This window comes from Paenibacillus sp. 598K, assembly GCF_003851045.1.
Lineage (GTDB): Bacteria > Bacillota > Bacilli > Paenibacillales > Paenibacillaceae > Paenibacillus_D.
Genome location: NZ_BFBX01000109.1, coordinates 1 through 41,807, shown reverse-complemented (window position 1 = coordinate 41,807; position 41,807 = coordinate 1). Strand labels below are relative to the sequence as shown.

Genomic DNA, 41,807 nt, shown 5'->3' with positions numbered 1-41,807 from the left:
ACGAACCAGCCTCCTTATTTTAAGGTCTATACTCCCAATTATAGCACATACGTTCGTGTCAGGCCACAAAAAAACACCGATTCATCTCCCGCTTATAGAAGACGGGAGTATTCTCGGCTTAGGTGGATAAAAATGCCCCGGTCCCAACGATGCGCTGAACCCACTATATAAATTCCTTCTCGTTGTCCGTCTCCGTATAGATGGCGATCAGTACGATCGCCGTATCGTCGCCGATGTTCTGCACGCGATGAGGCGTGCATGCGTTCCAACTGAACGAGTCCCCTTCCTCGAACTCACCGGCGTCTTCACCTTGCTCCGCATAGACTCTCCCACGCAGCACGACATGAACCTCTTCGCCCTCATGGGCATGGGGCGTCTCTCCCGTCGATGCCCCAGGCGGCATCTCAACGATTCGCATCCGCACATTTTTCGTCTGGCTCAGATGGGCTACCTTGAGCTGCTCGGAGCCGCTCGTCGTGATTTGTCTATCTTCCTTCCTTACGATATGCATCCGTTCTTCTTTTTTTAGCAGCAAATACGCCAAAGGTACATTTAACGCTTGCGCGATACTTTCCAATGTAGCGATCGAAGGAGAGGTTTTATTCGTCTCCACCTGGCTCATAAAGCCTTGGGATAGTCCGGTGCGTTCGCAGATTTGAGCAATGGTAATGTTTTTCCGCTTCCGTATCGCTCGGATCGTCGAGCCGATATCCATTTGCCTCACCCCAAAATATTAGTTATACGAAACTTAATTACATATTAACAATTTTCCTGTTGACAGGTCAACTGTAGATGAGTTAGATTACATATACAGAAATTAGTTTTCTATTACTAATATTTTTTGGAGGAGATAGACGAATGAAGAAGGTTCAAGTTGTGGCAGCTATTATGCGTGTGGTAATTGGTATCCTGTTTGTGTTTCACGGCGTGGACAAGTTTCAGATGGGCCTTGGCAATGTCGAGGGCTGGTTCAGCTCGATCGGCGTGCCCGGATTTCTGGCTTATGTCGTGGCGATTGCCGAGCTGGTCGGCGGCATCCTGTTGATTATTGGTTTGTTCACCCGTTATGTATCAGGGCTGCTTATCGTCATCCTTGTCGGTGCGATCTTTAGCGCCAAGCTGTCGGTTGGCGTGTTGGGGGATGGCCAGATGGCTGGTTACGAGCTGGATCTCGCCTTTATTCTCGTCTTGCTGCATCTGTTCGTCGCGGAGCCGCTGTTTGCCGTCGACCGTCTGATTGCGGGCAAGCGCAACGCTTCTGCTGCAGGGTAAGGATATAAGACTCACTAGGAGGGGAAACTATGATGCCCGCATACTTTTTTGCGCATGGCGCGCCGTCTCTGGTGCTCGAGAACAATGACTATACCGACCTGCTGAAGCAGTTCAAGAACCAAACGCAGCGTCCCAAGGCGATCGTGCTGTTCTCCGCGCACTGGGAGGCGTCGGCCCAAACGATCGGGGCAGCCGAGACGTACGAGACGATCTATGATTTCGGCGGATTCCAGGATGAGCTGTATCAGATGACCTATCCGGCCCATAGCGACCGCGGTCTCGTGGAGGACATCCAGACGTTGCTATCACAGCATGGCATCGCAAGCGTCCAGGATGAGCAACGGGGGCTGGATCACGGGGCTTGGGCTATCCTCAAGCTGTTGTATCCCGAGGCAGATATCCCTGTCGTCGCACTGTCTGTCAATCGTCACTTGTCCAATGAGCAGCAGTATGCGATCGGCAAGGCGCTGGCTTCGCTGCGGGAGAAGGATGTACTGATCATCGGCAGCGGCGGCACGGTTCATAATCTGAGACGTTTGAACTGGCAGACGGACGGGATCGACGCTTGGGCCGAGCAGTTCGACCAGTGGATTCAGGAGAAGCTTGAAGCGTGGGACTTGGAGGCGTTGTTCCGCTATCGCGAGCTCGCGCCGCATGCCGAGACGGCGGTGCCGACGAGCGAGCATTTCATTCCGCTGCTGCTGGCGATGGGAGCAGGCGACGCGACCCGCAAGGCCAAGCTGCTGCATCGCAGCTACCAATACGGCAATCTCAGCCTAAGCTGCTGGCAGTTCGATTGAGGCCAGCGATATACGCTTCATCAATGGGCAAACTACACTCTGTGTCGGTTTGCCTTTTTGGCGTTTAGGCGAAAGCGCCTGACTATGCTATACTTCTACATTAAAGAAACGCAAAAAACCTCTCTAACTTACAGCGACGACGACATGAGGTGATGGGATTGAATTATGGCAACTTGAGTCTTCATACGGACAAATATCAGATCAATATGATGTACGCCCACTGGGTCAACGGCTCTCTCCATGAGAAGGTCGTGTTCGAGGCGTATTTTCGCAAGCTGCCGTTTGGCAACGGGTATGCGGTGTTCGCAGGACTGGAGCGGATCGTCGATTACATGCTTCATTTGCAATTTACGGATGAGGACATCGATTATCTGCGACAGCAAGAGGAAGGCTATGCCGAAGGCTTCCTGGAGGAGCTGAGACGCTTCAAGTTTAGCGGAGATCTGTACGCCGTCCGCGAAGGCACGCTCGTCTTTGCCCACGAGCCGCTGATCCGCGTCGAGGCGAGCGTATTTGAGGCGCAGCTCGTGGAGACCACGCTGCTCAATGTGATGAATTACCAGACGCTCATCGCGACCAAAGCTTCCCGAATCAAGCAAGTCGCCGGAGGCGATACGCTGCTGGAATTCGGCACCCGCAGAGCGCAAGAAACGGATGCAGCTGTATGGGGGGCAAGAGCGGCTTACATTGCTGGGTTCGATGCGACGTCTAACCTTAGGGCAGGAATGCTGTTTGGCATTCCGACCAAGGGCACGCATGCGCATTCGTGGGTGCAGCATCATGATACGGAAGCAGAAGCCTTCCGGAAATACGCAGATGCGCATCCGGATCATGTCTCTCTGCTGGTGGACACGTATGATACATTAGGCAGCGGTGTACCGAACGCCATCCGAACGGCCCAGTATCTGGAGGGGAAGGGGAAGCGGCTCCAGTCGATCCGCATCGATAGCGGCGATATCGCGTACACCTCGCAGGTAGCAAGGAAGATGCTGGACGATGCCGGACTGTCTTACGTCACGATCATTGCCTCGAATGATCTGGATGAGAACATCATCATGGATCTGAAATCGCAACAAGCCCAAATCGATACCTGGGGCGTCGGTACACAGCTCATTACGGCAGCCGATCAACCATCGCTCGGCGGAGTCTATAAGCTGGTGGCACGTATGAAGAACGGTAAGTATGAGCCTGTCATTAAGATATCCGGCAATCTGGAGAAGGTCACCAATCCGGGAGTAAAGGAGATATTCCGATTAATCAATTCGAAGACGGGGCGAGCGGAGGCCGATTATCTCGCGTTACGGGAGGAAGGGCAAGCGGAGGCCGGCGACCCGATTAACCTGATCGATCCGGCGCACCCGCTTATGAACAAAGTGGTTCGGGATTACGAGGCGGTGGCGCTGCTGCACCCTATCTTTAGGAATGGGGTCTGTGTGTACACTTTGCCCTCATTGGCTGAGATTCGACAGCATCACCAGGACGAGCTTCGTTTATTTTGGCCGCAATATCTTCGGAAGTCCAATCCTGAGATATACAGGGTTCATCTAAGCGAAGCTGCTTTGAACCTTAAGATGAATCTCATTAACAAATACCGAAGGTGACGCCTTCAAGTCAGAAACTCTTCGGTAACGGTTGTGTCCCGGTATCGGTGGCATATACTTCCTTATACAAGATATGCTTCATTTTATTGAACTCCAGGGGGGAGATCCGCACCGGATAGCTCATGATCCGCAGGGGCACAGCCGGTTCTCCCGGGCGAAGCGAAGGCTGGACGTACTCGTAGTCCTCCAGGACAAACCCTAGTCGTTCATAAAATCCGATGCGTCTGCGCTGCTGTTCATCCTCAGGCTTCTCGACCTCCAATATGACCGGCAGGTTCGACTGTGCCAGGAAACGACGCACCAGTCGCTTGCCGACCCCGCCGCCTCGGAGGGTAGGGGAGACGGCGATATGCTCGATAAACCGGAAGTGCTCGAATTCCCAGCCTGCTAGAAATCCAATGACCTCCTGCTGTTCATTTCTCTCTATCAGCATATGGTATGGGGGCAGGGACAACAGCTTCTTTTGTTCAGCGTATCCCCGAAATTCTTTCTTCGGAAAGGATTGCTCCATCAAGTCATAAATCTGATCAAAGCATTGCGTGACCATTAGTTCTGCACCTTGCTTTCTCTCGTTGTGGATATACAACCACTATAACCCGTGGCACCCTATCAAGGTCAAGCTCAAGGTCAAGGCTACCTGACTATGCTATAATTCACTCAGGTGGCTAGAGAGAAATAACCACCGCTAACCCTACGGTAAGAGGAGCGATTACACTGGAACCGTGGACGATAAAAAGCGCACATGTACATGATTATATCTGTCTTCCTCAATCGACAAAGTCGAGGGTGTGGAGGACGCACGTCTTGTGCCAGGTCGTCGGCGGGCACGGAACTGTGACCATCGATGGCATGCCGGCAACCGCCGCTCCAGGCGAGGTATTCCTGTTCCTGCCCGGTATGCATATGATCGTGGAGGCGCAAGGGGAGCATGCCCTGGTCTTGCGGATGATCCTGTTCGCATGCCGGGCGGCCGAGCCTCCCCATGCAGCGGTGCGACTGCAGCAGCTGGGCTATCCGGCGTCGGGCAAGCTGCGGCTGACAGAGGAGCTCGGCGAGTCCGAGCCATGGCAGCGGCTGTCGGACGGGAGCGGCGCAGCTGCCGACAGTCCGGATCTGGGGCAATTGCGCCGCTCGCTGCATGAGCTGCTGCTCCAGATCCTGTCAGCTTATGAGCAAGCACCGCCAGCGCGTGCCGGGATGGATCGTGCGATCGACTGGATGACCAGACACTATCATGAGGAGATGAAACTCGAGAGGCTTGCCCGTCTGGCAGGTCTGAGCGTCAATCACTTCCTGAGGACGTTCAAGCGGCAATTCGGCACGACGCCGATGGGCTATATGACCAGCCTTCGGATGAATCGGGCCAAGCAGCTGCTGTTCTCCCCCGACAGGATCAAGACGATTGCTACGCAGGTTGGCTATCGGGACGAGCTGTATTTCAGCCGGGCGTTCAAAAAATCCGAAGGGATCGCGCCAACGCTGTACTTGAAGCATAAGGTGCAGCGGATCGCCACAATGTACTACGGACTCGACGACTATATCCGTACGCTAGGTCTGCAACCCGTATCGCGGTTGAATTATGCGAGACGTGTCGCTCGGCCGATCGACGAGGAGATAGCACTTTCCCGGCGCGACACAGGCTACAATCTGGAGCCGCTGCGCGATAGCTACGGCTTGCTGCAGCAACTGCGGCCGGACTTCATCCTCGCCAGCAATCGTTGGTCTCCACGGCTGGCGGTGCAACAGATCGCGCCAGTTGTGATGCTGGAGCATAGCGATCATCTCGTCTCGCGGATGACCGAGATGGCGGACATCCTCGGACGGCAGAGCGAGGCAGCCCGCTGGATGGAGGCGTATGCAGCGACGCAGCGCGATTGCCGGGAGCGCATTGCGACGCGCTGGGGCGGGACGAGCGTGCTGTTGCTGCGGATCACGCCCGATTTTTGCAGATTGTACGGGGCCGACTGTCAGACCGGCGTCCTGTTGTATGACGATCTCGGGATGGCCGCGCCGCGCGGACTCGCCGATCGCAATTGGGTGACGCTAACGGATGTCGATCAGCTGCGAGCCTACGAGGCGGATCATATATTTGTGATGCTCGATGAGATGCCGGGCTCCTCGGAGCGATGGGCCAGGCTCCTACAGTCTGAGGCTTGGCTGTCGCTGAGCGCGGTCCGGGAGGGACGAGTGTACGATGCGCGGGACTTGTTTTTCCAGACGCTGGGGCCTGGCGGGCGGATCGCCTCCATGCGCTACGTGGCTTCGCAGCTCGGCAGGCAGAGCCTTCACGGCTAACGTCGCCGACGTGAGGAGGGACAAGAGGGTGAGATTGTCCATGGCGCGAGCCGTCCTTTTTGACTATGATAATGATTATTATTATTACTAGAAAAGGGGATATCCATCCATGCTACGAACCAAACCGTCACTGTTCCTCCTGTTAATCCTGCTGACCATGCTGCTCGCCGCGTGCGGCAGCGCTGCCGAAACGCCATCCGATCCGACTCCGCCTGCCGCAGGCGAGAGCGAAACGCCGGCTGCAGAAGAGGAAGGCTCCACCCAGCAAGTCGAGCATCTGAAGGGCACCTCGGAGGTGCCTCGAACGATCGAACGGATGGTGGTGCTGTCGGCCGCCTATGTCGACCATATGCTGACGATCGGCGAGAAGCCGGCAGGCGTAAACTCGGAGACGCGTTATGGCGCCGACTACTTGCCGTATCTCGCGGACGAGCTGCAGGGCGTGCCGACTGTCGGATCTGCAGATAGCCCGAATCTCGAAGCGATCCTGGATATCAACCCGGATGTCATCGTGATCGAGAGCCGTACCGCCGAGAACACCTATGAGCAGCTCGAGAAGATCGCGCCTACGATTGTCTTGGGGACGGAATGGCTGGACTATGGCGAGGAGGCAGACTTCTGGACCGCCGACCTGCTGGCGATCGCCAAGCTCTATGACAAGGTGGATGTAGCCGAGGCGCGCATCGCCGAGGTGAAGGAACAAACGGCCCAACTGCGCGAACGTATCCAGGCCCTGCCTGAGAAAAAGCTGGCCTATCTGCGTATCCGCGAGAAGACGCTGCAGATCTATGCCCAGAAAGGCCATCCGACCACCACGCTGCTCTATGAAGAGTTGGGCTTCGAGCCTTCGGCGGTGACGCCGACCGAGGATCGGGAGGATCTGTCTCAGGAGCGCATACCCGATCTGGACGCGAACTTCATCGTCACCGAGGTCGATCCGAACGGCGAGCAGCTCCAGGAGGAGATCATAGCGAGCGCGCTCTGGCAAGCAGTTCCGGCTGTTGCCGCCGACCAAGTACTGCAGACGGATTCCTTCTGGCTGTTCAAGGGCTGGGGTGCGATCGGACGTAGCGAGATCATGAATGAGCTGACGGAATGGTTGAACTAGATGGCGCTGTTCAAGCCATGGGGAGGACTGACGCTTCCCGAGACGATGCGGCGTTTGTTTGTTACGGAGCTGAGAGAACCGGGGGAGCGAGCTGAACGAGGGCAGGGTGACGCTTACCCCTATCGCTTGCATGATCTGGCCGCAGAGCCTCAGCGGGAAGAGATCCTCTCGCAGCTCTGCTCGCTCCAAGGCCTGGAGCGGGGCAGAAGGGATCGCTTGGTCGCAGGCACATTGCTGGCCAAGCGTTACTCGGTCTATGCGATGGCTGTCGCAGCGGCGATCAGCTTGTATGATCGTCTGCTGGCGGTCGATGGAGCTGTAGTACGTTTCGAGCCGCGGTCCGAGGGAACACTCCGTTATGAGACGGTGATGCTGGACGGAACGCTTGCCGTCGATCCTATGCATCTCGACAAGCGGTACCGCCAAGTTAGAGAGCATCGCACTCGTCTCCAAGAGCAGACCCAGCATCTATTCGATTCGTTGTCTGAGACGACGGGCGCAAGCGTAAAGGTGATGTGGAGCTTGGTTGCTCATCAGGTGCAGCAGGGCTATGCGCTTATGCTCGAGCGTTACGCGCCGCATGCGACCGAGTCGCGCCTGGCTTTGATCCGTCAGGATCGGGAGGCCTGGCTCGCGAGCGGGGACAATCGCTTCTCCTATCGCTGCCAGCCCTTTGAGCATGCCGCCTACCAAGGCGAGCCTCTGTATGTGCGACCCTATTGCTGTCTGGCGCATCGGATGACGAGCTCAGATCACGCGCACGGCTTTTGCAACAGCTGCCCCAAGCTCGGGACGGAGGAGCGATTGCAACAGTTAGCCGGGCACTAGGGCATGTCTGCACACTTAGCAACTTATTCTCCTTTCCAACGTCTAAATGGATAATACAAGAAATTGGAGGAGAAATCGAATATGCGAAAACCAGGCTTGCTCTTGATCATTTGTACATTATTATTATCCTCCTTGGGCTTGCACGGCAGCTCTGTCCACGCCAAAAGCGCATTGGAAGCCCCGCCGACGATTCGGGGAGATGCCGCTGCGCTATACATGAGGCCGCACGAGCTGACAGCCAAGCTGAGTCAACGCTCCCTGAATCTGGATGGAAAAACCATCCAGGCTGCACCGCTGGTCATGAAAAACGATCGCTTATACTTCCCGCTGAAATGGCTGGAGACGACCGGGATGGCGACTACCCACTGGGATGCCAAGACCGGCACCGCCTGGGCGGATTTTCGGAGCGAGAATGCAAGTTATTTCTCCGGCGTGCGGATCAAGCCTGGAGATGCCAAGCTGTATACTTACTATAACAACAAGCTGGAGGCTATCGAGGATGTAGGTCCGTATGCGCCATCCTTCACCCAGAACGGGCAGCTGTATATCCATGCGGCGCTTCTGCGTTGGATCGGCGCGGAGTACGTCTGGAGCAACAATGAGCTGCGTATAACCTGGAGCGACAAAGTCGTCGCCATGCAGCGCGACTCCTTTACGACCACTTCGGATAAGGTCACCTTCAGCGTCCTCGCGCAAAAGGAATTTGGCCGCATCGATATTATGAATAGCGATGGCACTGGCGGCTGGGGCAACGTCATGGACAACTTGAACGGAACAGAACGAACGGTAGGCGAGCCGATCACGGTCGGCAACCGTACCTTCATCCGCACCGAATATACGATGGACGTTCGTCCGGGCAAGACGCCGCTCCAGATCCTTTCGCAATATGGCGGAGGCTCCCTCGTCATTCATCGCGACGTCACGGATCCCTCGTCCGTCCCAGTCCGGTACCACAGTTCGCCCATAGAAAAGGATGTCAGCTTCACCCCGGACACCAAAGGCTACCAGCGCATCCAGGCCGGAGAAGCGGTGACTGTTGCGGGGACGGTGACGACGAGCGATATTCAGAGCAACGCGATGACGCTGCAGCTTGCGAAGTATCAAGACGGCGAGTACCGGTATGTCGGAGCAAAACAAACGCTCCCCTTGGATGATAAACAGCAATTCCAAGGCAGTCTCACGATCGACGAGCCCGGCTATTATATCGTCAACATTTTGAGTCCCGCTGTATTCGTCGGCGGCATGACTTCTCCATATGGCGCGGTCAAGTGGGCGGAGATAACGGTAGAGGTGCTGCCCAAAGGGACTTCGCCACAACCACAGCCTCAGCCAGCCATCGGACTGGTCATTAACGGCATTAATTATGTGGATGCGGATTCGCGCTACAGTATTTATTTGAATGAACAGCAACGCGTCATGGTGCCGATCCGTCCGATCCTGCAGGCGTTGCCGGCCATCAAGGAAGAGGATCTGTCCTGGAATGCCGCTAACCAGCAGCTGACGATTGCCCCTGTTGGCGAAGACGGAACCGCAGCATTTGTGTTCAAGCTGAAGGTCGGGGATCGACATTTCACACTTAATGGCGAGCGTAAGGAGATGGACAGCCCGGCCGTTAACAAAAACGGCTCCATCTACATGCCGCTGCGCGCCGTCGCCGAAGCATTGGATCTGAACGTGAAGTGGGATGCAGCGGCGAAGACGGTAGACGTGCGGGCGAAGGGGAAGTAACTCTATCGTTCCATTCTCGGTGACCTAGCATGAGACATACGGCAAAAAAGACCCCCGCAGGGGTCTTTTTGCTATTCCTTGTCAATCGCGTTCCTGATCGAATCGACTCCCATGAAATTAAGACAAGACTTCGCGGGTGGACTGTGATAACCTAGCATCTAGAGAACGGAGATGCGACTCCGTCGTTTTTAGACGTGGGAGGGATAGCGATGCCCGGAAAAAACCGATCTGTAACATGGGGCATCTTGATCGGCTTGATTGTCACAGTTCTGCTTGCGACGAACCTGATTTCATCGGAGGGACTGCAACGGTTCCTCGAGTCCGCCTTGGCCGTAGTCATTGACATCTATGATTTCTTCCTTCGATTATTTGGCGTCATATGATGACGATATTCCCCAGGCTGAAGGGCAATAGCAGGGGCTGTCTGGCATTTGAGCCGTTGTTCCTGATTCCTTACAGTATGTTCATCACCTATGCGACGATCTATATGAGCAAGCTGGGCCTGAGCGAGACGCAGATCGGCTGGGTGACTACGCTGACGCTGATCGTCCAGGTGTTCTCCTCGTTCATCAGCGGCTACTTGACCGACCGGATGGGGCGCAAAGCGGCGCTACTCACCTTCGATCTGCTCAGCTGGTCGATCGGGACGCTGCTATGGGCGGTGTCGACGAATGTCTGGTTTTTTGTGGCAGCGGCTGTCATTAATGGCTTCCAACGCGTGCCGCATACGGCATTTTATTGCTTGCTCGTCGAGGATACGGAGCCGAGGGAGCGGACCTACGTCTTCACGGTGCTGCAGGTCATTGGCGTCATCGGCGGCTTGTTCGCACCGCTTGGCGGACTGCTCGTCTATCAGTATGGTCTAGTGACGGGTGTTCGCATCATGTATGTGATCGCTTTTGTGCTGATGACGCTCCAGTTCCTCGGCCGCCATTACACGACACGCGAGACCGAGATGGGCCTCCGCAAAAAACGCGAAGCGCGCGAGCTGGGGCTGCGGGCCAGTCTGCACGATTATCTGGCGACGATCCGGGCCGTCTTGGCCGACCGCGGCTTGCTGCTCATGTTCGGCGTCTATATCCTGTTCAACTTCCAGATGACGATCAAAGGCACCTACCTCGCGTTGTATCTGGCAGATGAGATCGGCATGGCAGACGATTGGATCTCGCTGGTGCCGGCCGTATCCTCTGTCGTCATGCTGCTCGTGTTATGGCAGATCGTCCCGCGCATCACCGACAGACTGATGAACCGTACGATGCTGTGGGGCTTCATCCTGTCAGCCGTCTCCAATGCGATCCTCGCCTTGACCCCGCCGGGGGCGATCAGCCTGGTCGTCATCAGCACCGTGCTCGCCGCTGCCGCCACGATGATCACCGCGCCTTACCTGGAAGCGGTCGTCGCCAATGCGATCGACGACGAGCGTCGCGCCAAAATGTTCGCCGTCCTCTCGGTGCTTGTGCTCCTCGTCGTCTCTCCCTCGGGCATTATCGGCGGCTGGGCGTATTCGATCGCCCCGCAGATTCCGATGTGGCTGGTGACGGCTGCGTTTGTGCTGAGCCTTCCGCTGCTCCTGGCGGGGATGCGTCGGAGCAGGCGGATCGAAGAAGGCTAATATATTGTACGAATATCCGAAGCTATCAAGAAGCGTATGGGACAGCGGATCAGATAGAAAAACTCTGCTCCCGGCTGAGAGATGCGCTGCAACGTGATCATGAATCGCAAGCATAATCGGCGGTTGGGCCGCCACGGCGCGTCTCGCCGCTGTAACGGTCACATGTGCACCTTAAACGCTGATTTTAGCCGTTCACCAATTGTAACGGACAAATGTGTTTCTTAAACAGTCAATCGGGCTCTCACATCGACTTTTTGTCACGCTAAGCAGCAAAAATGTCCGTTAGATCACGGAAATGGCCTGGATAGCTCGCTAAGCTGCATATTTGACCGTAAGCGCTGGCGAGGAGGTGAGATCGACTAGGAGCCGTTTAGATGCGCGCAGCAATTTACATTCTATTCTCTTTAAAAAAGCCATCCGCACCGATGATCGGGACGGATGGCTTTTTTTAACTTGCTGTCCCGCTTGTTGTGCCGCTGCTGTGCTACGAAAGAACAGCACATGACGATTTCACCTCGTCTCAGCGGCCTCTCAACAACCTCTCAGCAGCCTCGCATCATCAACTCAACGTATAGCTCGGCAAGCTGCTGCCGGAGCCCGGAAGCCGGTGAGTGGCCGAGTCTCCCTTGACATAGCCGACCCGGATCGTATCGCCCGGTTGGATCCAGCCGAGATAATCCAGACCAAGCGAGATCTCGATGTTCGTGCCGGTGGCCGCATACTGGTACGCTCTCAAGTCGTCGATCTCATGCCAGGACCAACTGTTGTTATGGCCTACATACTCATACAGCAGTCCGCCCTCGACCAGATAGTCCGCGCCCGTGACGCCCCAGGTCGGATCGGCGAAGCCAGTGGAAGCATTATTGTCGATATCGATGAAAAATTGCGCCTTGCTGCCGCTCAGGCCCGTCCCCTCAACATACAGGTACAGATCCCAATTCGTATTGTATGCCTTCAGCTTGGTCACTTCGCTGCTCCCCGTGGCGATCGCGCTGACGGAATTCCAGTCCGCGAAATTCCCATCAATCTCAATGCCGCTAGCAATCGCCGCAGGTGTCGACGTAATCGCAGTGCTCTGCGCAGATTCATTGCCTGAATCGACAGCCGTAATCCTGAAGCTGTACGCCGTGCCGTTCGTTAAGCCGGTTACGATATAGCTCGTGCCGACGACAGGCGCAGTCGTGATTTTTACGCCATTCTGATAGACATGATACCCACGCACATCGGCTTCGGCATTGGCATTCCAGGAGAGACCGACTTGCCCGTCTCCGCTAACGGCCGTCAATCCGGTTGGGGCAGTAGGGGCGACGGTGTCATGATAGACGATGTTGTCGATGTACAGGGACCCGGAGTAGGTCGGCGACAGATCGGTCGTGTTGATAATCCGGATCTCGATCGACTTGACTCTGTCGGCCTGGAAGCCATCTTTTGCGCCATCCCAGCCGCCGATATACGTGCCGTCTACGGCAGGGTTCAAGGTGACGGTCTGGAACGTATCCGAGAGGATAACCGGATTGGTCCATACTTTGACATCGTTGTTGTAGTCCTTCAGCTCGATCTCGAACGACTTGCCCGCAGTAAGCGGGGTGGAGGCTTTCACTTCGAGCGTGACCGTGCCTTGCGACAGATCGACAGGGACGAACCACTCCTTGGACAACATTTTCGCCGCGTTTTTCCACGCCGATGTTCCCAGGACGGTCATGTCCAGACGGGCCAGACCGCTCTCGGCGGCCAGCGCGATGCTGTCGGGACTTGGCGGATCCGTGACGCCGCGCAGGCTCTTCCAGTTGCTTACACCCGAGGTGAAATCGTCAATGACCGGATTCGGCAGCGGCATCGACTGGATGTCCAGTCCGCTGCCCCAGGACGCTTCGGTCATGCCGCTCACGAGCGCTTTCCAATCGTAGGACGGCGCTTCATTGAGGAAGCGAGTGCCCATCGAGGGTACAAAGCCGTTAGCCCAAGCGCGATCTACGCTCGTCTGCATGATGGCGATCTGTTCGGACGTGGTGTCCTTCGCATAATCATGCGTCATCCCATGGAACCACTTCGCCGATTTGACCGGCTTGCCATCCTGGTCTCGCAGCGCCGTACCGTCGCTGTTGTACTGGAAGCGGATTTTATTGATCTTGTTCGCGATGCCGTCCGACCAGATATATTCATTGCTGTCCGGCGGATACGCATGATACCACTCCACGTTCATCCCGTTCGAGTCGACCTCGCTGCTTGCCCACGTCGTCGTGAAGCTCTCGAACATCAAGCCGTCGATTGACCCGGACACATCGAGGCTGTCGCCCGTGCCGTTCAGCAGGTGGAAGCCGCGGTTCATGATAATTTTTTTGTCCGGGAAGGCGGTCTTCATATCGTTGATCAACGTGGCCATGCCGGCAGAGGAAGCGGAGAAGTCGATGTTGCGGGAGGCGTCCACGAAGATAGAGGTGTCTACTGTATCGAGGAACACGCCATCGTAGCCCTTCGCATAGATCGCAGGCAACAGCTCGTCGATGACCATGTCGCGCCATAGCTGCTTGTTGGCGTCGATATAGTAGGAGTGCCAGTTCAGGTTTTCCAGCGGGTCGCCATTGGCATCGGTGAAGTAGATGTCGAGCGGTTGACCGTTGGCATCCTTCATGATCTCTCTCGTCTCTCCGATGGAGATATACCCGATGAGGAACGTCTCGGCGTTTAGTTCCCTGATGTTCCTGAGCGTCTGGATCGATACGACGTCCGCATCCGGCTCCAGCACGATCGCATCGTAATCGGCATACATCGCCAGCTCGCTATCGATGACCGTATCGCCGGCATAGTTCACCAGGTAATTGCGGATGTTGTCCCAATTGCCGGTCGAGGCAGTGGGCGGGGTGGCGGCAGTCAGCGTATAGCTCGGCAGAGCGGCGCTTGCGGCAGGCAGCCTGTCCGTAGCCGAATCATTGACGATATAGCCGACATCGATGGTGCTGCCGTTCGTCAGGCCGAGCAGAGACAGCGGGACGGAGAGCTCAACGACCGTGTTGTTTTTCGCATACTCCGTCGACTGCAGGACGCCCACCTGCGTCCAGGACCAGCCGCCGCCTTCGTTTTTATAGACGATGGCATTTTCGATCAGATAGTCCGCGCCATTCGTTCCCCAGCCGCCGACATTAAAGCCGGTTGCCGGATTGTGATCCGCATCGATAAAAAATTGCCCCTTTACGTCCAGTCCCGTTCCGCCAACATGCAGGAACAGTCGGCTTTCATTGTGATGCGCCTTCAACACCTGGGCAGAGGCTGTGTTCGTTGCCAGGGAGGAGAGGGAGGACCAATCGCCTGCGTTGCCGTCGATCGTAATAATCCCGCCTGCAGCAGATGCATAACCTGACATGGATGTGACTGATAAGGTAACAAGAAGACCAAGGCTCATAAGACACGTACGAAGGGGACTTTTCCAAGCTTTCACTAGCCAATCACCTCACTGTTTTTATTGTCTTCTTAGGCCTGACCTGATGAAGCTTGCAGCGATGCCTACGTTAGGCATGCATTTTTATCACCTCCTCTCGAGGGTGCCCCAAGCGATTGGATCTAGCTTTGCGCAAACCTCGGAAAATCTGTTTTGTTTGGGGCAAACTTATAAGCGTATCTTAGTTGAACCTTTTGGAATTGTCAATCCTTATTTTAGGGAATCATTCGGCGGAATCTGATACATTACCGGTAGGCCAGCAGCGGGATTGCTTTCTAATGAGGCTGGAATAGTTGGCAAAAAAAGTTTGACAATCGCTAGCCTGTGAATTAGAATCGAAGTATGATTTTGGGGCAAATAATTAATTTGGTTGGCAAATTGCCCAAACTTAATCGAGCTGAGAGGACGAGGTGCATGGGGGAAAAGATTAAGATGGCATTTATTGGCGTGGGGGATATGGGGTCGCATCATGCGATGGGCTTCGATATGATCCCAGGCTGCGAGGTCCAGTACATATGTGATCCGGATGAGCGTAATGTGGAGCGAACGTTAAAGGAACTCAAACATAGCGAGCCAATTATTTGCGCAAATTACGAAGAAATTGTTAGAAATCCTGACATAGACGCCGTCGTCATTAGCGTGCCGAACCATCTGCATCGGGAGGTCGCCGTACCTTTCCTGGAGGCTGGCAAGCATGTATTCCTGGAGAAGCCGGTCGCCCCGAATGTTCAGGATTGCGATGCGATTGTCGCAGCGGCAGAGCGAGCGGGGACGATCCTGCAGATCGGGCTGGTGTATCGGTATTCTAATCTGTACCGCAGGATGGCCAAGGAAATCCAGGCTGGTCGCTTGGCCGACGTCACCATGATGTGGTGCAAGGAATTTCGGGAGCCGTTTCCGCCGGTCGACTGGTTTTACGATGCTTCTCGTTCAGGTGGCGCGTTAGTAGAGAAAAACTGCCATCATTTCGATATTTTCAACTGGATGATCGGTGCCAAGCCGGTCCGCGTATTCGCATCTGGCGGTCAGCATGTGATCCGCAACGGCCAGAGCAAGCTCATCACCAATTCGTATACACATTATGAAGCCAAGGAGATCGATCATAGCTCGATCGTCGATCATGCCTGGGTGATGGTCGATTATGACAATGGCAGCAAGGCGAATCTCGGGCTTTGTATGTATCTGCAGCCTCGCAATCTGATGGAGGAGGGACTGGAATTTGGATTGATCGGCAGCAACGGCGCGCAAATGCAAGCGAAAAAGGACAAAACGATCCATATTTATGGCGGAGAGGATTACACGAAGGAGCATATCGACGTCGATGTCCGGTCGGACTCGATCGCGGGTGGACATACCGGCGGGCAAACGCAGCGCAAGGAGTTTATCGCATCGATCCGATCCGGTCAGCAGCCTGTTGCTTCGGCAGGCGTAGGAAGAGAGGCATTGCTGGTCGCTCTTGCCGCAGAAAAGTCGATTCGCGAGGAACGGTACGTCTATCTTAATGAACTGGAATAGAGGGTGGTCTTTTGGACAGGCGCAAAAAAATCGAGAACGCAAAATTTTTCCTTTTCATTTCACCTTGGATGGTTGGATTCACCGTCTTTTTTCTGATTCCTTTGACGACAGCGGTCTATTATGCCTTCACCGATGCCCGCATCCCCGGCGCTGCAGATTTTAATTTTGTCGGGTTGGACAATTTTACGGCTCTGTTCCAGGATCGCATCTTTGGCAAGGCCGTGCTGAACACCTTGTTTTTTGTAGGGATCGGCGTACCGGTCGTCACCTGCGGCATGCTGCTGCTAGCGCTGTTGCTCAACGCGGATGTGAAGGGAATTGCCTTGTTCCGAACGTTCTACTACCTGCCAACATTGGTGCCGATTGTGGCGACGGTCATTATATGGAGACTGGTCTTCAATAGCGAATTCGGCATTCTGAACGCAGTCCTCGGCACATTCGGTATCGCCAAGATTAGTTGGCTAGGCGAGGCATGGTCGATTAAGCCGGTTATCGTATTGCTGCAGGTCTGGATTTCCGGTAGCGGGGTGCTGATCTTCCTGGCCGCTCTGAAGGGCGTGCCGTCTCACCTGTACGAAGCGGCCAAGATCGACGGAGCCGGCGCCATCCGGCGTTTCTTCTCCGTCACCCTGCCGATGATTAGCCCGGCAATCCTGTTCGTGCTTGTCATTCAGACGATGTACAATTTCCAGATGTTCACCGAAGCGCTGCTGCTGGCGGAGGGCGGACCGAATTACGCTTCCTACACTTATGTGTACGATATTTACAAGACAGCCTTTACCGAGCTGCGGTACGGCATGGCGATGGCTCAGTCGATGATTTTGTTCGCGATGATTTTGGCCGTCACGCTCGTGCTCCTGAAATCATCGAACAGATTTGTTTATTACGAAGGCGAAAAGAGGGGGTGATCCTGTATGCGGGCAAGTAAAAAATCGGTCTCGTCTTCCATCAAGGTGTACATCCTGCTCGTCGGCGTACTGGCCGTCTTTATCGGACCGCTCGTCTGGATGCTGTCGACGATGCTCAAGACCAAAGCCGAAACGTATCGTTTTCCTCCGACGATTATCCCCGAGGACATTACGTTTGGCGCATTCCATCGTTTATTTAGCGTTCAGCCGCTCATGTGGCAATGGATCGGCAATTCGGTCATCATCGCCGTCCTGGTCGCGCTCGGCACCGTCATCTCGAGCTCGATCGCGGCCTATGGCTTTGCGAGATTCGAGAATCGGTATAAAAACGCGCTCTTCCTGATCGTGCTGACCACGTTGATGATCCCGGCGTCGGTCATGATCATTCCGTCGTTCGTGTTGTTTGTGAAGCTGAACTGGATCAATACGTGGCTGCCGTTAATTGTGCCCGCTTGGCTCGGCGGCGCGTATTACATCTTTTTGTTCCGTCAATTCATCATGGGTATTCCGCTCGAGCTGGATGAGGCGACGTTTTTGGACGGGGGCGGGCGCTGGACCGTATTCCAGAAGGTGGTATTGCCGCTTTCCAAGCCGGTCATCATTACGGTGCTTATTTTCTCCTTCGTCTACGCTTGGCTTGATTTCCTTGGACCGTTTCTGTACCTGAAGAGCAGCGAGATGTTTACGCTCAGCGTGGGATTGCAGCTGCTGATCGGTCAGACGGGGCAGGATTTTCCGGCGCTCGCAGCAGGTGCGTTCATCAGCATTTTGCCGATCGCCGTCATTTATTTCTTTGCCCAACGCTTTATCGTCGAGGGGGTGGTGTTGACCGGCAGCAAAGGTTGACGCGCATCGTCGGACGGGTCAGGCAAGGCTTGGCAAGCGGCAATACCAAACAACAGAAAAAGGGGAAATGTTCTTTGGAAGCACGCAAAGGATGGGCATGGGCAAGCACGATGATGTTGGCAATGGCGCTGGTAGCGGCAGGCTGCGGAAATGGCACGAACGGCAATAACAAGCCGGATACGACGGGCGAGAGCACCGGCAATAATCAGTCGACCAGCAGCGAGAAGCCGCAGGAGAAGGTGACGATCACCTACTCGCAGTGGGGCACGGCCGAGGAGTTGCAGCGTACCCAGGAGCTGCTGGATACCTTCATGAAGGTGTACCCGAATATTACCGTCAAGCTGGAGGGCAAGGATTGGGGCACGTATTGGGACGGACTGACAGCTGGCGCTTCCGGCGGCATCCTGCCCGATGTGATGAAGACGAGCTTCGCTTATGTGTCCAAATATGCCGAGCTCGGCATCTTCAAGGAGCTGGACGGCCTCTTGGACAGCCACAGCTTCGACCGCTCCGCTATCGCCGACGGTATGCTGAGCATGCATCAATTCGGCGGCAAGCAGGTGTCGCTCCCGATCGACGCCAATGTCATCATGTTCTATTACAATAAAGCATTGTTCGATGATCCCGCCACCAATCCGAAGCAGGCATCCTACCCGTCTACAGAGCCAACCTGGGAAGAGGTGCTCGATATCGCGACGAAGATGACGCTCGATACGAACGGCAAAAATCCCGGCGAGGACGGATTTGACAGCAACAACATCAAGCAATGGGGCATGTCTACCGTCCCCGGGGCAGATCTGGGAATGTTCGAGCCGATCCTGTACTCCAATGGTGCGAAGCTGATCAATGACGACGATACGGTAGCGCTGAATACGCCGGAGGCGCGCGAGGTCATCGACTTCTTCATCAAGGCGACGCAGCAAGGGGTCAACACCTCGCCTGCGCAGATCGAAGGGATGGGCGGGGTCCAAAATCTCGCGATTACGACCGGCAAGGTCGCGATGAATCTCGCTGGCAGCTGGAATGTGGCCCACTATGCAGACGCCAATATCGATTACGGCATTACGCATGTGCCGAAGTTCCAATCGACGCAGACGGTCATACAGCCTGCGGGCGTTGCGATGAGCGCATCGACCAAGCATGAGGAGGCGGCGTTTACGCTGATGTCCTGGCTTGCAGGTCCCGAGGGACAGACCGAGCTGGCCAAGCAAGGCTTTTCCATTCCTTCGAACAGCCAGGCGGCCGACGCCTACCTGGAGACCGCAGGAGCCGAGTTCAAGATTTTCCTCGATGCGCAGGCATTTGGCATTTCTGCGCCGTATAGCGTGAAGAAGACAGACCTGGTCTTCACCCACGGCACTCAAATTCTCCGCGACCCATTGTCAGGCAATGGAGATGTAGAGGCGGCGATTGCCGATCTTCAAGCGGCCCTTCAATAACGGATTGCTTAGTTTCTATCAGTTGAACGATATGTGAAAACTCATCCTTGCTGTGCGGTGGCTTGCATCGCCTGCGGGATGAGTTTTTTATTTTCATTCCCGTTTGCCCCAAAGCTCCTGATCTGCTATAACTAGAAGAGATGTAAGCTTTGGAAGGAGGAAGCGTAGTGGCAAAACTGAAGGATATCGCCGATCACGTGGGCGTTTCGATCTCAACCGTGTCGCGCGTCATCAATCACGACGAGAGTCGGGTGGTCAATGCGGAGACACGGAAAAAAATATGGGATGCGGCGCAAGCGATAGGATATAGAAAGAAGCAGAACGGAAAGTTGCCCCAAAGAAAAAAGGAGGCTAGCAAAACGTCGTTCCGACTGGGATGCGTCATCGCGGTCCCGCAAAATAAGTACAATCATCCGTACTTCTCCGTCATCCTCGAGGGGATCGAAAAGGGGGTGCAGGCCGAGGGGTATCGACTGGAGTTCCTGCGCAGCATGGGAGACGGGGGCGACCTGCACGAAATTCAGAAGCTGGTGAAGGAGCATGCGATCGACGGGATCATCGTCGTCGAAGGGATCGACGCCGAGGTGTACGCCTGGATCAAGCAACATGTACGCGTCGTGGTAGGCATCGATCTAGCCGATCTGGAGGTGCCTGTCGTGGCCTACGACCGCGTATCGGCGGCCAAGGACGCCGTGCGGCATCTGATCGCCCGCGGCCACCGGCATATCGGCTTCATCGGCGGCGTCGGACTGGGGGGCTCGATCGAGCGGGAGAAGCGGTACAAGGGCTACAAGGAAGCGATGGAGGAGGCGGGTCTGACCATCGATCCCCAGTGGGTGATCAATGTGAACTGGGATGTCTCGCAGAGCTACGAGATCGTCAAGCAAGCGCTGCAGCAGCAGTCGAATCGGCCGACCGCCTTTTTCTCTGCGAGCGATATGATGGCGATCCCAGCGATGCGCGCGGTGACCGAGCAACAGCTGGCGATCCCCGAGGAAGTGGCTTTTTTTAGCGTCGATAATATCGAGTTCTCGGCCTTTACCTCGCCGCCGCTATCGACGATTTGCGTGCCGAAGCTGGAGATGGGCCGCGTCGCCGCCAACCTGCTGCTCGATTACTTGAACCAGAAGTATAACATCCCGATCCGGGTCTATGTGCCCTATGAGCTGAAGCTGCGCCAGTCATCGGGGGATGCTTAATACACTCGAGGCTTTGCGCAAAACATCGTATCTGTGATCCCATCCCCAGAGCTGTCTTGCAAGGCATTGCGACCTTGCGAGACAGCTCTTTCATCGAATCATATAGTCGAGTCCCCGTCTACGCCTTGCTTGCGATAATCGGAGGGCGTAAGTCCGATCTCCCGCTTGAACAGACGGTTGAAGGAGCGGTAGTTTTCGAATCCGATCTCCTCCGCGATCTCGAACGTTTTGCGATCTGTCGTCAGCAGCAGGAGCTTCGCTTTTTCCAGCCGCAGCTTGTTCAAGTACTGGACGAAGCTCTCGCCGGTTGTTTTCTTGAACATGCTGCTGAAGTAAGGCACGCTGTAGTTGATCGAAGCCGCAAGCTCCTCGAGCTTGAACGGCTCGTGCAGATGCTCGTGCAGCCGCTGCACGACCTTGGCAATCGAAGCGTCAAGCTTGCGGTCACCCTGCAGCAGCTTCAGCTTGCGGAAGCAGGAGACCGTCTCCTCGTGCACGGCGTCGAACGTCTGGCAGAGCGCCAGTCTTGTGCGGAAGGCCGCCTCCAGATCCGCCATACCTTCGGCTTCGTGCGCGAACTGGCTAAGCTCCAGGAAGATCCGAAGGTACAGCGACTTGATCTGCTCGGGGTCCCAGCCGTGCTCCATCGCCTGCTGACGGAAGCTCCTTCGCTCGTGTTCCACCGCAGCGGCGCTCAGATGCGACTCCAGCAGCGCGCCCTTGAGCATCTTGCCCCAGAAGCGGACGTATCGATCCGGGATATGTGCGAACTCGTTCCGTTCCCATGCGGTAGAGCTGCTCCCGGGAGTCTGCCCGTCATCGTAAAAAAACGGGTAAGCGGCAGTGACCCACGCCTTCAGCTCGGCCATCCGATCCTGCAGTCCCGATGGAAAGCTTCGGAGCAGCGCCAGGCTGTCCATCTTCAAATAGCTCGAAAAGGAATCCGCCACCTGATCTAGCAGCCGCTTGAATGGAGCCTCGCTCGTCGGGGCGAAGATCGCCACGAACCGCCCCTTGTCGAGCGCGATCACCTTGTGCGGACCTAAAGCGCCAAGCAGCTCATCGAGCACATTGACCCCGGCGAACTGCCACAGCTTGAGCTCCTGCGGCAGCTCCACCGAGAATCGCAGCGAGCTGCGATCGAGCTCCAGCATCAGCGCCATCACTGGCGCGTGGCGGGCCGGTATACCCGACTGCTCCAGCGATTGCAGCCATTTGTCCCCGGCTCCCGGATTGCGGAGCATCTCGAGGAACAGATTATGTTCGATGACGATCTCGTTTGACCGCACCTTTTGCTCCAGCTCCTGCTGCTTTTCCCTCATCGCAGCGCGTCCCACGACCTGCTCGGTCAACCCTTCGAGCGTACGGACCAGCAGCTCGGGGTCGCTCAGACAATCATCCTTGATGAGATAAGCGGCCGCCTTGAGCTGGATCGCCTGCTGGGCGAATTGGAAGTCCTGGTGGCAGGTCAAGAAGATCACCTGCGGCATTGCGTCGCCGGCGGACTCGATCGCCCGCACCATCTCGAGCCCGTTCATGCCGGGCATCGTAATATCGGTGACGATCAGCTGCGGTCGATGCCGCCGATACATTTCCAGGCCATCCTGGCCGTCCTCCGCTTCTCCCACAAGCTCGAATAAGTCGCCGCGCGCCTCGATCATGCTCCGGAATACGGTGCGGGCGGGGATTTCGTCCTCTACGAGCAGTACCTTATAGCCGCTCATCGTCTTCCTCCTTGATCTGTACCTGATCGGCTTGCCATTCGATGCGAATGCGCAGACCAGCCCCTGCGTCGCTGAACAGCTCCATCGATGTCGCCTGCCCAAACATCAGCTTCAGCCTCATCCGCACGTTTTGCAGCCCGATATTTTCGCTCGATGCCTCCCGCAGTAGATGTACCCTCAGCTTCTCCAGCTCCTCCGAGGACAGTCCGACGCCATCATCCTCGATTTCGACGACGATCCGCTCGTGCTGCCGGTCGGCGAAGGCTCTCACCACGATGTGACCGGCGTCGGATTTTTTCGGCAGGATGCCATGGAACACCGAGTTTTCGATGAGCGGCTGCAAACTTAGCTTCGGGATCTGCATCCGGCCCAGCGGCTCCTCGATCTCATACGTCAGCGCAATCTGGCATTTGTAGCGCATATTCAGCAGTCCGACATAGTCCTCCAGATAGTCCAGCTCCTGATCGAGCATGACACTCTGATCGTAATTTTCCATCGAATAGCGCAACAGTCCGACGAAGCGGCCCATCAATGTGTTAATCTTGTCATAGTCCTTCAGCATGGCGAACATGCGGATCGTATTCAACGTATTGTACATAAAATGCGGGTTGATCTGCGATTGGAGCGCCCGCACCTCGAGACGACGCTTGAGCTTCTCCGAGTCCTGCAGATCGCCGACCAGCTCCTGTATTCGGATCGCCATCGCATTGAGCATTCGCCCGAGGTCGCCGATCTCATTGTTGGCGAAGGTGTCCACGCGCGCGTCGAGCTGCCCTTTTTTGATGGCGTTTACATGGCGTTTGACAGCCTGCAACGGTCGATACAGCTGGTAGCCGAAGCCGAGCACAGACGCTGCGCCGAGCACGATCAGGATCGCCAGGAAATAAAAGACGGTCTCGCGGATAATGCCGGTATCCTGGGTCAGCTCCTTGGACGGAATCTCGGAGACGACGATCCAGTCGTCATACGTCCCGGTCTGCTGCACCGAGATGATCGAGGCGGCCTCCGCGAACTGATCGGGCGCGCCCAGCTCCCGCCAATGCGCGAGGATCGCGCCGACCCGCTCCTTGTCCTCCTCGTCGCTCAGCTTGCTCGTCGTCGCGATCGGGCTGCCGGCTGGCGTGAGCAGGGTGATGGAGCCCTCGGAGCCGAGCTGGATATTCTCGATCTGCTGCTGGAATTGTTCGTTATTCATGGAGATCAGGATGACGCCCTTCATCTCCTCGTACTTGTTGTACGGAATCCGCGCCATATACACGCTCGCCTCCCGCAGCATCTCCATCCCCGGGATGGAGTCCCTGTCGAGGAACAGCTCCGTCCTCGGGGCGCTTAAGAACAGCTCGATCAGCGGCCCGTATACCGATTGCTCGATCCGGGACGGAGCTTCGTTGGAGGAGAGGATCTCGCCGGTGACGGCGGAGTAGACCTGCAGCCCCTCCACATTGCCGATCATCGCCGAAGCGGTGGTCAGCACGGAGATCAGCTCCCGCTTCAGCACCACATCCTCATAATACAGCTCGGAAGGCGAGACCAGCGCGTTCTTGATCGAGGACAAGCCTGAATATTGCACGCTCAGCTCGCGGAATCGGTTCATCGACAGCTCCACGCGGTCGATGACCTGGTTGACCAATTGGGCATTAAGCTTGTTGACCTGCTTCTCCACCGTGGAGCTCGATACCGAGATCGAGATATACGAGAGCACGAATAACGGAATGATCGATACGGCGAGCATAATCAAGATCATGCGGACATAAAAGCTCCGCGTCAAAAATCCAAAAAAAGGCGACTGCATCTATCTATCCCTCTCGCTATCCAAAGTTCTAAACTAAGTATAGTACAACCGCTCCGAGTAAAGATATACGCCGGGCAAAGCATCTTAAAAACGGTTACACTTTCAATTGTTTCCGTCATGTCAAGCATGACGTCGGCTCCTCTATAATGAATCTTGCAACAGCGCGAGGAAAACATGAAACGGGGGATGAACATGTCCATCAAAAAACAACTGACGCAAGTCGTAGCGGCATCCATGCTGATCACGACGACGCTCGCCGGCTGCGCCAGCAACGAAGGCGGAACCGCCAATCCAACGAATACCCCAAATGGCCAACAAACAGCTGCTCCGGAGGCGGAGACGACGACCATCAAAGCAATGACGATCACCTTCGGCGATCCGCCGTCCGCGGACAACAATCAGGCGAAGGCCGATCTCGAGAAGCGCGCCAATGTGAAGCTCGATCTGTCCTTCGTGCCTTCCGAGGCCTATGGCGACAAGCTTGCCGTCGCGGTATCGGCCAACGATTACGATCTGCTGCTGATCGACAGCGGCAAGGACGACAAGTACATCAATCTGGTCAAGATGGGAGCCTTCCACGACCTGACGGAATACATCGACGGCACAGAGAACATCAGCCTAATGGAGGAGGCGGTATGGAACAACACAAGTGTGCAAGGCAAAATCTACGGCATCCCCAGACCGCGCGGTCTGTACGGCGGCGGGGAAGCGAGCGTGCTGATCCGCAAGGACTGGCTGGACAAATACAATCTCGAGCTTCCTAAAACGATCGACGAGCTGACGCACGCGCTCCAGGTATTCAAGGACAATGATCCGGCTGGAGGGGGTAATACGATCCCGCTGGCGGTCTATGGCGTAGACGGCGCGGCAGGTCCGGGACCGTTCGGCTCCGTGTTCCCGATGCTGTTCTCCTTTGGCGTACCGCATATATGGGCGCTTGACGATAATGGCCAGCCGGTGCGCGATTTCCAGACACCCGAGTACAAGACCTATCTTGAATGGTTGAGGGACGTATGGAGCAAGGGCCTAATCGACAAGGACGCTCCCGTGCTCAAAGGCCAGCAGCAAGCCCGCAACAAATTCCAGGCAGGGGTAGCCGGCGCGTTCGTCAGCAATGTGGGAGATATCTCCGAGACGAGTCTGGAGAAAATGCGGCAGGTCGACCCGAACGCCGAAATCGCGGTTATTGATGTGCTGGAGGGACGGGAAGGGCAGAAGGGCGTAGCGCTGATCGGCGGTTACTATGGCATCTGGGTCATCCCTAGCTCGGTACCGAAGGAAAAGGTGCAAAAGATTGTCGACTTCCTGGACTTCACGGCCGCGGAAGAAAACATCGCCTTCTCCAAGGCGGGCGTCATCGGCGTACATGCCAGCGACTTTAAGGACGGCTTGCCGGTGCAGACCGAGGAGCAGATGAAGCTGTTCGATCTGGAAAAGCCAAGCGCGTTCGTGCTGGAAAACCGCGTCGACCCTTATATCTATGCCAACTCGAAGGTTCCGGAAATCCGGGAAGCGCAGATGGCGTCGCTGGATGTCATCGCCAATTACGGCATCGCCAATCCGTTCCTGAGCTACAGCTCCCAGACAGCGACCAAAAAGCCGGACACCTATAAAAAAATGAGCGCCGTCATGACGCAATACGTCTTGGGCGAAGCAACCTGGGAAGCCGTTCAGAAGGAAATCGACGCCTGGACCGCAGGCGACGGCGCGGTTATTGCCAAGGAGCTGTTGGAGCAGTATAACGCAGACCAGAAGTAAACTTAGAAAAAGGATAGGGGTCGCGCATGGCCCCTATTTTTTGTTCACGGATAAGGAGGAACGACGCTCATGGTGAGAAGTCATCGCTTGCAACGCTTCAATCAACTCTGGCCCTTTTTATTGCTGGCCGCCCCGGGCATCTTGTATTTTCTGATCTTCCATTACGTTCCGATGTGGGGACTGGTGCTGGCCTTCAAGGATTATAGCCCGTTTATCGGGATACTTAAGAGTCCTTGGGTTGGCTTGGAGCATTTCCATAATTTCTTTAGCACCGACAATTTTGTCGTTCTCTTGAGGAACACGTTGATGATCAGCTTGCTTAGCCTCGTCATCTATTTCCCGTTTACGATCCTGCTGTCGATTATGCTCAACGAGCTGCGGCTAACGATGTTTCGACGGATTTCCCAAACGATCGTCTACTTGCCTCACTTCCTGTCGTGGGTCGTCATTTACGGCATTACCATTTCCTTCTTTGGGCCATCGGGCGTTTTCAATTATTATCTGGAGCAATGGTTCGATACGTCTGCGCTGTTCCTGGTCAGCAATGACTGGTTCCGCCCGCTCATCATCCTCCAGGCGATCTGGAAGGATGCGGGATGGGGGACGATCATCTTCCTGGCGGCGCTGGCCGGCATCAACCCCGAGCTGTACGAGGCGGCCAAGGTGGACGGGGCTAACCGTTTCCACAACATCTGGCATATTACGCTGCCGGGCATCAAGAGCACGATCGTCATTCTGCTGCTGCTGCGGCTGGGCTCTTCGCTGGACTCCAACTTCATGCAGATTTTCCTCATGACCAACAGTCTCAATCTGGATGTCTCGAACGTATTCGACCTGTTCGTGTACCAGACGGGCTTGAAGCAGTTCAATTACAGCTTTGCGATTACGGTCGGCATGTTCAAATCCATCGTCAGCCTCATACTGGTGGTCGGCGCCAACTACTTGGCCAGATGGATGGGCGAGGACGGCATTTTCTAAATCAAAGGTGGGACATTAGATGAAACTTCGCATCACTTGGTTCGATAGCGTGCTTGCAGTCATCATCCTGCTGATCTGCTTGATGGTCGTACTGCCTTTCTTATATATTATCGCGGTATCCTTCAGTCTGCCGGGACAGTCGATGTCAGGCGCGTTTTTCGTCTGGCCCAAGACGTGGACGCTCGATGCGTACAAATATTTGCTTGGCGCCAATACGTTTATGACATCGGTCAAAAACTCCGTGTATATTACCGTGCTCGGCACATGCGTTAATCTGCTCGTATCGCTGACGTTGGCGTACGCGTTGTCCAAAAAGATCATGCCGGGAAGAAAAGTCATCCTGCTGTTCATCTTCTTCACGATGATCTTCCATGGCGGGATGATTCCCAACTATCTGGTCGTCAAGGAGCTGGGACTGCTCGATACGTATTGGGCGATCGTGCTGCCTGCCGCCTCGAGCGCCTTTAACATTCTGGTGATCCGGACCTTCTTCCAGAGCCTGCCGGAGAGCCTCGACGAAGCCGCGCGCATTGACGGCGCAGGCGAGTTCCGGATCCTGCTGTCGGTTGTGCTGCCGTTGTCCAAGCCGATCATCGCTACCTTCACCTTGTTTTTTATGGTGCAGTACTGGAACGAGTTTTTTACGGCGATTATCTACATCAACGACTCGACGAAATGGCCGATCCAGCCGCTGCTCCGGCAGATGGTGGCGATCAGCTCCTCCAACATATCCGCGGATGCCGCGCTCGACGCGCAGATGGCCGCCAACCTCGGGCCCAACGTGCAAAATGCCGCCATCCTGCTAGCCATGCTGCCTGTCGTCATTGTCTATCCGTTCTTGCAAAAATACTTTGCCCAGGGCGCGATGCTGGGCTCGATCAAAGAATAGCTGTTCAGGGAGGTCATCAACATGGGATACAAGGAACTGCGGCATGATCCGCGCTATACGAAGCCGCTGCCGTCGGACGAGTCGTTCCTGCGGGAAGAGCTGGATCTGGATCGTCCAGGTATGGAAGGCGTGCGGGAGAGGCTGGACGCCAGCGACATCGCTGGCGCCCGGGACGCCTACCTGGCGCTGATCGCATCGGGGACGACCAGGCGTTATTACTTCGAGGCATCCGATGTCTCAGAATTGGCAGCGTTCGCCCGCAACGGGTACGCGGATGACCCGGAGGCCGCGCTCGCGATCGAGGAGGCGGAGCTGCTGCTGAAGAGCGACTTTCCCCTCTTCAAGGGAAGGCGAATTACGTTCCCCGAGGGGAGGTACGACTGGAACAGCTGGCTGTTCGACAGCTCCCAGTATCAGCTCCATCTGACCCGCTTCGGCTATCTGAAGCATCTGTCCCGCGCTTATGCGCTGACCGGCAACGAAGCGTATGCGCGTTGCTTCAACGATATGATGAAGGATTTTATCCTCGACAATCCGATGCCGGTGGACGGCACCTTCCGCGTCGAGCACTGTACTTGGGACCCGCTGTCGGTCGGCGTTCGGCTGTTCGTGCTGCCCGAGCCGTTCATGACCGTGCTTGGCTCGCCTTCCTTCGAGCCGGAGGTCAAGATGATGATGATCAAGTCATTCCATCAACATGGTGCGTATACGAGAGCGTTCCACGCGTCCCACGGCAATCACGTCTGCATGCAGCTGCGCGGCTTGATCACGCTGTCGCTGCTGCTGCCGGAGCTCAAGGACTCCCGGGAATGGCTCGCTTACGGTCTGAAGGAGCTACCCGGCTATATCAGGCAAAATGTATACGACGACGGCGTGCAATTCGAGGCAAGCCCCAACTATCATCAGATCGTCATGCGAGACTTGTACGAGCTGGTCGCGCTCCTGCAGACGCTGGGCCTCCCGGCACACGAATACGAGGGGACGCTGGAGAAGATGTTCGACGTGCTCCTGCACCTCATGACGCCGGAGGGACAACTGCCGAGATTCGGCGATACGGACATCTTGTCCCCGCACGATCTTCGCACGGTCATGAGCCTGGGCGCATATATGTTCCAGCGACCGGACTACAAGTATCGCGGCTACCCGGAGCTGCCTTTCTCGCTGCTATGGAGATTGGGGCCGGATGCGCCCGAGCGCTACAGGCGTCTCGAGGCCCGGCCGCCGCAAGCGACGGCGGCACGCTTCCCGATCGGCGGTTATCTCCTGTCCCGCGAAGATTGGAGCGACGACGCGCTCTACATGGCCGCGCGGGCAGGCGTCGGGGTTGCAGGGCATGCGCATGCCGACACGCTGAGCTTCATCGCTCTGGCCGGCGACCGCGAGCTCATCGTAGACTCCGGCATTGGTCTGTTCGAGTGGAACAAGGAACGCAAATACGTCATCTCGACACGGGCCCATAATACGGTCGTCGTCGACGGCGGCGATCAGCATGTTCGCAGCGCCCATTGGAACACGCCGCAGACGGCCCCTTGCCGCATCTGGGATTTCCGTAGTAACGAGCGCTACGATTACTGGTTTGCCAGCCATTACGGCTACACGCGGTACGACGATCCCGTGATCCATTCCCGCAAGCTGCTGTTCGTCAAAAACAGGTACTGGCTAATCGTTGATCTGCTCGAAGCGCGGGAGGATCATCTGTACGAGCAGTATTTCCACCTGCCTCCGGGCGAGGCCATCGTCGACTTCGGCCGAGGTCGCGTTCGGACGAATCGGGAGGACGGCGGCAACGTGCTGCTCGCTTACCCGGAGCTGGACCCGGCCGAGCTTGCGCTGGAATCCGGTCTCTACTTCCGCCAAGGGCAATATCATCCGAAGCCGGTCGTCAAGCGGACGCTGAAGGCGAGGGGGAGAGCAGTCATGGCAACGGTCTTGCTGCCTTACGGCTCCAAGCTGCCATCGCTTGAGCTGTCGAGACTTGGCATTGTGTCGGAAGGCGCGGAGCTGGACCCTCTGGATGCGACCGGCCTGCGTATCGCAGGCGACGGCTGGACAGACGACATCTGCCTCGACCATCGCGGACTGCGGGTAGCGGATTATCTCGACCATACGGGCAATCCCGTCACGGAAGGACTGCTGCCGCAGCGCACAGTCCGCGAGGTCGAGTATGGGGGATGGCGGGGCGTCGACGATGTGCTGGTGCATTCGCTGACGTAGAGCTTGACGGAGCAGCGACGTGAAGGACAAAACCCCGGATTAGCGAAACAATCGCCAGTCCGGGGCTTTTACACGATCTATTTCACGAGCCATTACAGGGTCTATCGAGGGGACGCGGCATCCCGCTTCAAGATCCGAATGCCGTTCACAGGGAGCGGGACGACCGCGCTTATCGCTTCGCCGCTCTCAAGGTCGACGTAGGATCGTCCGTCCAGCGACACTTCGGTCGCTTCGTTGCCAAAGTTCATCAGGAATACAAAATCCGAGCTGCCGTCTGTCCGCAGCTGCGCCGTCACTCCCGCCGGAAGCTCCGTGTCGAGTACGCGCGCTACGCCGGCTTGTGCCGCGACCACACGATAGAACGCAAGCAGGAAATCGTCCCCCAAGCGGGTTGCGATATAATACGCCTTGCCTTGTCCCAGGTTATTGACCGTCAGGGCAGGCCGCTCCGCATAGAAATCATCGGTATAGCAGCCTATCGCCTCCGCGCCTTCCAGATGGATCAGGTCGCACAGCTCGCGGGATTCATAAAGGCCAGTTAGAGCTAACGGGTTGCCTGCGATGAGCGAGACGCCGTTGCGCTCATGGTCCTGCAGCGCGTCGATCTCCTCCGCCCAGATGCCTAGCGTCTTGCGGAGCGGGCCGGGGAAGCCGCCCAGATGGCAGCGGTCATGCTCGTCCACGATACCCGACCAGTAGGTGACGACCAGCGTGCCGCCGCCCTCGACGAACGCTTCCAGCTTGCGCCCCGTCTCCTCTCTGCACAAGTAGAGCATCGGCGCAACGATCAGCTTGTAAGGCGCAAAATCGTACTCGCTGCCGATGACGTCTATCGGAATGCCCTGTTGCCACAACGCGCGGTGATGGTCATGGACCGTCTCCTCGTAGTGTAGTCCGGCATTGCGCGGGCCTTTGGCATCCTTGACTGCCCAGCGATTGTCCCAGTCGAACAGGATCGCGGTCTGCGAGGGCGTAGGGGAGCCTGCGATCTCCGAGAGCTCGGCCAACGTGCCGCCAAGCTCCGCTACATCGCGGAATACGCGGGTATGCTCATGTCCGGCATGGTCGACGACCGCGCCGTGCAATTTCTCACTGGAGCCACGGCTTTTGCGCCACTGGAAATATTGCACCGAATCCGAGCCGTGCGCTATCGCCTGCAGAGAGGACAACCGGTGCATGCCCGGCTTCTTGAGCTTGCTCACCGCTTGCCAGTTGGTCATGCTGGGCGTGCTCTCCATGAGGAGGAACGGCTTGTGCAGCATGGAGCGGAACATATCGTGCATAAAAGCGAACGTCGCGGCAACTTTGACATTGTCTGCCTCTTTATGCCAGTCCGGGTAGGCGTCCCATGAGATGACGTCCAGTATGGGAGTGAATTTGCGATAATCCAGCGTCTCCAGCGTATACATGTTGGTCGTCGCTGGCAGCTCGGGATTGGCCCATTTGACGGCATCGATCTCGTGCTTGCAAAAGTCGACGGTCTGCTCCGTGACGAAGCGGCGCCAGTCGAGATTGAGGCCGTGCACCATCCGCTCCCCGTGAAGGGCAGGGGAGTCGATCTGCTTCCAGTCGGTATAGGTGTGCGCCCAGAACGAGGTCCACCAGGCCAGATTCAACGCATCAAGCGTGCCGTACTCGCGCTTCAGCCAGCTGCGGAATGCCTCCTGGCACAGCTCGCAATGGCATTCGCCGCCGTATTCGTTGGAGATATGCCAGCCGACGACTGCGGGATGCGTCGCGTAACGCTCGGCGAGCTTGCGATTGATCGTCGCGACCTTCTCCCGATACGCAGGGGAGGTCGGACAGTGATTATGCCGCCCGCTATACAGATTGCGAACCCGATTCGGCCCGACGCGGAGCACCTCCGGGTAGCTGTCCGCGAGCCACGCAGGACGGGCGCCGCTCGGCGTCGCCAGCCAGGCGTATATGCCGTTGTCGCGGAAGCGCTCCAGCACCTGGTCGAGCCATTCGAACCGGAATTCGCCTTCGGCGGGCTCCAGCGCGGCCCACGAAAATATACCAATCGCCATGACGTTGCAGCCAGCGAGCTTCATAAGTCGGATGTCTTCCTCCAACACGGCGGGATCATGCAGCCACTGGTCGGGATTATAATCGGCGCCATGCATGAGCGCGGGAAGCTTTGGGCTAATCGGAGTTTTTACAATTGTCATCTGCGCGTCACCTCATCATCTTGGATTCACTTCTGCCTTGATGATAGTCGATTACGAGGCTTTATTCATTGCACAGGAGGCGCAACAAATCGTCCGATCTTAACATGATGAATGCGTGTTCGATAAGCTTAGAAGGAGGAGTGGCCATGATGCCATTTTTGTTAGCCAACAACGCCAATCTGGAGGAGCGCCTGCCCTTGTACATCCGTTGTGCGGGCAGCCATGAGCAGCAGGAGGTCGAGAGGATACGCTGCGGCTATGCCTTGCACCAGTTGTTTCTGACCCGGAGAGGGCAGGGCACCTTCCGCGTCAGGGGTGGGCGCGAGTACAGAGTAGGTGCCGGCATGGCGCTGCTGATGCCTGCGAATATCGGGCATCATTACAGGCCGGACTCGCCAGCAGACGCCTGGACGCTCGGGTTTATCGCCTTCGGAGGCAGCGCAGCCGACGGGTTGCTCTCCCAACTGGGTGTCGACAAGCTTCCAGCCCGCGGGACGGCGTCCTCGCGATACCGGGAACAGCCAATCGCCTTCCATACGCCTAACTTTGAAGACCTATGGCTGAGGCTCGAAGCGATCTGGCATCGGATTCAGCAGGGCAGCGAGCAGGCATACGACGCTTCAAGACGGTTGTATGACCTGCTGCTCGCCCTGATCGAGGGGCAATTCCCGTCCGCGAGCCAACCCGGCAAGACTGCGCCGCCCGGATCGCCTCATACCGCTTTGCAAATAGCCGTGCAATGGATACATGATCACCTGACCGAGCGATTGCTCGTACCTAATGTTGCCAAGGCAGCCGGCTATTCGGTGCAGCATTTTCACCGCCTGTTCGTCGCGAGCTATGGCGTGACGCCGCAGCAATATATTTTGCAACTTCGCATGAGTCGAGCCTTGCAGCTCCTGGGTGACTACCCCGGCATGACGGTGGAGCAGGTCGCGGAGCAACTCGGCATGGACGTCAGCTACTTCATCCGCATGTTCAAGCGCACCTATGGTACGACGCCGAAGCGGTATGCAATGGCTAATGGATAATTACAATTTTTCCGATATATACAAATAGGATACTGTAAGGGAAGGGAGCATACCTATGAACGAGGAGTCAAGTGTAGATGATTTACTAAGAGATGCGGCTTGGGAAGGTGAACTGGAGCAGGTCAAAGAACTGGTGAAGAATGGAGCAGATATCAATTATGCTGAGCCCAACAGCGTGCATCCCTACGGCGCTACTCCCATCATGCTGGCAGCTGGAGCGGGGCAACAGGAGGTTGTCGCTTACTTACTGGAGCAGGGAGCAGACGTAACTTACTGTGATCTCGTCGGTACGCGCGCATCTATCTATGCCAAAGTATCGGGATATCCGGAGCTTGCAGCCTTGATTCAAGCAAAAGAGCCAGCAGAGTTGCATGACTATGCGCATGTGATGAAGAAACTAACCGATGCCGGTATTCCTCAGCCAATCCTGCAGACCTTGGGCAAGGAGAACAAAAGGCTAGCGTTTGATGGAAATCATAACGAGTATCTTGTCTTACGCAATGTATTTGAAATCACGAGTTTTAAGGTTTACGGCTATGAAGTGTGGGATCTGCTGCTGGAATTAGACGACTATGAGGCAACCGGAGTCATTACCTGGTGTCCAGCCAGGCAACAATTTGTAAGCATCGACGAAGAGCACGAATGGATCTATATTCTTCACGATATGAGCTGGGAGGCGTTTTTGGCCAATCCCGCTTACTTCCTCGACCGCATCCTGTTTAGAGAGTATGACGAAGAAGAAGTGGATGAGGATATGGAAAAGTTCAGCTAGGAGAAATAACTCTATGACCAAATTATGCTTTATACCTCCTTAATGATCGTGATCTCCATGGTCTGGATACCTTCGCAGGTGAGCGGAGCAGAAATAACCCTCAATGATAGAAAGCCACGTCCATGCGTGGCTTTTTATTTTTCGGAACGCTATCATCAGAGGGAACGCTCCCGTCAATACGACAAAACAATTCAAAAACAACCACCATAATGTGACAATATTTTGTAATTAGCTATGCTATACTCATACTTGTTTTAGGGCATGCTAAAATGTTTTAGCTTCGTAAATTCGCCCTAAATATACGAATTAGGCCAGGAGGTGATTAGTTAGCTTTTTCATTTGTAAGCGGTAACATGTCGTAGAATGGCAAGGACAGGAAAAAGACGTGGAAGAAGAGAGGAGTTGTAGGCAGAGGTGCGTAAAACAAGATTCGTAGTAGCTCTCCTGGTATGCTTCATGCTGGTATCCGGTCTGATCGTGTCCCAGGCTAAGGCGGACACAACGCCGGAACCAACCGATACCTGGAGGCAAGTCGATCCCGCGAACGTTCAGATCGGCAGAAGCTATCTCATCGTATCCGAGCATGGCGCGCTGGCAAACGCTCAAGCGACCATCGGCACGCCTGGCGACGTTACCGGGGACACTCAGGTAGGGATGGCCTCCAAGCCCGTGACGATCAAAGACGGCTTGATCACATCCGAAGTGACGGACGACATGATCTGGCAATTTGGTCTCGGCGCCAACAGCGCGGCCGCATCTGGCGGTCTTGGCGAAGGTCCAGGCTACTCTGTGTTGAACAACGCTCCCGGCGATGGCGGAGGCAAGGAGCCGTTGAGAAGGGAATCGAGCTTCAACGCGCAGCATGCGCCGCTTAATACGACAGGCGCAGCCATCAACGGCAACCAGCAGAGCCTGCTGTTGCATGTCCTGGATGAAAAAGAAGGCACTGTATCGCTGTATATCTGGGGCGGCAACAACCAGTGGAACTTTGCCCTGACGGGCACGAAGGACGGCTACACTGCGAAGAGTAAGGCAGCCAGCACGACGAGCGCGGCTCAACTGCTCGAGCAGATAAAGGAATCTCCGGCATTGCGCCTGTATGAGCCGAATGTAACTGTCGGCACTCAGCACTATGTCATGGCGTCCTCCGGCGAGAACGGCGAGATTAGCCCATCCTCCCTGGCAGGTCATGTATGGGTAAATGACGGCGACGACGTAACCTTCACGTTTAAACCCGCCTTTGGTTTCGAAGTAGATAAGGTTACGGTTAACGACGAGGAAGTCGCTGTGCAAGACAATACTTACACCATAAAAAATGTCACTGCGAGCGGCACACGCATCCATGCGACCTTCAAGGCTGCATCCGATGCAGGGGAATTGCCGTTCACCGTGTATAACGACATCTTCTCTGTCGGCAATGTTACGACAGCGCTTATCATCGACCTTGGCGAAGGCAAAGCGGCCAACCTTGCCGACTTGAATGCCGATATGTTCACGGCAGCTGGCAAGAGCACAAGGCTTGACGGTACGACCACCATTTTCGACGGCTATCGCAATATTACCAGAGTCTATGTCAATGACGCTCCCGAGCCGCTTGGCTACATCTCGCCCGCACCGGGCTCGGATAACCTCGTCAAGGATACGCCAGCGAGCGGACGCTATATTATCGTAGAGTTTGAGTTCTGGAATGCCAACGGCTACACCTCCGGCGCGATGGTTTCCGGCAACTTGCAAAACGCATTCTCGGCCATCCTTAATTACCGCATCAACGTGGATCGTCAGCTCAAGCTGACCGACGGTTCGACGATCACGCCGAGATTCACGCAATCAGCGGTCGTCAACCCGGCGCTCGACAAGTTTGTTCCTGACCAGACGAACCCGGGCGGAACAGGGAACATGGACATCCTGATCTCGATCGACGAGTCCTGGAAAGAGCAAGGTCCGCTTCCGTTGTTCATCTACAATCATGGCGGCGGCCGCGGCGGCCCAGCGGGCGACTACTTCGCACCCATGGCAACCGCGAATGGCGCAGCTGTGCTCTCCAAACGCCAACTGGAGAATCCCGGCAAGTACAACGCGCACATTATCGCTACACAGAACCACTCGAACACCCAGGCCAACAACGAGGCTGTCATAGCCTATGTGGAAAAACTGGTCGCTGAGGGCAAAGTCGATCCGAACCGCGTCTACATGTCCGGCTTCTCGATGGGCAGCATGTACACACTCGGCTTCTATAGCCGCAATCCCGAGTTCCTCGCAGCGATTGTGCCGCTTGCAGGCGGCAGCTTGCCAACCGTGCAACAGCTTACGGACAATCCGGAGCTGGCCAAAACATCGATATGGGCGCATACCCATAAGAATGACAGCGCCGGTACAACCTGGACGACGTATTTCACAACAGGCGCTGGCGCAAGCGGTTTATTTGCAAATGCCAACGTGAATGTACTGGATACCAACCAGGCCTTTAACTTCCCGTACTATGGTTATGACTGGACGCCGCACGAAACCGAAGCTCAAGTGTACAGCAACCGTCTTGGCCAATCCAACGCCAGCTTCCGATATGGCCCAAGCCAAGAAGCGTTCGCTGAGAAGAACATTTTTGATTGGATGTTCGCACAGAACAGAAAAGGTACGACCAGTTCGGCCACGTTGACAGGTCCGGATGTGGTGCAAACTGGCGCTACCTTCGATGTAATCTACGGCCTTCAAGGCTTGAAGCAGGACGTATATGCGCAAGACATTACAGTCGAATACGATGCTGATAAACTTGAGCTTGTCGGTCAGCCTGTATCCGTGGATTCAAACAAGTTTGTTATTGTTGGCACGAACAGTGAGCCAGGCAAGATTCGTATTCTGGGCACTCATATGAATGAAAGCGTGAACAACCCCAATCAGAACCTGTTCAAGCTTAGCTTCAAGGCAAAGGATACCGCCGGTGTTGCGGATATCGCAGTCACGCTTCTCGTCCTTGCCGATGGCGAGGGAGTAGAGGCGGAGATTGACGGCGATACGCACAAAGTGGAGATTCGCAAGCCTGTCGTACCAGGCGACTTCAACAACGACAACCGCGCAAGCGTAGGCGACCTGGCACTGATGGCAAAAGCTTATGGCAAATCTTCGACAAGTCCGGATTGGAATGATGTGAAGAAATTCGACCTGAATAATGACGGCACGATCGACATCGAAGACCTCTCCGCATTGGCTCGTCTTATTCTGACGCAATAAGTGAGGTTTAATTTGAGGTTTGCTAGCGGCTCGCCTGCCAAAACAGGCGAGCTTTCACCGTTTCATACTGTAAAACTGGCGTTGGAGTTGATGAACTTGCTCCGCGAGCTCGGGAACCGGACCGTCTATGATCGTATCGCGAATAACTTCTTGGATCGGCAGATTACGAACACGTGCTGGAGCAACTCCCATTTCATTCAACCATTGCGCTAACTGTTCGGAGGAGCTTGCATAGACGATCCGACCAAGTCCCACCCAGCCGTGAGCCGCTGCGCACATAGGGCAATGTTCGCCCGAGGTGTATACTGTCGCCTGCCCTCTTGCTTCAGCTGTCATATTCTCAGCCGCCCAACGTGCCAGAGCAAATTCTGGGTGTTGGGTATGGTCTCCGCCAGCAACATGGTTGTGGTCTTCCATCAGCACTTCTCCCGTGGCTGAGACAAGGATGGAACCGAATGGCTCATCGCCAGCCTCTAGCGCCACCCTTGCAAGCTCAACACAACGTCGCAGGTGCTTCAGATCTGTATCGTTAATCATCATTGAACCCTCCTTAGTCTTATCAGCTACCGCCATTTTACAATGATTCCTGTTGCTCGTACAGTCGGGAAGCCCGAACCATAAAATAGCTTCGCCATACTTCCGCCATGTTCAGTTGCCTTCTACTCTGACAGAATACAGTTAACAGAACAGCGGGGGAGGCAAGGGCATGTTTCAAAAAACGGTGAAACTGCAACCTTTTGTTGATATTTCGGAGTATACCATAGGCTTCGAGATCGTCTCGACTCAATTCGGTGGCGATGGCTGCGTATATGTCCTGCTGATCAACCAGATCCCCGAACGGACACGTGGAATGTTCGTCCCGGCGACGTTGAAGCAACCGTATACGTACAAGGTTTTGATGGTAGAAAATGATTATATCGATGAAATTGTGATTGAGGACCAGGTTTTCAATTATCATTATGTTCAGCCGCTTCGCAGACATCTGCTGTTGGTTGGGGCGCGCTGCTCGTATTATGGTGCAGGCAAATATGATCTGAACGCCAAAGTCGTTGATTATAAGGGGCGTACGCTTCGCGAGTTCCTGCTTGGTGACGGGATTCAGAATGTTCAAGTGACGGAGAAAGGGACCATCTGGACGAGTTATTTTGACGAAGGGGTTTTCGGGAATAACGGGTGGGATCACCCCGTCGGTGCACAAGGCCTGCTAGCCTGGGATGAGAATGGTAACAAATTATACGCAGATCATGTATCGGATATTGCCGATTGTTACGCTTTGAATGTTGTCCATGAACAGGAGGTCTGGTTTTATTACTATACGGACTTTTTGTTAGGTTGCATCTCGGGCGGACCCGATCAGCCCAAGGTGACGTTTATTAATCCTGAGATTTCCGGTTCGGCCGGGTTCTGTACGGATGGGTATCACTTCTTGTTCGATGGCGGTTACGGAAAAAGTGGAGACTATTATATCAAGAAACATGAGAAATCCAGCTTGAGCAAAGGACAAAAGGTGCATTTCCTCAATGAGAAATCGGAGCCGCTTGTACCTTTGACGCAAGATTTTCGAGAAGATCGTGTGCTGTTTAGTGAAAATAATTTGTTGTATCAGGTGTCGATTGAAGAGTTGCTCGGATGATGCTTGAGCTATCATCGATTAAAAGTCGCATAACGGCGGCTTTTTTTGTTTTTTTAGCTCAAATTAACCCCTTGCTTTTAATATAGGTATGCGATATATTGCATATAAGTAAATGAAGAAGCGAGGAAGAAACCTATGCCAGTGCCTAAAAATTTTGTCTCGCCTGCACGGATGTCCGCAAAAGAAAGAGCCTTCTCCCAAATTCAACGCTGGATTATCGATGGTACGCTGCAACCCGGGGAAAAACTGATCGACTCCGAATTGGCGGAGTCGCTTTCTGTAAGCCGTACACCGATTCGGGAAGCATTCCAACTGCTCGAAGTACAAGGGCTTGTATCGACCCATCCTGGAAAAGAAACAAAGGTAAAGGGAATCGAGAAGGATGACATCTTCAAGATGTATCCAACGATGGCGGCTCTTCAGGCTTTGGCTGCTGAATCTACTGCAAAAGTGATTATTCCAGAACAAATTGAGCAACTGAGAGCGCTAAATCTGGCGTTTGCAAATGCGATCAATAGCGGTCAAGCTTACCAAGCCATGGAGGCAGATGAACAGTTTCACAACCTGATTGTAGAGCTTTCTGATAATCCCTATGTCGCTTCATTTAGCGCATCGCTTCAGATTCATATCCGGCGCTTTAAATACGTGTTCTTAGAGCAGCCGATTACGGAGACACAAGCTTCAGTCAGTGAGCATGAATTAATTATTGCCGCCTTGGAGAAGAATGATGCTGAGAGCGCCCAGGCGATGATGAAGCAAAATTTCATCCGCCCGATGCAGGAGCTGCACGGGTTACTTTAGACAAGACAGGAGCGAGGAAAATGGCAGATGGAAAAGATCTTCGGATTCGCAGCAAGGTCATTAGCGAGGGCGTCAACCGAGTACCAAACCGAGCGATGCTGCGCGCGGTCGGTTTTACAGATGAGGATTTCAAAAAGCCGATGATTGGCGTGGCCAGCACTTGGAGTGAGGTCACTCCGTGTAATATGCATATCAACGAATTAGCCGTTCATGCCAAAAAAGGAGCGCGCGACCATGGCGGAGCTCCGCTGATTTTTAATACGATTACGGTCTCCGATGGCATATCCATGGGGCACGAAGGCATGCTGTTCTCGCTGCCAAGCAGGGAAGCCATCGCGGATTCGATTGAGATTGTAACTGGAGCTGAACGCTTTGATGGCCTTGTCGCGGTTGGTGGCTGTGACAAGAATACGCCTGCGTGTCTGATGGCGATCGGACGGCTAAATATCCCGTCCGTCTATGTATATGGCGGAACGATCCAACCCGGCAATCTCGATGGCGAGAAGGTGGATATCGTTACGGCATTTGAGGCGGTCGGACAATACCATGAAGGAAAAATAACAGCAGAACAGCTTCACAAGGTAGAATGCAGCGTCTGTCCGGGTCCGGGCTCGTGTGGAGGAATGTATACGGCCAATACTATGGCTTCTGCTGCTGAAGCGATGGGCATGAGTCTTCCAGGATCCTCATCGACACCTGCCATCTCCCCGGACAAAGCGATTGAATGCGAGGCAGCCGGCAAACAAGTCATCTCGCTACTGGAACAAGGGATTTACCCTAGAGACATCATGACCAAAGAGGCCTTTGAGAATGCCATTACGGTTGTCATGGCCCTGGGAGGCTCCACCAATGCCTTCTTACATCTGCTTGCGATTGCCCATTCGGTGGACGTGGACCTCACCTTGGATGATTTTGAACGCATTCGCCTTCGTGTTCCTCACCTGGCAGATCTGAAGCCAAGCGGCCGTCATGTCATGCAGGATTTGAATGATATTGGCGGCGTTCCAGGCGTCATGAAAGCCTTGCTAGCACAAGGATTACTCCATGGCGACTGCATGACTGTAACAGGCAAGACCTTGGCAGAAAATCTTGCTGAAGCAGAATCGCTCCAGCCCGATCAACAGATCATTCGACCGTTGGATAATCCGCTGAAGGCCAATGGCCCCCTGGTGGTGCTCAGAGGGAACCTTGCCCCGGAAGGCGCAGTTGCCAAGATGTCAGGAATGAAGAAGATGCGTTTTTCCGGACCGGCCAAAGTTTACGACAGTGAGGAAGCGGCAACGAAAGCCATCGTGCAGGATGAGATTCAGAAAGGCGATGTCCTGGTTATCCGCTATTGCGGACCAAAGGGAGGACCAGGAATGCCGGAAATGCTATCGGTCACCGCGCTCATTGTTGGCAAAGGGCTTAACGGCGAAGTTGCCCTACTGACCGATGGTAGATTCTCAGGCGGGTCACATGGATTTGTAGTCGGTCATATCTCGCCTGAAGCGCAAGTCGGCGGACCCATTGCCTTGTTGAAGAATGGAGATATCATTACGATCGATAGTGAATCCCAGCAGATGACGTTTGAAGTGTCAGAAGAGGAATTAGCTGCCCGTACACAAGCCTGGGTTGAGCCCCCGCTCAAAGTAAAGTCCGGTGTGCTGGCCAAATATGCTAAACTTGTATCTTCTGCCTCAAAAGGTGCAGTGACAGATATTTTCTAATGAACAGCAAGCTCTGCTATAATAGCAGGTAGCAGCTATCTGTTTTTCAATGGAGGTGAGGTTATTGAAAGCAATCGGGGTAGGATTCGTACATGCATGGCTCTATGCAAAGCCAGTGAAGGATATGGCAATGCTTTGCATAGAGCTTAATAACCATCCTATTGCCAACGACGAATCGTAATATTCTACTACTGGCTTTGCACCTTATTGATTTATTAAATAAGGAGTGAGGCCCATGAAATATTCAAAAGCCGAGTCTATTTTTCCGGAAGAATTGCTACGTATCATCCAAGAATACGTCCAAGGGGAATTGGTATATATCCCCAAACCAAAAGAAGCACAGCTAAAATGGGGCGAGAAAACAGACAGCAAGAGTAAGGTCTCTGCGCGAAACGCGGATATTAAATCCTTATTTCACAATGGATTCAGCATAGAGGAGCTTGCGGAGCGATATTTCTTGTCCTACGAAACCATAAAGAAAATTGTCTTTGAACACTCCCGCCACCTGCCGCAACCGGCTGAG

General features: G+C 55.1%; 32 protein-coding genes. 25 read left to right on the top strand and 7 right to left on the bottom strand.

Annotated features, from left to right (window positions below; genetic code table 11):
• Window positions 1-163 precede the first annotated feature (163 nt).
• Window positions 164-715 carry a helix-turn-helix domain-containing protein gene (locus tag PA598K_RS27385; protein WP_128659985.1) on the bottom strand — a complete coding sequence of 184 codons (552 nt, stop codon included), beginning with the start codon at window positions 713-715 and terminating at the stop codon, window positions 164-166.
• 143 nt (window positions 716-858) lie between these two features.
• Between PA598K_RS27385 and PA598K_RS27380 the strand changes: the two genes are divergently transcribed.
• From PA598K_RS27380 to PA598K_RS27370, 3 genes are all read left to right on the top strand, one after another.
• On the top strand, window positions 859-1,272 hold the full coding sequence (locus PA598K_RS27380; RefSeq protein ID WP_128659984.1) for a DoxX family protein: 414 nt from the start codon (window positions 859-861) through the stop codon (window positions 1,270-1,272).
• Between the two features lie 29 nt (window positions 1,273-1,301).
• Window positions 1,302-2,072 carry a DODA-type extradiol aromatic ring-opening family dioxygenase gene (locus tag PA598K_RS27375; RefSeq protein ID WP_128659983.1) on the top strand — a complete coding sequence of 257 codons (771 nt, stop codon included), beginning with the start codon at window positions 1,302-1,304 and terminating at the stop codon, window positions 2,070-2,072.
• Window positions 2,073-2,230: 158 nt separating this feature from the next.
• Window positions 2,231-3,673 carry a nicotinate phosphoribosyltransferase gene (locus PA598K_RS27370; protein ID WP_128659982.1) on the top strand — a complete coding sequence of 481 codons (1,443 nt, stop codon included), beginning with the start codon at window positions 2,231-2,233 and terminating at the stop codon, window positions 3,671-3,673.
• Between the two features lie 10 nt (window positions 3,674-3,683).
• Here PA598K_RS27370 and PA598K_RS27365 read toward each other — a convergent pair whose 3' ends face one another.
• Entirely contained in the window at window positions 3,684-4,220 is a 537-nt protein-coding gene (locus PA598K_RS27365; RefSeq protein WP_128659990.1) for a GNAT family N-acetyltransferase, read from the bottom strand.
• A 257-nt stretch (window positions 4,221-4,477) separates the two neighbouring features.
• Between PA598K_RS27365 and PA598K_RS27360 the strand changes: the two genes are divergently transcribed.
• The 6 genes from PA598K_RS27360 (at window position 4,478) to PA598K_RS27340 (ending at window position 11,244) form a co-directional block, all read left to right on the top strand.
• Window positions 4,478-5,968, top strand: coding sequence for a helix-turn-helix domain-containing protein (locus tag PA598K_RS27360; protein ID WP_128659981.1), 1,491 nt, complete (start codon window positions 4,478-4,480; stop codon window positions 5,966-5,968).
• A gap of 109 nt (window positions 5,969-6,077) precedes the next feature.
• Complete coding sequence (locus tag PA598K_RS27355; protein WP_128659980.1) at window positions 6,078-7,076, top strand: ABC transporter substrate-binding protein; 999 nt, start codon at window positions 6,078-6,080, stop codon at window positions 7,074-7,076.
• Window positions 7,077-7,904 carry a hypothetical protein gene (locus PA598K_RS36580; RefSeq protein WP_185602255.1) on the top strand — a complete coding sequence of 276 codons (828 nt, stop codon included), beginning with the start codon at window positions 7,077-7,079 and terminating at the stop codon, window positions 7,902-7,904.
• Window positions 7,905-7,985: 81 nt separating this feature from the next.
• Window positions 7,986-9,632 (top strand): copper amine oxidase N-terminal domain-containing protein, encoded by a 1,647-nt coding sequence (locus tag PA598K_RS27345; protein ID WP_128659979.1) that lies wholly within the window; start codon window positions 7,986-7,988, stop codon window positions 9,630-9,632.
• A 209-nt stretch (window positions 9,633-9,841) separates the two neighbouring features.
• Window positions 9,842-10,015 carry a hypothetical protein gene (locus PA598K_RS36575; protein WP_185602254.1) on the top strand — a complete coding sequence of 58 codons (174 nt, stop codon included), beginning with the start codon at window positions 9,842-9,844 and terminating at the stop codon, window positions 10,013-10,015.
• Window positions 10,015-11,244, top strand: coding sequence for an MFS transporter (locus PA598K_RS27340; RefSeq protein ID WP_128659988.1), 1,230 nt, complete (start codon window positions 10,015-10,017; stop codon window positions 11,242-11,244). Before PA598K_RS36575 ends, PA598K_RS27340 begins: the two co-directional genes overlap by 1 nt.
• A gap of 559 nt (window positions 11,245-11,803) precedes the next feature.
• On the opposite strand, the gene PA598K_RS27335 is transcribed toward PA598K_RS27340, so the two are convergent.
• On the bottom strand, window positions 11,804-14,605 hold the full coding sequence (locus PA598K_RS27335) for an endo alpha-1,4 polygalactosaminidase (RefSeq protein ID WP_185602253.1): 2,802 nt from the start codon (window positions 14,603-14,605) through the stop codon (window positions 11,804-11,806).
• A gap of 489 nt (window positions 14,606-15,094) precedes the next feature.
• On the opposite strand from PA598K_RS27335, the gene PA598K_RS27330 reads away from it, so the two are divergent.
• The 5 genes from PA598K_RS27330 (at window position 15,095) to PA598K_RS27310 (ending at window position 20,587) form a co-directional block, all read left to right on the top strand.
• Window positions 15,095-16,195 (top strand): Gfo/Idh/MocA family protein, encoded by a 1,101-nt coding sequence (locus PA598K_RS27330; protein ID WP_128659977.1) that lies wholly within the window; start codon window positions 15,095-15,097, stop codon window positions 16,193-16,195.
• 11 nt (window positions 16,196-16,206) lie between these two features.
• Window positions 16,207-17,103 (top strand): carbohydrate ABC transporter permease, encoded by an 897-nt coding sequence (locus PA598K_RS27325; RefSeq protein WP_128659976.1) that lies wholly within the window; start codon window positions 16,207-16,209, stop codon window positions 17,101-17,103.
• 6 nt (window positions 17,104-17,109) lie between these two features.
• Entirely contained in the window at window positions 17,110-17,949 is an 840-nt protein-coding gene (locus PA598K_RS27320) for a carbohydrate ABC transporter permease (RefSeq protein ID WP_128659975.1), read from the top strand.
• A gap of 74 nt (window positions 17,950-18,023) precedes the next feature.
• Entirely contained in the window at window positions 18,024-19,388 is a 1,365-nt protein-coding gene (locus PA598K_RS27315; protein WP_128659974.1) for an ABC transporter substrate-binding protein, read from the top strand.
• Window positions 19,389-19,555: 167 nt separating this feature from the next.
• Window positions 19,556-20,587: a LacI family DNA-binding transcriptional regulator gene (locus PA598K_RS27310; protein ID WP_128659973.1), complete on the top strand. Its 1,032-nt coding sequence runs from the start codon at window positions 19,556-19,558 to the stop codon at window positions 20,585-20,587.
• Between the two features lie 98 nt (window positions 20,588-20,685).
• On the opposite strand, the gene PA598K_RS27305 is transcribed toward PA598K_RS27310, so the two are convergent.
• The gene (locus PA598K_RS27305) at window positions 20,686-22,311 is read right to left on the bottom strand and encodes a helix-turn-helix domain-containing protein (protein ID WP_128659972.1); all 1,626 of its coding nucleotides are present in this window, start codon (window positions 22,309-22,311) and stop codon (window positions 20,686-20,688) included.
• Window positions 22,298-24,055 carry a cache domain-containing sensor histidine kinase gene (locus PA598K_RS27300; RefSeq protein ID WP_185602252.1) on the bottom strand — a complete coding sequence of 586 codons (1,758 nt, stop codon included), beginning with the start codon at window positions 24,053-24,055 and terminating at the stop codon, window positions 22,298-22,300. The genes PA598K_RS27305 and PA598K_RS27300 overlap by 14 nt, the downstream gene beginning before the upstream one ends.
• Before the next feature lie 240 nt (window positions 24,056-24,295).
• On the opposite strand from PA598K_RS27300, the gene PA598K_RS27295 reads away from it, so the two are divergent.
• The 4 genes from PA598K_RS27295 to PA598K_RS27280 all read left to right on the top strand — a co-directional run bounded on the left by PA598K_RS27295 (window position 24,296) and on the right by PA598K_RS27280 (window position 29,942).
• Entirely contained in the window at window positions 24,296-25,861 is a 1,566-nt protein-coding gene (locus tag PA598K_RS27295) for an extracellular solute-binding protein (protein ID WP_185602251.1), read from the top strand.
• Window positions 25,862-25,930: 69 nt separating this feature from the next.
• Window positions 25,931-26,839: an ABC transporter permease gene (locus tag PA598K_RS27290; protein ID WP_128659969.1), complete on the top strand. Its 909-nt coding sequence runs from the start codon at window positions 25,931-25,933 to the stop codon at window positions 26,837-26,839.
• 19 nt (window positions 26,840-26,858) lie between these two features.
• Window positions 26,859-27,728, top strand: coding sequence for a carbohydrate ABC transporter permease (locus PA598K_RS27285; RefSeq protein ID WP_128659968.1), 870 nt, complete (start codon window positions 26,859-26,861; stop codon window positions 27,726-27,728).
• Between the two features lie 21 nt (window positions 27,729-27,749).
• Window positions 27,750-29,942: an alginate lyase family protein gene (locus PA598K_RS27280; protein WP_128659967.1), complete on the top strand. Its 2,193-nt coding sequence runs from the start codon at window positions 27,750-27,752 to the stop codon at window positions 29,940-29,942.
• A gap of 101 nt (window positions 29,943-30,043) precedes the next feature.
• Here PA598K_RS27280 and PA598K_RS27275 read toward each other — a convergent pair whose 3' ends face one another.
• The gene (locus tag PA598K_RS27275; RefSeq protein WP_128659966.1) at window positions 30,044-32,113 is read right to left on the bottom strand and encodes a beta-galactosidase; all 2,070 of its coding nucleotides are present in this window, start codon (window positions 32,111-32,113) and stop codon (window positions 30,044-30,046) included.
• A gap of 146 nt (window positions 32,114-32,259) precedes the next feature.
• On the opposite strand from PA598K_RS27275, the gene PA598K_RS27270 reads away from it, so the two are divergent.
• From PA598K_RS27270 to PA598K_RS27260, 3 genes are all read left to right on the top strand, one after another.
• Window positions 32,260-33,144 carry an AraC family transcriptional regulator gene (locus PA598K_RS27270; RefSeq protein WP_128659965.1) on the top strand — a complete coding sequence of 295 codons (885 nt, stop codon included), beginning with the start codon at window positions 32,260-32,262 and terminating at the stop codon, window positions 33,142-33,144.
• A gap of 55 nt (window positions 33,145-33,199) precedes the next feature.
• Window positions 33,200-33,916, top strand: a complete 717-nt coding sequence (locus PA598K_RS27265) for an ankyrin repeat domain-containing protein (RefSeq protein WP_128659964.1) — start codon at window positions 33,200-33,202, stop codon at window positions 33,914-33,916.
• A gap of 414 nt (window positions 33,917-34,330) precedes the next feature.
• Window positions 34,331-37,141: a cohesin domain-containing protein gene (locus tag PA598K_RS27260; protein WP_260405641.1), complete on the top strand. Its 2,811-nt coding sequence runs from the start codon at window positions 34,331-34,333 to the stop codon at window positions 37,139-37,141.
• A 54-nt stretch (window positions 37,142-37,195) separates the two neighbouring features.
• Here the strand turns inward: PA598K_RS27260 and PA598K_RS27255 are convergent, their stop codons facing one another.
• Window positions 37,196-37,678, bottom strand: coding sequence for a nucleoside deaminase (locus PA598K_RS27255; RefSeq protein ID WP_128659986.1), 483 nt, complete (start codon window positions 37,676-37,678; stop codon window positions 37,196-37,198).
• A gap of 169 nt (window positions 37,679-37,847) precedes the next feature.
• Between PA598K_RS27255 and PA598K_RS27250 the strand changes: the two genes are divergently transcribed.
• The 4 genes from PA598K_RS27250 to PA598K_RS27235 form a co-directional block, all read left to right on the top strand.
• Window positions 37,848-38,774 (top strand): hypothetical protein, encoded by a 927-nt coding sequence (locus PA598K_RS27250; RefSeq protein WP_128659963.1) that lies wholly within the window; start codon window positions 37,848-37,850, stop codon window positions 38,772-38,774.
• A gap of 135 nt (window positions 38,775-38,909) precedes the next feature.
• Entirely contained in the window at window positions 38,910-39,575 is a 666-nt protein-coding gene (locus PA598K_RS27245; RefSeq protein WP_128659962.1) for a GntR family transcriptional regulator, read from the top strand.
• A gap of 20 nt (window positions 39,576-39,595) precedes the next feature.
• Window positions 39,596-41,284 carry a dihydroxy-acid dehydratase gene (ilvD, locus tag PA598K_RS27240; RefSeq protein ID WP_128659961.1) on the top strand — a complete coding sequence of 563 codons (1,689 nt, stop codon included), beginning with the start codon at window positions 39,596-39,598 and terminating at the stop codon, window positions 41,282-41,284.
• 235 nt (window positions 41,285-41,519) lie between these two features.
• On the top strand, window positions 41,520-41,807 hold a 288-nt coding region (locus PA598K_RS27235), incomplete at its 3' end, for a CD3324 family protein (RefSeq protein ID WP_128659960.1).

Coding starts and splice junctions, on each gene's coding strand:
- PA598K_RS27335 (WP_185602253.1), bottom strand. CDS start 14,605: ATGTCAGGTTATGCATCTGCTGCAGGCGGGATTATTACGATCGACGGC.
- PA598K_RS27245 (WP_128659962.1), top strand. CDS start 38,910: ATGCCAGTGCCTAAAAATTTTGTCTCGCCTGCACGGATGTCCGCAAAA.
- PA598K_RS27380 (WP_128659984.1), top strand. CDS start 859: ATGAAGAAGGTTCAAGTTGTGGCAGCTATTATGCGTGTGGTAATTGGT.
- PA598K_RS27280 (WP_128659967.1), top strand. CDS start 27,750: ATGGGATACAAGGAACTGCGGCATGATCCGCGCTATACGAAGCCGCTG.
- PA598K_RS36580 (WP_185602255.1), top strand. CDS start 7,077: ATGGCGCTGTTCAAGCCATGGGGAGGACTGACGCTTCCCGAGACGATG.
- PA598K_RS27340 (WP_128659988.1), top strand. CDS start 10,015: ATGACGATATTCCCCAGGCTGAAGGGCAATAGCAGGGGCTGTCTGGCA.
- PA598K_RS27355 (WP_128659980.1), top strand. CDS start 6,078: ATGCTACGAACCAAACCGTCACTGTTCCTCCTGTTAATCCTGCTGACC.
- PA598K_RS27300 (WP_185602252.1), bottom strand. CDS start 24,055: ATGATCTTGATTATGCTCGCCGTATCGATCATTCCGTTATTCGTGCTC.
- PA598K_RS27285 (WP_128659968.1), top strand. CDS start 26,859: ATGAAACTTCGCATCACTTGGTTCGATAGCGTGCTTGCAGTCATCATC.
- PA598K_RS27305 (WP_128659972.1), bottom strand. CDS start 22,311: ATGAGCGGCTATAAGGTACTGCTCGTAGAGGACGAAATCCCCGCCCGC.
- PA598K_RS27385 (WP_128659985.1), bottom strand. CDS start 715: ATGGATATCGGCTCGACGATCCGAGCGATACGGAAGCGGAAAAACATT.
- PA598K_RS27345 (WP_128659979.1), top strand. CDS start 7,986: ATGCGAAAACCAGGCTTGCTCTTGATCATTTGTACATTATTATTATCC.
- ilvD (WP_128659961.1), top strand. CDS start 39,596: ATGGCAGATGGAAAAGATCTTCGGATTCGCAGCAAGGTCATTAGCGAG.
- PA598K_RS27255 (WP_128659986.1), bottom strand. CDS start 37,678: ATGATTAACGATACAGATCTGAAGCACCTGCGACGTTGTGTTGAGCTT.
- PA598K_RS27290 (WP_128659969.1), top strand. CDS start 25,931: ATGGTGAGAAGTCATCGCTTGCAACGCTTCAATCAACTCTGGCCCTTT.
- PA598K_RS27330 (WP_128659977.1), top strand. CDS start 15,095: ATGGGGGAAAAGATTAAGATGGCATTTATTGGCGTGGGGGATATGGGG.
- PA598K_RS27270 (WP_128659965.1), top strand. CDS start 32,260: ATGATGCCATTTTTGTTAGCCAACAACGCCAATCTGGAGGAGCGCCTG.
- PA598K_RS27295 (WP_185602251.1), top strand. CDS start 24,296: ATGTCCATCAAAAAACAACTGACGCAAGTCGTAGCGGCATCCATGCTG.
- PA598K_RS27275 (WP_128659966.1), bottom strand. CDS start 32,113: ATGACAATTGTAAAAACTCCGATTAGCCCAAAGCTTCCCGCGCTCATG.
- PA598K_RS27265 (WP_128659964.1), top strand. CDS start 33,200: ATGAACGAGGAGTCAAGTGTAGATGATTTACTAAGAGATGCGGCTTGG.
- PA598K_RS27250 (WP_128659963.1), top strand. CDS start 37,848: ATGTTTCAAAAAACGGTGAAACTGCAACCTTTTGTTGATATTTCGGAG.
- PA598K_RS27375 (WP_128659983.1), top strand. CDS start 1,302: ATGATGCCCGCATACTTTTTTGCGCATGGCGCGCCGTCTCTGGTGCTC.
- PA598K_RS36575 (WP_185602254.1), top strand. CDS start 9,842: ATGCCCGGAAAAAACCGATCTGTAACATGGGGCATCTTGATCGGCTTG.
- PA598K_RS27320 (WP_128659975.1), top strand. CDS start 17,110: ATGCGGGCAAGTAAAAAATCGGTCTCGTCTTCCATCAAGGTGTACATC.
- PA598K_RS27365 (WP_128659990.1), bottom strand. CDS start 4,220: ATGGTCACGCAATGCTTTGATCAGATTTATGACTTGATGGAGCAATCC.